This window comes from Salinispira sp., assembly GCF_059431795.1.
Genome location: NZ_JBXWXS010000041.1, coordinates 1 through 57,671 on the forward strand (window position 1 = coordinate 1; position 57,671 = coordinate 57,671).

A 57,671-nucleotide genomic window follows, 5' to 3' on the forward strand; every position below is an offset into this window, starting at 1 on the left:
TGTCCAGCAGGCCGTTTTTGAGCAAACTGAACATCGACAGTGAGATGGAGAAAACCTGGCGGATGAAGTGGAAGATTCCCGGAGGGGCGCTTGGCAGGTATGTACCGAAGTTTATTGCGGCGTGACATGTAGGTCAGAATTGGATTGTGTGTGCAGTATGGTTGTTGTGGGGGTTAGGTGCAGGCCGGGGGCGGCTGAGGCTGTTTCCACATTCTTTGGGGCATTATTTATGGTCTAGCTGCTGCAGTTTCCACCTCAGCCCCTTTATGAACGGGTAGGCGCATAATAAACTCACAAAATTCACCCTTTCTGCTTTTCACTCTGAGACGGCCCCGTAATTCTTTCAGAATATCCTGTACCCTGCTGAGCCCCACTCCCCTGCCGCCCGAATGGTGGGCATGTTCCAAGGTACTTACTCCAGGTTCAAAGAGGTAGTTCAGCAGTTCCCTCTGATTCATGGAGGCCGCCTTCCCGGGGCTGATAATTCCATCCCTGAGAAGGGTATCGCTTAAGGTAGAAAAGTTGATTCCCCCACCGTCATCTCTAAAACTGATCAGCAGTTCGCCGTCCTCTATGGCGGAAAAGATTTTAATGCTGGCGGTTATAGGTTTTCCCTGAGCTCTACGTAGCAATGCGTCCTCAAAACCATGGGTGAAACTGTTCCTTATCAGCTGAATAAAAATATCTTTCAGAGATTTTTCAAAAACCCGGGGAATCCGATCGTCGTGAAAGTCGGTAACATCGAGATGCACATCAAACCCTGCATCCTTTGAGAGCCGCTGCACGAGTGCGTCCAGTGAACTGACTAACCTGGACCCACTCTGGTCAGGATTATCCGGCTGGGCTTTTCCATTAAGGCGCAGATACCCTGTTTGAAAGTTTTGCAGGCGTTGTACAAGCTCTTTGCAACGGGTTATCATTTTCTGAAGATGTGAGACGCCGACTGCCAACTCCAAAAAGTCAGAGTTTTTTAACCGGGGAGTTTTTTTCAGTTCCTGCATGGAATCCTCAATACGGTGGGCCTCATCGGCTACCAGATCAAGTCCGATCGTCTGAGCATCGCCCTTGATGCTGTGTATGAGGTTGAATATGCGCTGAAAACGGGAATCCAGGGTCCCCTCCTCCCGTAACACATCATTTATACTGCCAAGATGTTCTTCACTTGAGCTGATAAAATCCAGCAATACTCCCGGATCCACATGAATCAGCCGATAAAACAGCTCCATATTGCTCTCATGCACATTCTTGGATTCCTGGACTGCTCTACTGAGTTCCTCTTCTTCGGTAATATCCGATATAACGAGCATAATTCTGGCTTCATCCTTTTCCCGCTCTAATTGAATGAATGAAACATCTAAAAATTTGGAGACAATGTTCCCTTCACCATTGTCGAAGAACGTTTCCACCTTCCGCATGGGATTCATTTTCATCAGGGTCGAAGCATCAATCTGGTCTTGAAAAAGCAGCTCAAAAAAATCGGTAAATTGGCTATATATATCTTTGGGTAATATGGATCCGAAGATATCCTGTATATGCCGACCTTCAAGCCTGTATGTCTTTAAGATCTTTTCAGCAGCGAGGGAATAGTAGGGGGCAATGCAACCTTCAATATCCACTACCAAGATACCGTCATTGATGTTGCTGAGAAACTGAATGAACTCATCTCTGGCCATGGTACTGTTTTCCAGTTTATCCAGCACCGAATTATACCGTTCTGCAATCTGCCCCACTTCTGTAAAGGGTTCAACAGGAGCACGTAGTCCCATATTTCCGGTGATGGCCTGTTCTTCCAGAACCCGAAAGAAATCATGAGTTTCAGTGGATGCTCCATGTTCTGAGATATTCAAACCTGCATGCTCATGGTCCGCGGGAACTCTCAGAGGCCATACTTTGTTGATGCTCCACAAAAGGAGAATCGCGGCCACGAAACTCCATGCAGCGGATATACCGATCCCCAGTGCCTGAACAAGCAGCTGCTCCCAGAATGGCAGTCCCGTCCCGAGAATCGCCGGATCACCAAAAAGGGCCACGGCAAGGGTCCCCCATATCCCGGCGAAAAGATGAACGGGAATCGCACCTACGGCATCATCTATCCGATAAATTTCCAGGAGGCGGCTGCTTGAAAACATAATTGCTCCTCCTATAAACCCAATGATTACCGACTGGAACTCAGTTACAGCATGAGCGTTGGCGGTAATTGCCACCAAACCGGCAAGTGCGCCATTTAATACCAAATTTACATCCGGTCGGCGGAAATAAGGCCATCCCAATGCCAGTGCGCCCACCATCCCGGCGGAAGCTGATAATGCGGTATTCACCAGAATTGATGGTACGTTTTCCGTCAGGGCCAAGGTGGACCCCCCGTTGAACCCGAACCATCCGAACCAGAGAAGAATAACTCCTAAAACCACCATAGGAATATTGCTCGCTGGAATACTTCTGCTCCGCACCCCTTCCGTCTCCCGGGTCCCGGGCTCAGGAAACCGGCCATTGCGGGGGCCTAAAATGATCAATGCGGCCAGCGCAATCCACCCGCCCACACCGTGTACGACGGTGCTTCCGGCAAAATCCACGAATCCCATGGCCTCCAACCATCCCTGACCGCCGCCCTGCCAAAAACTTCCCCAGCTCCAGTGGCCGAAAATGGGATAAATCAAAGCTGCCAAGAGAATTGTAGATATAATATACGAAGCATATTTCATCCGCTCTGCCACTGCACCGGAGACTATTGTCGCTGCTGTAGAGCAAAACATGGATTGAAAAAGAAAGAAAACTCCGGTCCACATAGGATTATCTTCAAGGGACAGGTTCAGAAAAAAGCCGGTGGTACCGGCAAAGCCGTTTTCACTTGTTCCAAACATAAGTGCAAAACCAAAGAGCCAGAAGGCCAGGAAGGAAACACCCAAATCCGTAAGATTTTTGATGGCCACATTGATGGAATTTTTTGACCTGGTCATCCCCGATTCCACCATGGCGAATCCGGCCTGCATAATAAACACAAGAAGGGATGCGAATAAAACCCAAAGAATATCAATCAAATCTGCTGTCACAACTCTCTCCTACTCAAAACCTATTGCCAGAAGTGCTCTATTTTTTCGCCATTCAATTGGGATCATAATGACCGGATGAGTCAGATGATGGCGGATGCTCTCCATGGAATCCCTGATGATAACCGGCACTGAAATCATGTAATCGCTTCCGAATGTCTTGCGCAGGTTGCCGGAAATTGTATTTGTAACTTCACCTGCAAGGTCACCCAGTTCTTGCTCAGGGACAGGTTCTCCCAGGAGTTCAACAGCAAGCTCGCTGAGCATACTCAATCCCGATGTGAAATAAATACCTCCCCGCCTGCAACCGGAAACTGCGATAATCCCCGTAAAAGAAAGGTCCTGATCATTTGAAATCCTCACATAGGGCACACCCATTCGCGCAGGTTCACCGCTTACCTGTTCAAAGTACGCTGTAATTACATTTATAAATGCCTGCATTTCTCGTGCTTCCATAGAATCACACTCCCTTCACAGCTGCTGACTGCTCAACAGATCCCGTGTCACCCGGGATTCCCCATACGGCTGATTTCCCGAAGCAGCTCTCCATTCCGGAACGGTTTATTGATGTATCCTTTTGCCCCCAGTTTCAGAGCCTTTAATCCGGTTTCCACATCATTCAGTGCGGAAATTATGAGAACCATGCACTCGGGGTTTTGATCCATCATTATTCGTAGGCAGCTGAGACCATCCATCTCAGGCATGGTGATATCCAGAGTGACAATATCTGGACAGAGGGTAGCAAAACACTCCAAAGCCTGTGTACCGTTCCCCGCAGTAGCGATCTCTTGAATTTCCGGATTCTGTCTGAGAACCTGAGTAATCTTTTTGCGAATAATGGTTGAATCATCCACCACAAGCACCTTCACGCTTCCTCCCTGAAATACCGCCGTATAGGTGCAGATACTACACGCACCCAGGCTTCGGCGGATGCTTATTCCAATAAGACTTTGCAATATATGTGCCAGAATACCTTTCACTTCAAAGAATCTTTAGCCGCTGTCCAGTGAGAAGATTCAAATTTCGAAGTATGTACTTGCAGAATAAAAGTTTATATGATTCTTACATATGCTGAGATTTTCGTAGCAACTGACTCAACCGAGATCTTCATTTATGACTTTTCGGTGGCATTATGTATCTTTTAATACGTATCTGTATATTTTAGTATTTACTAATACATTTTTGTAGCTTCAGTTGGCGATGAGAAATGAAATTGGCAACTCTCCTGGTATACGAACACGCAAATTTGATACTTCCCACAGAGATTAGTAAATTTATGGTATCAGTAATCCAAAGGAGGATCATATGAATACCCCATTGAATTCAGGATACGAAACGGCACCACCGGGAATTTTCGCCGCATTCTCAGCAACCCGATGGGATGAAATGAAGAAGAACGATCTGGAAAATTATTTGCAACAGGCTATCACCGACGATCCCCAGATATCCCGGGAGAGCTCAACGAATATCTCAATTGATTACAAAAGTGATGAAGGCAGCGGGGGCGGTATTCACATCATTGGAAGGGTTAAAAGCGAAGCCGAATCGAAACGGGCTGTGGAGATCGTTAGGGTGAACACCCAGGAAGAGGTTGACGTTAAGAATGATCTGAAGGTTTCCAGCGAATGATCATCGGGGGTCCGGTTCTCACCGGATCCGAACATCCCGCCTACACCCGAACATCCAGCCTACACCCGGACATCCAAAGAGCGATCGAATACCTAATTGAAGTCATATGGATCGTACATCAGCTAAAAACAGTTTCTGTAATTGTTAAAGTTGAATCGGCGGGGTTCAATCGCACACATGCCCCCTGGGGCAAAATGACCTGGGGGTCAGTATGACCGAAACTCATATTGCTCACCACATTTAGATCTTTGCAGCCGAATTCGCCGTTCACAACCGAAAGTACAGCAGAGTCAAGCTGCTCTTTCTCCTTCTGACTGTAATCCCTGGGACGGGAAATAAGAAGACCGGAGATCCGCTCCAGAGCTCCCATGGCACCGTAGTTTCGTAAGGAGTATCGCACATAATCCACGGGGGGTTTTTCTTCACTGGTTTCCAGAAAAAGCACCCGGTTATTCCAAAACTCTTTATGGGGCCAGTAGTCGGTTCCTTTATTCATCTCCAAAACCTCAATACAACCTCCAAAGAGTCGGCCCTCCGAAATGGTTGATCCCTGGAGCCAGCGTCTACCCCCATCTGTGCCGGATGCCAAAATTTTTCCCCGATTTTCGATTTTCCGCCAGTCGGGGTATCCGTTGCTATAAGATGGAAAATCTGGCAGCTCAAATTCATTCCATTGCTCAAAAAGAAATTGACGAAGATAGTTCTGATAGTCTTGTGAAAATGATTTCAGTTGAGAGAAGCCGGCCATTATTGAAGGTCCGTTAAAGGTGATTATCCCCTGTTGATGTATCCAGCTATGGAGGCTGGTAAAATCTGAATACCCCATCATGAATTTGGGGTTTTCCCGAATCATGTCCAGGTGCAGATACGGAAGAATACGGATGGCATCACTTCCACCGATGCTGGAGATAATCCCCCGTATAGACGAGTCTGCGAAGGCTGAGTTTACATCCTCTGCTCGTAGTAAAGGGTTCTCATACAATGTTTGAGCATCCATGCGTGCTGTAGGAAACTCTACCGGATCTAAACCGAGCTCTTGAAGATTTTTAATCCCTTCATCAAAGATATGAGGAAACAGCGAGGGAAGACCGGCGGAAGGGGAGATCACTGCGATCCGGTCTCCTTTCTTTAATGCCTGAGGCTTACAATACACCATTTTTCCTCCTATCCTCTTTCTGCTCTGGAGCATGCTCTCAACCGCCGGTTTTGGTTGGATTTTCAGATTCTTCGCTGCTTTCCTCGCTGCTTTCTTCTTCGGATTCTTCCTCATCAGGGTCGAAAGCCCCAGAGCGAATAAGAATATCCCGGATGTGCCCCAACTTGGTATTATCTCCCAAGAGCATTATCGGAGTAAGCCCTTCTTCATTCCGAGCATTGGGGTCGGCGCCGGCAATCAGCAAAAGTTCGAGCATTTCCGCATCTGCATTGCGTACCGCAGTAAAAATGAGAGGTTCGCCGTCTTCCCCAGCGGAGGCCCCGGAAAGCCCCCGGTTGAACAGCAGTCGGGCCACATCAATGTTTTCATTATCCACTGCATTTTCCAGCAGCGGTAACAGGAGGGAGGAATTATTGGGAAGTACGGCCCCGCGCTGAATCAGGGTTTCACTCATTGAATTCAACCCTTCGCTTTCAAGACTGCTTCTATTCAATGCCACCAGGAGTGGAGATTTGCCATCCAAATCGAAGATGTTCGGATTGGCGTTGTACTGAATCAGTAATCGGAAAAATGGATCTTTCTCCTCCCTTACTGCGATCATCAAAGCGGTATCGCCATCGTCATCTATCAGATCCGGGTCAGTCCCCCGTTCGAGAAGTAAGCGCCCAATATCATCCTTGCCCCTTCTGGCTGCAATATGAAGTAAACCTGTACGCTGAACGCCCTTTCCCGGACGTCCGTCACGAACATACCGGGGAATTGGGGCACCGTAGCCGATTAACAGCTGGAGATGACGGGCCTCCATCTCCTCAACTGCGATGCGTACTGGGAGTCTGCCGTCACCGTCTTCAATTGCGGGGTCTGCACCCAGAGAGAGTATGGAATCCATGGTACGCAGGGAAGCCTGTGAGCTGACTGATGAATTCATAGAGCGGTGGAGGGGACGATCTCCGTTACTGTCCTCCGCGGTAAGAATTTCAGGAGTGGTAAATTGAACATACAACTCAAGCAATTCATGGGCACCAGCGGTTGCGGCTACGTGCACCGGCAGTTCTGCGCCCTGTGTGCTCACTGCAAGCGGGTCTGCACCGGCAGTCATAAGCGTACCTGCAATTCCGCTGAGACTGTTGCTTTCCAGCATATGCAGGGGATTTCTGCCCCGGGAATCCCGGTGATCGGGGTTAAGTCCAAAATCAAGAAGAAAGTCTACTGCGGCGGTGTGTCCCCCCGCAGCCGCAGGGAAGAGGGGGGTGCGGAGCTCGGAAGTTTCGGTTCTTAAATCGGCGCCGGCTTCCAGGAGGGTTCGCCCCATATCTACTCTTCCGATAGCCATGGTTATATAAAAGGGTGTGACACCCGCCGGATCCCTGGGATCAGGATCGGCACCGTTGGCAAGAAGATATTCCAGGCTTTCACTCTGTCCGTATTCTGCGGCCACATGCAACAGGGTGCGTCCGTCCCGTTGGGGTTCGTTCACATCTCCGCCTTTGGCCAGATATTTTTCAAGATCTTCAATATCTCCCCGCCGAACTGCCCGAACCTCCGGGGTGGCGCAGGCCGTGAAAAGCAGCGTGAGTGCCGCCAGCAGAATTAGCATTATCGAATAGGCAGAAGACGCTGTGATATTTCTGCGGTCTGAAAACGAAAGAACAGGTGTAGGGGTGGTATTTTTCATGTGTATACTCCTCCCGGGAAACTGATCCCCCCGGAACATCGGAATTCGCTGTGCTCTCCTGCTGAATCTCCGATACAGGAACTCACCGCTTAGAATCATAGTTAACATTCTCATGTATCTTCGCAGGAATCAAGTAAAGTGGGTTCGCAGGCTGTGTAAAGCCGATGTTGTAACGGTAGCCGAAGAAACTTTTTATTGGTACAGTATTCACTTTACCGGTTCTCCGTTCCATGGTACATGGAAGGGGATACGACCCGGACAATTCACACGTATTAGGACAGGATTTTATGAAATCAGTATTTCGTTTTACCGCCCCGGCACTGCTGGCGGCAGTCATGATATTCAGCGGGTGCTCAGCTGCTGATAAAAGCATCAGCATTAGCCAGGATGAGATTGATACACAGGTTGACCGCACCATTTCACAGTATGAGGCTCAGGGACAGACCGTAAATGATGAGCAACGGGCTCAGCTCGCCGAAAATGTCCGCACTCAGTTAATCGAACGGAAGATCCTTTATAAAGCAGCCCAAAATGCCGGAACCAGCCTTGAAGATGGGATCATGGACTCTGAAATGGAACGGGTACGCTCACAGTTTCCCGATGAGGATGGCTTCAGTGAAGTTCTCTCCCAGCAGGGCTATACCATTGAATCGTTTCAGGCGGAAATGGAGGAGTTCCTCCTCATTCAGCAGTTTTTGGAGGAAGAGGTCATCAGCAAAATCAACATCAAGGAAAATGAGATGGAGACCTTCTATGAAGAGAACCCTCAGTTCTTTGAAAGCCCCGAATCAATTACCGCCAGTCACATTCTTGTTCAACTGTCAGAAGATGCCGGTGAAGAAGAAGGCCGGGAAGCTCTGGAAAAAATTGAAGAGGTTGCAGCAAAAATTGAGGCCGGTGAAGACTTCGCCGCATTGGCAGAAGAGTATTCCGAAGGTCCCAGCGCAGCCCAAGGCGGCAGTCTGGGCAGCTTCTCCCGGGGAGACATGGTTCCCCCCTTTGAAGAAGCAGCTTTTGCTCTTGAAGAAGGTGAAGTTAGTGAGATTGTTCAGACACAGTTCGGATATCATATCATCAAGGTAAGCGAGAAGAATGAGGCCGGAACCGCCCCATACGAAGAGGTGAAGGAATCAATCAGCAATTATCTTGCCCAGGAACAGGAGCAGGAAGCCATCACATCTTATATTGAAACCCTGAAAGAAGAGTACACGGTGAATGGACCGGAAACATCCTCCACCGATACCGAGGAAGAAGGCGAAGCATCCTGAGCCCTTCCTTCTTAATGCTTCATCCCCCGCAGAGTCCTGTCGCTGGACAGTGTACGATGCCCGGGGATGAAGCTTTTTTCACCCTCCCATGAAACAGCAACTACCAAATCTGCCACATTATCCGGTAGAGAAAATCCGGAAGCGGATTATTGAAACATTACACGATTCAACCGCGGCTATTATTCAGGCAGCGCCGGGCTCAGGCAAATCCACTCTGGTACCCCTCTATATTCTGAACAGTCATTGGCGTCAGAACAGAACCATTTTTCTGCTTCAGCCCAGGAGAGCTGCCGCACGGGCGGTTGCCCGCCGCTTGGCTGAACTGGCAGGACCTGGGACGGCCATCGGCTGGATAACCAAAACTGATCAGAGAGTCCCTGAAAACCCCGACATTCTGGTAATGACCGAAGGGATTTTTGTCCAAAAGATCATTCAGAACCCGGAATTACCTGAATGCGCAGCCGTGATCCTGGATGAGTTTCATGAACGGTCCGTTCAGGCAGACTTGAGCTATGTATTTATTCGAGAAAGCATGGAAGCCCTTCGACCTGATTTACGCTTACTGATCATGTCCGCAACAATGAATCACGCCGGTCTGGACGGCAGCAAAATTCCTCTCCTTTCCGCCGAAGGCAGGCTGTTTCCAGTTGATATTTCGTACAACCCCTGCCCTCCCGGCAGAGAGATCCCACGTCACGCAGCACAGACGGCAGTTTCCATGCTTTCCAGGACACACGGCGGTATTCTTATTTTTCTCCCCGGAGAGCGGGAAATTCGCAACGCCGAATCAATACTCAAATCAATTCTTCCCGCTGAAGATTCACATATCGTTTTACACCCCCTCTATTCCCGCCTGAGTTCCCGGCAGCAGCGGATAGCCCTTGCTGCGCCTTCTGAGGGGACGCGCAAGATTGTCATTGCCACCAATATTGCCGAAACCAGCCTCACCATAGAGGGAATCACCTGCGTCATCGATTCAGGTGAACAACGAAGCTCGGTATACGATGACTCCATGGGCATCAATCGGCTGCATACCCGGCGCATTAGTAAAGCATCCGCAATACAGCGCGCCGGTCGGGCAGGCCGTCTGGAGGCAGGGTACGCCGTGCGTCTCTGGAGTGAATCTGAGCAGCTTGATGACTTTCATTCACCGGAAATCGGTAATATTGAACTCAGCAGTCTTCTGTTACACCTTGCGGCATGGGGACAAAGCGATCCCTCCGCATATACCTGGCCCGACCCCCCACCCGCTCAGCGCATACCTGAAGCCATGGAACGTCTGAGATCACTCGGCGCATTGAACAGTTCAGGCAGCATCACCAAACACGGTAAAATAATCCATGCCCTGCCCCTTGAACCCCGGCTTGCCGCCATGTGCATTACTGCGTACAGAAAAGGAGGGGCTCCACTGCTCCAACGTGCGGCAATTATTTCCGCCATAATAGAGATGGGAGATCCCTTCACTTCCGAAGCCCGCAGAGAGCACGGAGCCGATCTGTACCCGCGGCTGGAGATACTTGAGAATGCCCTACACAGTGAGGGTCGTTTTGCCCCCCCGGCCGATGAGATTCTTCCGGGCACCTTGAAGGAGATTCATCCGGGCACCTTGAAGGAGATTCGCCGGGAAGTTGGGCGTCTTGTTAAAGCAGCATCCAGATTCCTGGGCGAACGAGGAGAAGACGGGGAGAATCGTTCAGGCAATGAGGAAGTAAGCCCCGCCGGATTACTCATGGAAGCATATCCCAGTCGGCTCGCCCGAAAAACGGGGAACGGAAGCTACACTCTTATCTCAGGGGGCAGCTATGCAATGAAAAGCGGCGACCGTTCATTTTCTCCGGAATGGATTGCGGCTCCGGTTCTCCACCGCAGGGCTGCGGGAGGCAGCATATTTCTGGCAGCTGCGCTTGAAGAGCATGAAGTGGATACGCTGATCCGGCAGCAAGCCCAATATGCGGATGAACTGCTGTACCGGAACGGCTCCCTCTCTGCACGACAGAAGAGATATCTGGGAAAGATTGAGCTTGCACCAACTCCGCTGAACATCAATAGCATTGAAAATCTGGAACGGGCACTGACAAATCTTGTGCATAGGGAAGGGATGAGACTTTTCAATTGGACCCAACATGCGAGGGAGCTGCAAGCCAGAATACAGTTTATTTTTGATCTTTATGCAGGATCGTATCTCAGTTCCCAGCCGTGGCCCAACCCTTCCGATACCCACCTGGCGGATACTGCAGAGCAATGGCTGCCATCTTTTCTCCCGGCACATCCCGATCCACACTGTCTTCAACATATTTCAATGGTCTCGGTTCTCAAATCGATGATACCATGGGATGCGGCAGCAGAGTTTGAAATACAGGTTCCCCGGGCTCTCGAATTGCCCAGCGGTTCAAGGCGTACGCTGAGATATGAAAAGGGACGGGTAATTCTGGATGCCAGAATACAGCAGTTGTTCGGGATGCGGAAGACCCCCACAATTGCGGGAGTCCCCCTTGAGATTGAACTCCTTTCCCCGGCAGGACGTCCGGTTCAGATAACCTCCGATATGAGTAATTTCTGGAATACAACCTATCCGGAAGTGCGAAAGGAGCTCAGAGGAAGGTATCCTAAACATTATTGGCCGGAGGATCCCCTGCACGCAGCGGCCACCGACCGCGTCCGGCCCCAGAAAAAATAATAACCTGCAAGCTATCGCATTTTTTTATCTGAACCGATAAACTGACACCCATGCATGGGGAACATCAAAATGACCAAAATCGTGAATCATCCTTACGCAGCGCCGGCATAGTTGGTATTATCGGCAATGGAATTCTTGCAGGAGCGAAAATCACGGTGGGTATGTTTACCAACAGTCTGGCCGTAATCGGTGATGGCATAGATTCCGCCACCGATATTATTACCAGCGCCATCGGGCTGTTTACTGCATCCATCGCAAATAAACCACCGGATCGGGAACATCCTTACGGGCATCAGCGTGCTGAAACAATAGCAACCAAACTCCTTTCTTTCACCATTACGTTTGCAGGAATTCAGTTATTCATTAGTACCATTACACATCTAATTAACGGAGACCCACTAAGCATACCCGGTGAAGCGGCCCTCTATGTCACCCTGTTCAGTATTGCAGGGAAAATTGCCTTGGCACTATACAAAGGAAGGCTTGGCCGCCGCATTAATTCTCCCATGTTGAAAGCAGATGCCCAAAATATGAGGAATGATGTTCTGCTAAGTGCTACCGTTCTCCTCGGCGTGGTGTTGAGCCAGCTGCTTCACCTGCCGATTCTTGACCGTCTTCTGGCTCTGGGGATCAGCGCCATAATTATCAAAAGCGGTGTGGGCATATTTTTGGAAACATCTGAAGAATTAATGGATGGCTTGGATAATCCTGAGGTATACAAAACCCTTTTCAGGGCAGTACGGGAAGTAGCGGGTGTGCATCACCCTCACCGTGCAAGAATCCGAAAGATCAACACCCATCTGCTGGTGGATCTGGATATCGAGGTTAATGCGGAACTGAGCGTACAAGAAGGACACGCCCTTGCCAACAAGGTGGAAAACAGGATTAAGAAGCGGATTCCCGAGGTAAGGGATGTCCTGATTCATGTTGAACCGCTGGGAGTGCAACATGCCAGGGAGAGCTTTGGTCTGGACGAAAACGATGTAAGCTGATCTACAGCCATGTGAAAGGCTCATCAGGCTAAACCGACGAAGGTCTAAAACCCGGGTATCCCCCCATTTTCTCTATGACCAATTTTAGCTAATTCACGTACAGTCCTGTATTATGTGCTTGAGATAGAAGCCCAGGCGTTTAATAGTAAGATCATCCTATTATTATAGAGGAGTTCATATGAATGACTTCAAAGATGACTTGCTGGAAGAGGAAATGCACCTCTGGGAATCAATAGTCAGTCGGGCACAACGGGCGTTGAGGCTCACGGATGAAGAAACGGAAGCGATGAAGAAAAATAAGCTGATCCGCATGTTCGGACTTCTCCCCAAATTCGCAGAATGTCCCAATCCGGAGGGTACCGGTTTCATGAATGTTGTGGTATATATGGCTGAGCGTAATGGCGGTCGGGACCTTTTTCTCCACCACCCTGAGAATGACAAAAATATTCTTTCCCGTCTTCAGCCCTTTCACAATATCATGCGGAAAGGCAATCAGGAAGTTGTGGAAAAAGGTTTGGCTCTCGCATCGCTGGTTATGCTTCAGGACTACCAGGCGGACAAAGAGGAAGACCTGGCAAAGAATAAGTACAATCCCTTGAACAATGGTGCATGGGATTTTTCTTCTGCAAAGGAACAACTGATGAAGGTAATTAACAAGGCTCAGGCCATGCGCCTGGATGCGGTATTTGCCTTATCTGTGGTGACTACCATGTCCTTCTGGAATAATACAGGATATTGACGGCTCACTCGAATGCAGCTGATTTTTGGGTGAGTCCCAAGCTTAGAGAGTAAGAATGGAGAAGCGAATCAACCTGCTGTTCATCGGTTTTGGTCTTATTGTTACGGTTATGAATACCTGGTTCTTTGTGGATGAACATGGATTCACCGGGCAGATCGTGAAAGAACCAATATTCATTTTACCGGCAATAGGACTGTTGTACTTTTCGCTTCTCCAATTTTTCGGAGGCAAAACCTTACAGGTATCTCAGCTTATATTTCTCTTCGCAATCGCCGCCATTTCTATTATTGACGGACCGGAGAATATTTACGGCATGGGGTTCATGCTTCTCACAATCTATCTGTTGTATAAATACGGATATCTGCAGAAACATTTCATACTGAAGTCTGTAATAATCATTCTTCTCATCTATGTACTGATTCTTATTTCATTTTTCGGAAACGCCCATTTTAGCGCCGGTATAAACGTAATGGCTTTCGTGTTCTTTTTCTTCGTGGCATTTTCCCTGGGTGAATGGCAATGGATTCAAACTCTGCGAAAGAAGGATATTGAATACCGGGATAAGCTGAAAGAGTTCCGGGGTGAGGAGGTCGATCTTGAACAGGCTGGATTCTCCCGCAGGGAGCTGGAAGTGGGGAAGCTCCTTATGAAATATCCTGAGACCGATAAAGAGCTTGCCTGGAGAATGAATATATCTCCTGAAACATTCAGAAATCACCTCAAATCTATGCGGAAGAAGCTCAATGTAAATACCAAACAACAGCTCATTGAGAAAATCCGCTGGTTTTATCGTCATGAAGAGCTGGAAAAAGAAAATAGCCAAAATTAGTCATTTATTAATGTAATGTAAAAATCTATACTACATTGTATAGGGAGTATGTATGATTGGGGAAATTGTAATCGGCGTATCACTATTCGCCGGGTTCCAAATCGTTATTGAGCGAGTTATAAAACCCCAGATTGAATGGTTGCGCAGACGGGCGTCTTTGAGCGAGGCATTGTTGACTTACCGCAGTGATATTATTCGACAATCTCTTTCCGAATCCTCAGCCAGATATATTCAACGGCAATCTGCTCAGTTGTATGCTACAGCGGGTCTCCTGCCCTGGAAACACCAGATCAGCCTGAATATCAACCGGCAAATCAATCTCCTGCTTTCTCCGATTCTCTCGGGTTCAAAGCTGAGTACTGAGCGTATTTACGAAAGTCTGAAGATCCTTCGACAATGCAAGGTTCGAAGCAGCTACACCGGCAGAGGGCTTAGAGACAGTAAACGAAGAGATTTGACGGGAGAACTTCTCCACGGGATTATAGAATAAAAATAGTGTCCGTTTTATTGAAGTGTAAATCCGCCGTCCAGCATGAGCGTATGCCCAACCATAAATTCAGGTGCATCGGTCATCAACCATAGAACCGCTTCGGCAATTTCTTCCGGCTCCCCCACTCTTCCCAGAGGATGCCCCGCATTATACATGGCTTGTTTCTTGGGGTCCCCGCCGGTGCTTCTGAGAAAAATATCTGTCCGTACTGACCCCGGGGCTACCGCGTTTATCCGGATGCCGGAGGAAGCATACTCCAGAGCGGCGGTTTTGGTAATAGCCTCCACACCGTGCCGGCTGGCGTTGTATGCTACCCTCCCCTTCCGGGCAATGCTTCCGCATACACTGGACATGTTCACTATGCTTCCACTTCCCCGGGGGAGCATCATCTGTAGTTCACGTTGAACCAGCATAAATGTGCCGGTGAGATTCACCCCGATAATTTCATCCCAGTCGCTTTGCTGAGCATGCAGAATTTCGGCTTTTTCCCCGTCGATTCCTGCGTTATTGAAGGCGGCATGGAGATTGGAGTAGTCACTCTGAATGAGCTTGAACAATTCATCCAGTTGCTCAGCTGATGATATATCGCAGGGAACAAAGCGTACATTCAGCTTATCTTCCTTTAGCTCTGCTTCACATTCCTCTCCTGCGCTTTTCCTTCTGCCGGTAAATATCACAGTGGCTCCATTAGAGGCAAGAAGCCTGCAGGATGCCTTGCCAATACCGGTGGACCCACCGGTTACCAGTATTACCTTCTCGTGCAATTTCATTGATCTATCCCCTATACGGTAATTCAGGCCGTTTACAGTACGGCTTTTTCCGGCACCTTGAAGTACCGTTTAATAATCAGTTCAAGACGTTCCCGTTCAGTATCAGGCATATGGGTGATGATAAAATCGTACCCTTCCTCAATCGCTGAGCAGCTGCATACGCCTTTGGCAGATACTCCGCCTACTATCAGCACAAAATCCCTTTCTTCAGAATCAGATTTACTTACTGCCGAGCCGTCCTGGAGGGTAAAACCGCTGAGATTAATCCGCTCAAGCCGGCCTTCCAGCCACCCCCCGTTCCCCGGCTGTTTTAAAAGAAGAGTATGATCCAAATCTCCCGGCGGGTAAAACGGCAGCTTCTCCAGTTCTCCCCGTTTTACTTCCCGTATCCATTTGAACACATTTTCTCCCACATTACTCCCGCTGACCTGTACACGTCCCATCTGTTCTCCATTTTGATGAATGGTGATATCCATGCGTACGGTTGACCAGCTTCCCCGCTGTATGCGTTTGGATGTAACCTGAGCCCTGAGAATCACCGGAGCATACAACTCCAAAAAGCCGTCGAATTTTGCTTCCATTACATCCAGAATCATGTGTGCACCTTTGGACGCAACATTCCCGTATTCATGTGCGCAAGCAACAACCAGCTGCCTGCAGGCCTCCAGAATCATAATGCCCGGAACGTGTTCGTTGGGGTGCTCAAAAAAGAAGGGATGCTTAGTATCAACCACGAGGTTCGACAGGAATATCTCCCGCTCATCATGGTGACCATAGCGTTCAAGAATTTTGGAAGCTTCGGCCTGAAGCGCATTGTTGATGTAATATTCTTTTTTCCCCCCATGTTTGATAATCCTGTTGAGAAGATCATCCGCAAGAAATTTCCTGAGAATGTAGATCTCATCATGACCCAGCTTGGAATCGGGAGTTGCCTCACTGGAAGATCGGTATTCATCCGGATCTCCGCATCCGTTGGCGTTTTGGCTGGAAGCGACCCGTTCATAGCTTTCCATGAATGTTTCCCTGCTTTCCTCGGGTATAGCCCTCATAACGGCTTCATACTGCTCTGTGTCTAACCTGAGAGCCCCAAGTGACTCCTTCATTATGTAGTGAGGATCTCGCCCGAAGAGACTGCGGGATTTGACGAGTTTGTATACTATCCGGATGAGAGATATCTCCTCTTCAGAGGCCTGGGAAAGAAGCTTCTTAAACCCTGCGTCATTGATAACCCGGGGGAGAATTCTCCTTAGATTTGCCAGAAGTACATTTTCATCCCGGCTCTTATGTACCAGGGCTTTAGATATGGTCGTTTCCATGTTTATCTCCGTTCAGATTGAATTTCCTGAGAATGGTCTCCAGATTTCCCACAACTGCCATATTCGCCTCAGATCCTTCTTTCAGCCGTCCGATCATGTTTGATACTTCCGAATTGCTTCTACTCTGTTCGCTGGTGGCCTCCCGGATATGAGTGGAGATATCCACAAGCTCAACCATGCTTCCATCGATGTGAGCGCTTTGGTCCTGCAAACTTCCTGTGAGCTCTTTAACGCTGTTGGTGGCGTTTACCACAGATCCAACCGATGAGAGTATTTCATCGGTTCCGTTTTTCTGCTCCAGCATTGCGGAGCTGACCTGCTGGATTAAGTTGCTGGTTTCCTGAATGCCCTGAAAAATACTCCTGAATGCATCCCCGGCCTTTCTGGTGTCCTCAGCTCCGCTTTTCACCCGTTCGCTCATCAGCTTGATTTGGTCTTCAATTTCCCGGGTACGCTGACTGCTGTTTTCTGCGAGCTTCCGGATTTCTTCTGCGACCACCGCAAAGCCCCTGCCCGACTCGCCGGCGTGGGCTGCCTCAATCGCCGCATTCATGGCAAGCAGGTTCGTCTGTGCAGCCACATCGGCTATGAGCTTTACAATCTCATTCACCTGTGAAGTGGCATCTTCTATTGCTGACATGGTCTGAATGCTCTGATCAATCTGCTGTTCGCCGCTGCGGGCCCGCTCCATGAGGGTTGTTGCCAGACTGTTTGCGTCCTGGGTGTTTTTAGATACTGAGGTGATGTTTCCTGCCATTTCTGTCATGGCGCCAGCCGTCTGCTCCACAAAAGCTGACTGGTTTTCAATGTCGCTGCCGATGTGCTGGATGCTTTTTTGAATTTCACCGATCTTATCCCGGGCAGCCTTCACCGAGCCGGACTGCTCGTCTGCGTTACCGCTGATTTGTTCCACAGATGTGACTATCTGATGCATTGCCGCACCTGCTTGGCTGATAGACTCATTTACGGATCTGGAGGAGCCGGATATTGACCTGGAGCTTTCAGCTATGCTTTGGAGCATGGATTCCAGGGTATCCATAAAGCGGTTGATCAGTTCAGACAACTCCCCCACCTCATCGTTGGTGGTGATAGAAATTCGTTCACTCAGGCTGTTTTCGCCGGATAAAATTCCCTGGATTTTTTGCTTCTGTATTTTCAGTTGAAGTACAAGCTCTTTGGAATAGATCAACGCCACGGCAATTACAATGGCCATAATCGCCGCGAAAGAAACGGCAAACACCAGCCTCACACTGTGCAATTGAGTATTGACATCCCGTTCATCCATTTGGAATGCAGGAGGATTGGAAAAGTCATCATAGGTTTCGTCAAACGCCGACTGGGCTTCCTGGATGCTGATCTCTTCGTTGACAATGCGGTACAGCTGCTGAGAATAGTTAAGCTCCGCTTCATAGGCAAAAAAGAGTTTGGGCAGGAAATAGGTAAGAGCATACAGGGCAAGAAGGGTTGCAATGAGCACGGTCTTCCTGTCCAGATTCATTTCCCGCCCCCGGGACTCAGCTTCAATGCGGTAAATCCGCATCAGCTTCCGGGCTGGAGTGAGAACCTGCCGGTTCAGGGAATTCTGAACAAATGCATATACCCCCGAACTGGAGAGGGTGAAAACTAGATGGAACCACAAACGGGGACTGCCTGGATCGCTGAAGTACCCCTGGGTTGAAAAGAAAATAAGGGTACCGCCGAAAAAACTCACAAAGTTTAAAACCAGCACCAGTGAAGACAGGCGGAACATTCTCTTTTTGGCCTTTGCTATTATTTCCGGATCCGCCGCTCCCTGTTGTTGAAGCTTTATGTAGGCAGTCTGGATGGGTCTGCTGTAAAGATACAGAATCGTCGAGAAGATAAGCAAAATCGGGAGCACATTCAGAAGCATAAACTCACCGATATAGCTGAACAGTCCGCCCGTCGCCTGGTTTCCAGCTATTGCCTGCTCAAGCAGATAATCGGTAACGCTGAGCACTGTTAAAGCGATAAGGAATACTAGGGCGGTATTCCGTACAATCCGAAGGGGAATGGATTTAACCGGTGTTTTTTGGTTGGCATTCATGGCGGGTTCCTTTTTAGATAATTTAGTTCGGTTTCCTCAGCCCAATGACGAAAAGTCCCATTCAGTCGTTATCTATCTGAGCATTCGTTTCCGCTGTACATGCCAATAACGCTATGCCGTGCCTCTCCCTGTGTCAATTTGCATATTTTATTTTTTGGATATTTTTATGTAGCCAATTTTGGTCAATTAAAAACATGCTGCAGTTGCCGGAATTTTCGGGAGAAAAAGGTCGGTCTGAAACCTGTTACTTTGGGCATAGCATCACTTTAGCCAAAATTGGCTATATATTTATCCGGCGGATAGACATATGGTGTAGTCAGGGTATTGTACCGATGTGAAATTACAGAAAAGATCCAGCGGAGTGTTCCATATGATGACGAAAATTTACCATGTACAGTATGACGCCAGATTAGGAAACTGGATTCTCAGAATGGACGGAAGATCGTTTCAGGTAAATGAGTTTGACAGTAAAGATGCGGCACTGAACTTCTCAAAAAAATATGCACGAGCCGTTGCACCGAGTCTTCTCAAAATCCGAAGCCGTGAAGGCCGGCTTGAATCCGAATGGTTTTACGGCATTAATGGCGAACACAGCGAACCGGAGCTTCAGTCAGCGTCCATGCACCCATGAGCTGACAAGTTCCAGGAGTCTCGGATTCATAGTCTCAGAAATACTGCCGTACTCGGCAGGCAATCCGCTTTCGGCTTCCTGGAAGAGATGATTCAATCCATCGAGTGTGACTACATCAATATTCTTTGCAGAGATGGGCGCTCGGTTTGCAGCCGCATCTACCTGGGTGTCCAGCCCACCAAACACCGCCAGGACCGGCATTTCCAGCTCATTGATCTCATCCGAGGGATTGTACGCGAGAAAACTGCGGAACCATGGCGATGTGACCCGATTTACGGCCTCTTTCAACCGGGCTCCTGTGAAACCCAGATCCCGATACGCTTCGCTCAGCCGTTCTCTGGTTTCCGGGGAAAGTGGCTCATCCGGGTCCTGCTCTTCTAAAAGATCATAGACCTTTTTCGCAAACGAAATATCTCGTTCGATGGCCTGCTCACTCACTCCGCTGCGACGCATAATGATTTCTGTTTGAAGGAGCAATTGCTCCCTTCCCGAAATAACCGAGGGTGCCAGAAGAACCAAAAACGGAATCCTGGGATTCCGGTACCCCAAGTAAATACCAATTAAACCGCCCTCGGAATGTCCGGCAATGCCGGTTCTCCGGGGATCCGTTTCCTCCCGGGATTGAAGGTACTTCCAGCCGGCCAGGGCGTCGGAGGCAAAATCCCTGCTTGTGGCGCTTGAAAAATCTCCCTGACTTTCAGCCACGCCCCTGTCATCGTAGCGCAGTACTGCAATTCCCCGTCGGGTAAGATAATCAGACAGAACCAGAAATGGCTTGTGCCCCATTAATTCTTCGTCTCTGTTCTGGGGACCCGAACCGCTTACCAGCACAACAGCGGGAAACGGTCCGTTTCCTTCGGGAACCGTAAGGGTTCCGGCAAGTTGAATTCCGGCAGTCTCATTGGTAAATCGTACATTCATTGATCTGTATGGAAACGGCGGTTCGGGCTCCTGTGGGCGGGAAAGTCCCGGTTGAGCATCCCGGGGTTCGAGAATCAGGGGGAATTGTGCACCGCCTTGATACCAGCTTCCTTCAAGAGATTCCTCTCCCCTAAACCTGCCCGCAAAATAGCCTCCCACTGAGTTCACATTGAAGCGTACAATACCGTCGGACTTTTGAATTAACTCAGCGGGTAAGCCGGTGACCCCCTGATCGGGACTGTCCATCACCCAGGATTCTTTGCCCGTACTTCTGAAAATCAGACGGATCTCCCCGTTTCCCGTATCCAGGCTCCCCATCCAAACTCCATCCGGGGATTGCATCAGCAAGTACTTTCCATTTTCAGAAGTAGTATGTTCAGGTGTCATTGCACCTTCCTGTGTGCTACATGCCGGCAATATCACCCAGATAAGCAGCAACACCGCCGTTCCAAGTATTAATCTAATCCTATTCGTTACGTTCATAACTCCGCTTCTGGTATCTTTGAAACTTTTCATCGTAAATCTGCAAGAGAGCCCAGGGTGAGTCTGAACTCACTTCCCTCATTTACTCGGCTCTCTACAGTAATTCTACCGCCCAGTGATTCCACCTGATTCTTACACATGAAAAGTCCAAGACCGCTTCCTTCGGGAGTCTCTTCCTTGGGTTTTTCGTTCATAGATAAACGCTCATTGAACCCAAACAGTTTCTCACCATATTTTTCCAGATCTATTCCCTTGCCGTTATCCCGGAAAACCAAAATAACGTTTCCATTCTCCACCTTCGTGAATACTTCAATTTTCGGTGCCCGGCCATCATACCGGTATTTAATGGCGTTGCTGAGAAAGTTATAGAAGTAACTCTCAAGATATATTTCGGGGTATTTCAGGCTGGAGACGGAAGAAAACTCTTCCCTTATTGTTACCTCATATTTATGAATCATTGTCTCAAGCCCCATAAGGGCCTGCATGTAGGCATGAAACAGGGAGACAGGGGTCTCAGGTTTACTGATTATCACCGTGGATTTTACCAGCTCCACCATTTTATCCACAGTTTTCAGCAGGAGATCAGTGTTTCCCATAAGCATATCCACCGTGGCCTGATCCGGGAGGCCGTTTTCCCCCACATACTCCAGAATCATCTTGATATTTCCCGCCGGTCCCCGAAGGTTATGACCCAGCATTCGGTTAATTTCTTCCATTTGGCGGTTACGAGCGGTAAGCAAATCTACGGTTTTCTGCAATTCTCTCTGGTATCGATACTCTTCATCTATATCCTGGCATACACCGTACACCCGTTTGGCGATATCACCTTCCTGATACACCTCGGCGATGACCCGGGTCCAGACCAGCCGCCCCTTTGAAGTACGCACAAGCAGCCGTTCATCAAACCCCTCTCCATCCTGAAGGATTCGTTCCAATCGTTCTTCGGCTATACTCTTGCTCTCTCCGGTATAAAATCTCAGTACACTGTCCACATCCAGGGGGGTGTCATCGTCCAGATCATGTATGCGGCGAACCTGCCTGGACCAGTTTACAGACCATGTTTCCAGATCCACAGACCAGGAACCGATTCCCGAAAGATCCTGGGAGAGGGATAATTGGAAATTCTGCTCCTGGATTTCCCGTTGCTGAAGAACTGATGAGGTAATATCCCGGGAAGAAGTATGAAGTCTGTATATCTCACCTGCGGAGTTGTACATGGGGCGGGTAAGGGTTTCCAGCCAGACGATGCTTCCATCTTTTCTGATAAAGCGATATACCATGCGGACGGTTGAATCTCCCTCCTGAGCGGGACGGTGGGAACCGGAACGAATAGCTTCCCGGTCATCCGGGTGGAAATAGTTGTATGGATTGGTACCCCGCATTTCCCCGGCGCTATACCCGGTGATTTCCAGGCCGGCGGGATTAATATACAGATAGACACCGTTCACATCATGAATGCAGATCATCTCCCGGCTATTTTCGATAATCTGCCGGAAATCTTCGTGAAATTCAGAATGGAGGTTTTCTATGCTGCTATCAGTCACCTTTTTACTATAAACCGTACAGTTTTCCATTTCAAATAAATCAACCGGCGGCTGGCGTTTTTTCCCTTTTTCGAAACCGTTCGATTGCGTAAAGGACAAACATCAATAAAGATGCGGTGAGTGAAAGAATCAGCGCAACATCCCAGATTCGGTTCACAGAAAAGACATCGATAAACCAACCGGCAAGGGGCGGTCCTGCAGCTTCCCCGCTGTACATGATAATAGGCGCTACAGCACTGATTCTGCCCCGATGGGTGATGGGGGCGTGATTGGCAATATACGCTGAGGCATTGGTGGCACTGAGTATTTCCCCTACAGTCCAGAGCACTGTGAGAAGGAGGAACAGAAAGAACGATTCGCTGCGCCCCAGGAATCCGAAGCCCAGAGCATAGAAAAGTCCCGCAACGGCAACCGTAAGCACCGGAAGCATCCCTGCCGTAGCTTTTAGCAGATAGGTGGTAAGCAGCACCACCACCACGGCGTTTACCCCCATAAGAATGCCGTAGAAATTCGACCCCCGTTCACCGAAGGTGGCAGCCAGTTGGAGAGGGATGCCGAATCCCACCTGAGAGTAGACAAAAGAGTAGAGCATAAACACCAGCATGAACCCAAGCAATAGAGGACGGCGGAAGAGAATACTGAAAACACTTCCCTTCTCCGCCCGTTCGGGATTGTCTTCAGGCAGATCCAGACTTCTGGCTACATCCTGCTCATCCGGCCGTGTCTCCCGGGTGAACTTTGCAACCAGCACGAGGGCGGCCAGGGTGGTGACGGCATCACCAATAAAGAGCCACGGCATATAGTTTGTGAACAGAAATCCGGCCACCATGGGTCCGATGGCAAAGCCCATATTATGACCCAAGTATAGCAGGCTGAAAGCAGTCTTGCGCTGGTCACGGGATGTGATATCGGTGATCATTGCATCATTCACCGGTTCAGCCACACCCTGGAAAAAGCTGGAAACTATCAGAAGAACAGGAATTGCAAGGGAACTCCCCAGAAATGCACAGGGGATCAACGTGACGGCCGCAAGTCCCTGGAAGATCAGAAGGATAGTTTTCCGAGCATACGCATCTGCAAGCTTACCCCCGATGAGGGATGAAGGAACCCAGGCCAATGCGGCAATCCATACCACTAGGCCTGTTTCCCCGGCACTGAGCCCCAGTTTACGGGTTAAAAACAGGGCCAGAAAGGGACGCACAAAGTGGCCCATGCTGTTAATTATTTGAGCAAGGAACAGAAAATACACACTCCGATCCAAGCCGCCGTAGGTTTGACGCAGGCTGCTCAGCACGGCCGCCCCCTCCAGTCGCTTTATCCGAATATCCGCCCTCATTCCACCCAGGCAGCTGGATATATGAGGGCTCCTCCGATTAGAATAGGGTTGAAGAGAATCTATCCGGCTACTTTTTCTTTTGATCCTTCATTAACGCTGCGAACGGATTATAGGTTTCTTCAGTGTCATTTTCTTCCATGTACTTGCTTCTTGCCGCATCATCCATCCGTTTACCCGCAGGCTTCAGCGCGATTCTTTGCTGCCGGGTATCTATGCTGATCACCTGTACACTCAATTCCATCCCCTTTTTCAACACCTTGCCGGATACGGGGTCTTGTTTATCGGATTCAAGCTGGGAAATATGAATAAGGCCATCCAGCCCCGGCTCCAAGGTAACGAAGGCGCCATAGGGGGTAAGCTTGGCCACACGGCCCATGTGTCTGGAATCCTCCGGATACGTTTGCTCAGCATTTTCCCAGGGATTAGCCAGAAGAGCTTTCATGCTCAGGGTAATCCGATCTCGATCCCAGTCCAGGGCGATAATTCGTGCGGTTACCTCCTGTCCCGGTTCAAGTTCAGAGTGAATATCATCCAGACGCCCACGAGTCACCTCGGAGATTGGAAGGAGGGCTGAAAATCCATCAATATCCACAAATGCACCAAATTCCTGAACCTTGGTGATGATCCCGGAAAGATCCATTCCTTCTTTCAACCGGTTTCGAAGGGCTTCTTTCTTTTGTTGATGCTCTTGTTCACGAATCACCCTGTTGGAAACCAGGATATTCCGCCCGTCTTCATTGAACTCAATGATTCTGAATGAAAGACGGGAGCCCGGTTCCACCGGTTCGGAACTCTCTCCGGGCAATCCCATCTGGGAATGGGGGCAGAATGCCCGGATATCTCCCAGGCCCACTTCAAAGCCGCCTTTGATTTCCTGACGCACGATACCTTCAACGGGAATGCCTGCTTCAAAGGCTCGCTCCAAGACCCTGTGCCCCGCTGTATCGCCCTTCAACTTGGTGGTGAAAATATGATTTCCGTGTTCCTTCTTCAAAAAGTACACGGAAATGCTGTCTCCGGCAGAAACGCTGATGTTGCCCGAATCGTCAGTGAGTTCGAGGGCATCCAGCTGCCCTTCGCTCTTCCCTCCGATTTCCAAAAAGATGCAATCATCTGCTATTGAAACCACCTTGGTGTCTAATTGATCTCCTGGTTGAAATTTCCGGCTATTTTCCAGACTTTCTTCAAACATTTTTTCAAAGTTATCTTGCATTATCTTCCTTTTCCCATCTTTCCAGATGGCTTTGAATGAAATCTATTATCTCCTGATGCTCAGTTTTACCCCGGCCACTGGGGGTAATGGGAGCACCAATCTCTATATGAATCTTTTTCTTCCGGGAGATCCGCCCAAAGCCCCGGATAACGCTTCCCTCACCCCAAAAATCTGTTTTCAAAGCAATGGGAATCACCTTCACCCCGGCCCGTATTGCGAGCTTAACACCCAGTGAGTTGAACCGTTCGGGACTGAACTCAGCAGTCCTGGTGGATTGGGGGAAAATGATAATAGATATTCCGTTTGCCAGTTTTTCCGTACCTTCTTTCAGTACGGTTGCAAGATCCTCCCGGGGATTCACCCTTCCCACGGCAATGGGATCCCGGCTCCGCATGATATGGCCGAATACATTTCCTTCGGTGAGCTTCTTTTTCACCACAAAGGTCACCGGCATATGGGGACGCACAATCCCCGGCAATACCGCTGTCTCCAGAGTACTCATATGATTTGCAATGATTACAAATGGGCCGTCTTCTTTTTGAAGATTATCCATTCCCCGGATATCAAAACGGCCTCCGAAACGCTCAACGATCCTTAAAGAATCCTGAGAGCTCTTTACCCATCGTTGATCGTCATACTTGCCGTCAATCACTTCCTGACGGTAGCGGAAAACAACGTCTTTAATAAATGTGAAATACATACCCCAGCGGCTGCCGAGAAAAAGATAGTGGACAAAAGGCAGCTTCTTAGATTCACCGCTCTGGTAGCTGTCCCCGTTAAAAATACTTTCCATGGAATCCCCGTTTTTATGTGATAGCTTTTTCTGCACGCTCAATAGTATGCTGTTCATGAAGCACCTGCAGATCACATGGAATTATAGCAATCTGATGCCCGAGAGGCTACCTCGCACAATATCAAAGAAACATTCGGATAATAAATTCAAATTCCGCTTGACCTTTCCCTTAGGGGAATCCGTAGAATACCTATATCTCTTGCGCAGGAGAACATATGTATTCAATCGGAGATTTTTCCAAGATAAACCGGGTCACTCCAAAGGCCCTGCGGCATTACGACCGCATCGGACTGTTGAAACCCGCCAAAACCGATGATTGGACGGGGTACAGATACTACAGCAGCGATCAGCTTCCGGTTATCCGGAAAATTTTGAGCATGAAAGCCCTGGGTTTTTCACTGACCGACATTCAGGCCTACCTGGAAGACAGAATCGAACTGAATGTTTTACTGAATCAGCGGGCGGAACAACTAAAGAAAACGATTGCAGCTGAGCAGGCACGTCTGGAGCAGGTACGGCGATATCAGGAAAAACTCGAAGGAGCAGAGGAAATGAATTCTGAAATACGTATTAAAGCATTGCCTGAAGTCATTGTGGCGTCCATGCGCACCATGGTTCCGGGCTACGATACATTTTTCGATATCGTCCCGAAAATGGGCGAATACATGGAACAGGTGGGAGCGGAGTGCAGGGAGCCCGCCTATTGCTTCACCATCTATCATGACGGCGAGTACCGGGAACAGGACATAGATGTTGAAATCTGCGAGGCGGTTACTGCTCCCAGGGCAGATTCTAAAAATGTCCGGTTCAAAACCATCCAAGCGGTGCGGGAGGCAGCGTGCATTCTACACCGGGGTCGCTACGATGATCTAAGATCAAGCTATAACGCCCTCTTCTCCTGGGTGGAGGCGAACGGATGGGTTCCGACAGACCATCCCCGGGAAAGCTATATTGACGGAATCTGGAATCGAGATAATCCTGACAATTGGCTGACCGAGATCCAGCTTCCGATACAAAAGCGGAGCCCGGCCTGAAAGAGGCTTCTAAACAGAAAAAGGAAATAAAATGAACGTCACAAAGAATGCAGTATTGAAAGTGAAGGGACTGGATAAACATTATGGTGACCTGCATGCGGTAAAAGAGCTTGATTTCACGGTACATCGTGGTGAGATTTTCGGAATTCTCGGGCCGAACGGCTCGGGGAAAACCACCACCCTGGAGTGCATTCTCGGCACCCGCACGACTGACTCAGGAGATGTCTCAATTCTGGGTATGAATCCACGCGAAAACCGCCGGGAACTCTACACAAAGGTGGGAGTTCAGTTTCAGGACTCCGCATGGCAGCCTTCCATCAAGGTGGAAGAGCTTTGTGAAATGACAGCCAGCCTCTATGCTTATGAGAATGATTGGATTGGCATGCTCGAGGATTTTGACTTGTACACACTCAGGAAAAGCTCCGCAGAATCTTTATCCGGTGGAGAAAAACAAAAGCTGAGTATTCTACTGGCATGCATTCATAATCCGGAGCTGGTGTTTTTAGATGAACTCACAAGCGGTCTGGACCCGCTGGCACGCCGTGCCAGCTGGGCGTTTATTCAGGATCTTCAACGGAAGGGATGCACGGTAGTTCTTACCTCCCATTTCATGGATGAAGTGGAGCATCTGTGCAACCGTGGGATGATTCTAAAAGCCGGCCGTAAAATTGCGGAAGGATCCATACAAGAGCTCAAGCAAACAGGGCGGAGATCAAATCACGGCGATGAACATCTGCCAATACCTGGGCTGGAAGAAGCATACATTAATCTGGTGGGAGGTGAAGCATGAAAGCATTCTTTACATTGCTCAAAATCGAAACGAAGCTCAGCTTTAGAAGTGCCGACATGCTCCTGTTTGCAATCCTCATGCCGATGATCATTCTCTTGGTGGTGGGCCTCATCTATCCTCCCCGGGAAAGCAGCATGTTGGAGCATACCTTCGGAGCGTTTATGTCGGTGGGAATCTGTGCTGTAGGGCTGATGGGATTGCCCTTGGTGCTGGCTGAGTACCGCAGCAGGAAAGTATTGAAACACCTTCAGGTAACTCCGGTTCATCCGGGGATCCTTCTTGCAGTGCAGTTTGCGGTGCAAACCGCTGTGGCGGTATTATCTGCGTTGTTGGTCACCCTCACCGGGGTACTCGTGTTCGGCCTCAAATTCGATGCTTCACTACTTTCCATGATCCCAGGATTCTTCCTTGTGCTCATTTCGATTTTTTCAATCGGCCTGGTTATCGCAAGTAGTGCGCGGGATGCAAAACGTGCGGGGATCCTCTGCAGCGCCGTGTATTTTCCCATGCTGTTGTTTTCCGGAACCACCATCCCATTTCAGGTTTTTCCGGACGCCGTACAGAAGATTGCCGTGGTACTGCCCCTTCGTCACGGGATTATTCTTCTGAACGGACTGTCTCAGGGAGAGGGGATGATAAATTTTCTACCTCAGATATCAGTACTCAGCATAGTTGCAATCCTGGGAATTCTGGCTTCCCTATTCAGCTTTCGCTGGGATATGGAGTAAGTAAACAAAATGCCTGGCCGGATATCAAACCGGCCAGGTGGAGATCAGGATTCCATGAAATAAATTTACGATTATAAACACAATGACACATTGCGGCGGAGCTTCGACGATCTTTGTGGCCGGGCCTTCGGCATCAGCTTCGAAAGATAGGCAGGGAAATTGATGAAACGGGTCATTGAAGAATACGGGAGCGTGTGCCAAGCCTTTTATCTTTTCGCCAATCATACGGTTCTCGATTTTTATCCCCGCTTCGCCTTCAAAGATAATCGGGATATTCTGTACTGGTACTGCCTGGAGGTATTTCGGGAACAGATATTTTATGGTTCAAAACAGGACTTGATTGCTCTCTACTCCCTGGACGGTGATACTCTGAATATGTATGGTCTCATTTCAACCCAGCTGGTGAACCTTGCCTCAGTCCTGGGATCCCTCCAAACCCCAAAGACTCTGCACACGATTTTTCACTTTCAGCTGGAGGCCCGGGGCATCGGGATTGAGTCTCGAGAATTTAACGCAGAAGAAGAGGATGACCCCATGTTTGTCCGGGGGGATCTGGATATGAGCTCGATAGCCTACCCTGTTACCGCTCATACCTAATTTATAATGCCCGAAAGAGTGTGGAGAGCCGGAGTGGAAACGCTTCCAAAAAGCTAAATTCCATCAATACTGCAATAGAGATCCACGTTAAATCATTGTATAATAAAGGCTTAAGAAATTTTCCTTGCCAAAACCAAAAAGCGGGCGTAGCATGCATGTAATTGGGGAAAGCGCTTTTGCTAAACATCTACTATTGAATGGAGTCTCGTATGAAAGTATTGATTAAATCGATGCTGGCGATAGCTCTTGCGCTATTTCTTGTGTCCTGTTCAAACGGGCTGATGCCCGATTCCTCTGCTCAAGCCGATCTTGCTTCCCGTGGGGTGGGAAACAGCTCCGGTGTGATGATGCAGGGATTCTACTGGGACGTACCGGGCGGTGGTAACTGGTACAACACCCTGAAAAACAAAGCCGACGACCTTGCGAACATGTCCGGTGGTTATGGGATTGATGTAATCTGGTTTCCTCCTGCATCCAAGGCGGAAGGCGGCGGCTATTCCATGGGCTATGATCCCTACGATTATTACGACCTGGGACAACACTACCAGAAAGGTACTGTGGAAACCCGTTTTGGTTCCCAGCAGGAACTGAAGTCAGCAATAAGCCGTTATCATTCCTACGGAATTGAGGTCATGGCGGACATTGTTCTCAACCACCGCTCCGGCGGTCAGTCTGAATGGAATCCGGTGACAAACTCCAATACCTGGACAGATTTTTCACAGGTTGCTTCGGGCAAGGCTCAATGGCATTGGTACGATTTTCATCCTAACAATTACAGTTCAAATGATTCAGGTGCCTTTGGGGGGTATCCTGATGTGACCTATACTTCCGGAAGTCCGTATAACGATATGAAGGACTGGATGAACTGGTTGATGAACGATAATAACGCAGGATTCGATCAGTGGCGATTCGACTATGTAAAAGGGATTTACCCATGGGTTGTCAAAGATATGAAGTCTGCAACCGGAAATACCTTCTCCGTGGGTGAGTACTGGGATTCAAACACTTCAACTCTGGACTGGTGGACCAGGGAGGCGAACATGTCCGCCTTCGATTTCGCCACCTACTACACCCTTGCAGATATCTGCAACAATACATCCGGCGGAGGTTACCTACCCAACCTGGTGGATCACTCCAAGAGTTTTGCATCAAAGAATCCCTACCGAGCGGTTACCTTCGTGGGAAACCACGATACCAATGAGATTTATAACGATAAAATGCTGGCATACGCATTCATCCTGACCTACCAGGGATATCCCATGATTTGGTACAAGGATTACTTTGACTACGGATTGGATGATCTGGGCGGCCAGTGGGGAAATGGAATTGATCAGCTGGTTTGGGTCCGTGGTCAGCTGGCGGGGGGAGCTCCTTCCATCGAGCAGCTGAAAACCAATGACGGCGATCTTCTCATCTACGGAGCATACGGAAGCTCCTCCAGCAGCCCAGGATACATCGTGGTAATTAACGATAGTCCCAATTCCTGGAAGGGCAGCTGGGTTCAGACCAACAACGGGTACCTGAGGGGAAAAACTCTCAAATCATACGCATGGTATTCGTCCAATAGTTCCCAGAATTATCAGCCCTCCAGTAAATATGCAAACTCCAGCGGATGGGTTGAGCTGTGGGCTCCTCCTCGGGGGTATGCGGTGTATTCGGTGAACGGCTTGTAATATTCCATTTGTTTAGGTTCACCCGGGGCTGCCGTATACCAAGGCAGCCCCGTTGGTTTAAAATGATATATCTACACCGGCAATCAGGAGATCATGGATGACAATCACATCGAAACAGGAACGAGCCGTTCATTTTGAAGTGTACGGCAATAGGCAGGACACCCCCCTGCTTCTCATCCACGGCCTGGGGGCTGAAATATCATCCTGGAAGTATCAGATTGAAGAGTTCCCAAAACATGGTTTCTTCGTCATCGCCATTGATATGTACGGACACGGAGAAAGCGGTGACATTCAAAAAGACGCGCTAAATGAGTGGAACGATCAGATCCTTGAGGTTCTTGAACAGCTGCAGCTCAGTTCTGTCATTGTATGTGGGGTAAGCATGGGAGGGGTAATCTCAATGAACTTCAGCTGCCATTATCCCCAGCATGTATCGGCGATGATTATCTCAGACAGTTTCGGCGAATTACGGTCACTCAAAGAACGAATCCTTGGAGCATCCCAGATTATCGGCTTCGGATTGTTCCGAATTTTGGGCCGCAAGATGTTTGCCAGGGGGATGGCCTCTGCCTACAAGGGTGAGTTTGCCAGTAGGGCTCGGGATTACATGTACGCTCAAAGTCTTAAAGCCGATTTCACCCAACTGATCAGAGCCCGGAAGGGGATTAACCGCATTCGTACGCTGAATTGTCTGGGAGCCCTGGAAGTTCCGGCGCTGATAATTGTGGGCAATGGGTTCGGTTCGTTCTTTGTGGATATCAACAGAAAAATTGCCGAAGCGCTTCCCAACTCTACATTCAGAACAGTGGACAATTCCATGGATCCCTCACCTCTGGTCAATCCCCGGGCGTTTAACCGGGAGGCATTGGCGTTCCTGAAAACCCTGCAGCAATGAAAACATATTTGAATTACCTTCCATAAAGCCCTATACTTTAGTTAGTTAATAATAATACTGGCTGTCTGTACTTCCGGCTGCACACGGGGAGGATAATCTAATGCTCTCAAGTTTACGTCTTTTACGGAATAAGCTTAAAATAGTTCTCTTTTATGCATTACTCACACTCAGTATCCCCATTGCTCTGGCATTTTCAGATATTGCGACCGGCCTGGCCACAGCCGGAGAGTTTTTCACCGCCATTCCAGGGGTAGCGCTGTTCTATTTATTTGGTTCAGCCCTTATTGCCGGACTGGGAATTTTCCTGATTATCCGAATGCTGGCCTCCAGTGGAAAATTTATCTGGCTATTAACCTACAGGTACGGGCTGTTACTGTGGGGGGGTATCAATAATCTCGTTTTTTCTCTGATTTTCCATGGCCAAAGCAGCTTCGCTGCCAACGCTGAAGCGCAGATGATTACCGGGATGTATTCGGCTGCCGTGGGGCTCTTTTTCGGGATACTCATGGTGGTGGGCACATCCTCCGAAATGGAGCAACTGATCCCCGAAGAAAAGCTGCTCGAAGATAAGGTTCGCGGAGGTCTCACCTCCAAACTCTTCTTAAGTGTCACGGTGGTGGTGGGTGCATTTCTCATTGGTGCAATCGGGGTCACCCTGATGCCCATTTCAGCGGGCTATTCAATTATGGAATCGATTCCCAGGATCAGCCTGGTTGCAGTGCCTTTTTTGTTATTGACCCTTATTCTCGTGTTTTTTCTCTCCCGGATTATGAGTAAGCCTCTGGAAAACTCTATGGAGAGCATTACCGCGCTCTCAAAAAAAGATCTGACCCAGATGCTGGATGTACCCAGCCGGGATGAGCTGGGTCAACTCTTTGTGAGATTAAACCATTTTATTAATGAGCTCCGCAGAATCCTGCAGGATGGAGTTGAAAGCACCGACAGAAACACCATCCAAAGCGAAGATCTGGACAGCCTGGTGGAACAGGAAAAGGGTCTTCTGTCTCAAATTAGCAATGAGATGGAGCAAATAAACAGCGTAATAATAAACCTGAATGCGAACAGTAATCTCACAGCCGCAGAAACCCAAACCATGAGAGAGATCGCAGAAGGATTGCACAAAAGCGTAGACACCCAGACAGAGTCGGTGGAAGAAACATCCAGTGCCGCTGAACAGATGCTGGCCAGCGCGAAAAACATTTCTGAGATTGCCCAGGCACGAAAGGATTCAGCAGCTTCACTAAAATCCGTAACCGGGGAGAGTCAGAACAATCTGGGCAGCAGCCTGCGGGCCATGGAAGAAGTAATGAATCAACTAAACAGCCTATCAGACATCAACAAGGTAATAGACGCCGTGGCTGCCCAGACAAATCTTCTTGCAATGAATGCTGCCATTGAAGCAGCCCACGCAGGAGATGCCGGCAGAGGATTCAGCGTCGTGGCCCAGGAAATTCGGAAACTTGCCGAATCCACATCTGAAAATTCCAAAAATTCTGCAAACTTTGTAAAGGGTGTGATCCACAGCATTGAAGAAAGCAATAAGAGTCTCGAATCGGTTGATAGCTCATTTGCTCAAGTCAAAAGGGTCGGTGACGATGTCACCGCCGGTCTGGAGGAAATTGCATCTGCCTCCCTTGAAATGGAAGAGAGTTCCCGTCTCATCGTTGAACGTATGCAGCAGCTGAAAGATCACAACCGAACGGTGGCCGAGGGAAGCATGGAATTAGATAAAAGCATTCAGGCTGTGGACGAAGCTTCTCATCAGACCAGCACCACAGCAGATTCCGTACGGGGTGAAACACAGCAAATCCTGAAGCATGTGAAGGAATTATTGGAAATGGCCAGCTCCATCGGTCAAAACAGCAATAAGCTCCATCAGGATGCGTTGCAGCTGAAAAACCACTTCAGCCAGTTCACCTTAGCTAAGCAATGAGTAATAAAAAAACGGTTGATCATATTCGGCTTGTTCTGGGGGATCAGCTGAATATTTTACACTCCTGGTTTTCCCGGGTGGATGACAGCGTACTGTATATAATGGCGGAGCAGAGATCGGAGACCGATTACACTCTTCATCATGCACAGAAGCTGATCGGTGTAATTTCGGCTATGCGGGCATTTGCCTCCCGCCTGGAACAACTGGGGCACAGAGTGCACTATGTCCGTCTGGGTGATTCGAATAACCGGCACAACTTCTCCCACAACATCAGCGATCTAATCCAACTGTATAGGCCGCTGAGTTTTTCCTGGCAACAACCGGATGAGTACCGCTTGGAACATGAACTGGAAAAGTTCGCGGCTTCCTTGGCCCAAGAATCCGGTATGCTGACCCGGAAGGTTTCTACAGAACATTTCATCAGCTCTCCGGAAGAATTTGATCCGTTAATGAAGGACAGCAAGATACCAACCATGGAACGATTTTACCGTCATATGCGGAAACAGACCGGATACCTTATGACCGACAATGCACCCATGGGAGGCAAGTGGAACTATGACAGCGAAAACCGTTCACCAATAAAAGACCGGCCATCTATACCGCCATGGCCCTACCCCATTCGCAGCGAAAAGAATTTATGGAATGACATCCGGGATGCGGGTGTGGAGAGTTTCGGCACCCCCCATGCGAAAGATTTTCCCTGGCCGGAAAACCGTGAACAGGCACTGGCAGGCTTGAATAAGTTTCTCAGCAAACGACTGGTGAATTTCGGCACATACCAGGATGCCATGGTTGACGGCGAACCGTATCTGTATCACTCGCTCATCAGCTTTGCCCTTAACATCAAATTAATATCACCCAAAGAAGTAATTGAATCTGCTTTGGCTAAATGGCAGGATGCGGCCGGCCGGGACAAGCGGATTCTCGCCAGTCTGGAAGGGTTTATCAGGCAAATTCTGGGATGGAGAGAATATATGCGCCACGTCTACCGGGTAAGCATGCCTGAATATGCCCGGCTTAACTATTTCGACGCCCATCGTTCTCTTCCCTCATGGTATTGGACGGGGAAAACCCGGATGAATTGTCTGGTGGGAGCCGTGAGTCAGAGTCTGGAGAATGCATATGCTCATCATATCCAGAGACTCATGATCACCGGAAATTTTGCCATGCTTGCGGGAATTGATCCGGATGAGGTGGACCGATGGTACCTGGGAATTTATATAGATGCCTTTGAGTGGGTGGAAATCACCAACACCCGCGGGATGAGTCAATATGCCGACGGCGGCATGGTTGCCACCAAACCATATGCTGCCAGTGCCAGTTATATCAATAAAATGTCTGATTATTGCAAGGGATGTGCCTACAATAAGAAACTCCGCCATGGCGAGAATGCATGCCCGTTCAATGCACTGTACTGGCATTTTCTCCACCGGAACCGCAATATATTAAAGACTAATCACCGGCTTGCCATGCCCTACCGGGTCTGGGACCGCTTTGAACGGGATGAACAAGATGCAATTCTCCAATATGCCGACATCTGTATTAATGGCATAGAGGAATTATGAGTCTACGTTGATCGCCCCAGTTTTTCAGCCAGACAAGGTTAAGAAGATTCTGGTTTCTATCCCAATGGAGATGGCAGGTATTGATGGCCTTCTTCCCATTTTATATCATGGAAATATTGATACCCATAATGCAACCTGCCTGACATCTATTGAAAATGACAAATGTACGTCTTATTCACCCGGTTCGTTTCAAGGGAGGTATTTCAATGTCCGAATTATCCGGCCGTACACGGTATTTTCTGGATGCATTGCTGAAGATCATCATTACCCTGGTGGCTGCTGCGGTTCCCCTTTTCATTGCACATCAGTTGAACACTACTCAGAAAATGAAAGAGTTTGTCGAACTGTACGATCTGATCAATAGCGAGCGAAGCATGGAAACCAAAAAGGAGCTGCTCAGACTGTGGGCGGAAATGAATCCTGGACAGCATGCGGAACAGACCATCGTTTCACTTCTGAAAGAGCTGGATAATTCCACCAGGGTCCTTGCTTCCAATACAGAGCAAACCCTTGAAGCGATGCGCGAGCTGAATGACCAGCTCTCCCAACGGGGGGAATTATCTGCAGAACAGATCAATACCCTGAACTCCAACCTGGAAAAATACTACGTATTCCAGGGAAATATCATGGACCGCTATGACCTGGGGTCACGGTTTTCCGATATTCCACGGGCACCAAATTATGTGGGGAGTGAAGAGCTGAAAACCCTGACCGAGATTTTGGAAGAATGGGAAAAATCCCCGACGCTCAACCCGGAACTGCTCAAGCAAGCGCTGCCGGGAGTAAACGTTACACCATGGTCTCCCCAAACCTTTCAAGCTCCGGACAGTTCACCTCTATTACAGCTACATGACAGTCAAGCTCTCCAGCAAGCCCTCCCCGGCTGGGATCTCTCCGATGACTGAGCGGGGGAAAGGCCGCTGAAGCCGGATGGCTGCAGACATATGGAATCGGTGCTAAAAACGGTCTTTGCGAATAACTTTCACATCTTCAAGGTATATTATCCCCGGATAATCCCGGAACAGTTTGTCCATAATTGTCTCGGCAATCGATTCCGCACGTTCCTTCTGGGATACAATCACTTCAATTTTCAGTTCGCTGAAATCGTCCACAATACTGGCACGGGCGTCTGTTGAATGGAAATGATGTAAACCCCGGCCGCCTGCGGGAACCATGGTGTAGCCTTTGGCCCCGGCCTGTTCGATGATCTCACACACCTTTCGGGATATCAGTTTTTCTGTAATTATTATCAGCTTGATTGCATCGTAAAACATCTTCTACCTCCTATTATCTATCTTTATACCCCAAACACCATCTCCGCCAGCGAAACGAACAGAGGGATGCAAATTCCGATTGCGACCGGTGTTCCAATGCTGGTGGATGCCCCGATATAGGTTGATGGATTTGCAGCGGGTATTCCTGCCCGGAGCGTGGGAGGCCCGGAAATATCCGAATTGGAAGCAGCAATCACCGAGAGTAGCACCACTCCTCCGGGGCTGAATCCAACCAGAATATGAGCAACATACCCCAGCCCAAAACCGATCAATCCGTGAATCAGCGGTGCTGCAAAGGCGTATATGGCAAACCAATGGGCTATCTGTTTCAGTTCGGTCAAGCGTGAGAAGGCTTCCATGCCGAGTATAAACATGAGCACGGAAAGCAATCCCCGGAATATGGGATCATAAAAGCCCTCCAGCACCGATTCGGGACGGGCAAATATCCCCAGTACCAGCCCCAGAATAAGCGCAGATAATGCTGAGCCCTGAAGGCTTTCTTTAATAATCTCCAGAATGCTGTGTGAGGTTTCCGATTCCCGGCCAGATTTCCTGTTTCCCATCTTGGATAGCACAATTGCGAGAATTAGTGCGGGAATATCCATGAAGGGGTAAAGTGCAGGAACCCATGCCTCAAAAAACACAGACTGCTCTTCCAGCGAAACCATTGCGGCGGCCAATGTGGATGAACTTACTGCACCGAATAGTCCAGCTGTAGCCGTAGCATCGCTCCAGCGGACCTGGGGAAGCAATGAAAATACAGCTGTTCCCATTAAGACAATCGTAATACCGGTGAAAACTGAAATTATTGCGGGAAAGATCATCTCTTGTATCTCTGCCGATCTAATTTCAATTCCCCCCTTCATCCCTATCCGTATGAGCAGCAGAAAAATTATAAACTGATATATAGAATTGGGGATGCTCAGCCTGCTGCCCATTGCGACGATTAGCGCGCCTCCTATGAGAAACGCCAGTGTAGGCGACTGAAGCTGGGTGACAAAGCGGGAACCGAATCCCAATAACCATTCCATTACTACCTCCTTTGGTGTCCCGCATCGGATATTTAGATGTATCCACATGGGGATCGTTGCCATATTCAAATGGAATGATAAAGAATTCTTTTCCTAATAAAAATTATAATATTTGCTTCTTGTAGTTCTATAAAATAGAATATAAGTATGTCGATAAACTACAACCACCTGAGATATTTTTGGTATGTTGCACATGAGGGCAAACTCAACCGTGCTGCAGAAAAGCTGAACATCAGTCAGTCGGCCCTATCCGTTCAAATCAAAACCCTTGAAGTACAGTTAGGGCATGATCTCTTTTACCGAAACGGGAGACGGCTCGACATCTCTGAAGCCGGACGCCTGGTTTTAGATTATGCGGACAGCATCTTCAAAACCGGGGAGGAATTACTGTATCAGCTTACTCATAACCATGCAGTGGAACGGAGTGTCTTTCGTGTGGGAGCTATCACAACCCTCTCACGAAATTTTCAGATCGGATTTCTCCGCCCACTGATGGGTAGGCCGGAAATTGAACTGCGGGTTTCATCCGGTTCTCTCAGTCATCTCTTGAAGAGTCTGGAAAATCACAGCATGGATATCGCCCTTGCGAACCATGCACCAATCAGTGATTCGTCCGCACCCTGGGTATCCCATTTAATCTCCCACCAACCTGTTAGCCTGGTGGGAGATCCGGAGAAAAACTATCAGTCACGAAGCTTGAAAGAACTTCTGGCAGAAGAGCCTCTGCTGCTTCCCAGCATGGAAAGCAACATCAGGCTGAGCATCAATGCACTCATGGATCGCTGGGACATACACCCAAGCATTGCAGCTGAGGTTAATGACATGACCATGCTCCGGCTTTTGTCTCGGGAGAAAACCGCATTGGCGGTTGTGCCGCCTATCGTGGTAAAGGACGAACTGGAATCCGGAAGCCTTAAAGAAATCCACCGCCTACCGGATATAAGGGAAACCTTCTATGCCATTGTACCCCGCAGAAGGTTTCCTAATCCAATTCTCAAAGAATTGATCAGCGGTGAATAATGTCGGCTGGATTCAGGATCCAGTCCATTGGTAATTACGAATGCATTGAAGGTATGGACACTCCTCGAAACTATCGATGAAAGGGTCTTCAGACAACTTGCTTACCTACTCGCTTTCGCAATCTGCAATCGTTAGGTGAATGGTTCATTCTTTTTGCGGGACGTACTGGACAGCAGCACCCCAAGCGCTGCCGTCCAGAGGTACCAAGGGAATTTTCCGGCTTTCACATTAATATTCGCCAAGTTCAGGATTCAACGAAAAACCGAGAGCTTGAAGCTCACCAACAAGAGTCGCGTCCCCGTCACTGAAACTGTATTTCACCATTCCGCCGGGAATCTCTTCATTGATCCAGAAATTATTCTCTCCATCCTCTTCTATGTGGCGGTAATGATCAGCTTCAAATCGGCCTGCTTCCACCTGCACCGTTTCATTACCCACAAACTCGTAGCCGGAATCTTCAAATCGTAGTTCCTCATCCTGAAAGCTCAGGTAGGTTTCATTCCTCCCGGGGAAGTAGATCATCTGCTCGCTCTCCGGATAACGGTAGCGCAGTTCTGTCACCTGACCCCGGCGGTCCACATAAAACTCATACAAGACCCGATCTCCTTGAGATTCCCAGATCAGTTGCTGCCAGCTGCCGTCGGGAGTACTGGCGAGAAGACCGCGTGAAACTGTCATGACATCACCGTCAGTTGTTTCAAGCTTCCAGCGGGTTGATTCATTTTCTTGGAGATCGTTCCAGGCATAGGGATAATACCCGATTGCCATCATGTAGAACGCTTGAAACTGCATAAATGCGGCGTTACCCTCAAGGATGCGAATGCCTTCTTTAATTTCACCGAGTTCAGCTCCAAGATCCAGAGTGTCGCCCTGCTCCCCTTTCCCGGTTTTGAACGCTATGCCGATGGTTGCATCACTGTTTGTACCGAAATGCCGATACATAAGACGCAGAGCAATATGTGGAGTTATGAAATACTGCAGACCGGACTGGGCTGCAAATGCCAAACGGGCGTTGCTGATATCAAAACCCAACCCGAAGGCAGCGACAATATCCAGTGGAGAAAAGGACTCCATTCCGGGTACTGATAGCCCGTTCAATCCGAAGTGAAACCCGGCCATTCCTCCGGCGCCAAGCTCCATTCCAGGATTCAGTCCTCCCATATTCAACCCAACACGGGCGAAGCCCAAGCCACTAATATCAATAGAAAACACCCCGCCGGGGCGAAGCTTGGTCAGTAAGAGTTCCGCTTCCGGATACAGGGCCACGCCAAGGCCGTCATAGGAGTTCAATCGGGCGCCCACATCCGCTGTAAGTTGAAAATTGCCGGGCATGTAATGTCCCCGGACAAGAGCATTGTCCTGGGCCGTCAATCCGGATGCACACAGCAGCATACCAGCCAACAAAACCAGAATCTTCCTTTTCATAATCCATTCCTCCGTATAAAAATAGTGTATCCCTCGAGGGAGAAAATAACAGCGGGGACGGAGGTGTAGTATGAGTGGAGCTTGGCTGAAAACGGCGGCATATTAATTCATCCGCCCAACCATATTCAGCCGCCCAACGTTTCCACCAGCAGCCGGTTGTACTCAGGGATATCTTCCACCACCCTGCCCCACACGATATTTTTGTCGATAAGGGCGGGAACGTCTTCCCAGATTGCCCCGGCGTTCACCAGATCGTCTTTAATGCCTTCTGAACCGGCGGCTTTGCGGCCCTTTATGATGCCCGCACTGGCGGCGCACCAGCCCGCATGACAAATAAAGCCCAGGACTTTCCCTTTTGCGTCCAGATCCCGAATGAGCGATGTATACTCTTTCACACGCCGCAATTTATCCGGCGCCCAGCCTCCGGGAACCAACAGGGCATCAAGATCGTCTACCCCCAGTTCACCGGGACCATACTGGGAGGTTGCCGTCATGCCCCCGTGTTTGCCCACATAGCTTTCGTTTTTGTTCAGCCCCATAACACGAATATCCGCACCCTCTTCTTTCATGCGCATGTAAACCGCCCAGAATTCCAGTTCTTCAAATCCCGGTCCCACAAGCATTCCAATGGTTTTTCCCTGAAGTTTCATATTGCCTCCGCATTGCTTTAGATCTTTTTTGCCGGATATTTTTCATGGTCGCTTCTCCAACCTGCTTCTCCAACCTGCTTCTCCAACCTGGTTCTCCAACCTGCTTCTCCAAAGGTACTCAGTCAGAAGAGGAAGTCAAATTGGAAGATGCACTCAGAGCAGATTTTTCCTCACCCGGGCGGTTATCAGTTCGCTGATCACCACTGTGCCCAGGATCAGCAGCAGAATCACCGCCACTCTGCGCCAGGCGAGAACGTTAATGGAAGCTTGAAGCTGGAGCCCGATTCCACCGGCGCCGACCAGTCCCAGAACGGTGGATTCCCTGATGTTAATATCCCATCTGTACATGGAGATGCTGGTAAAGGCGGGCATAATCTGGGGCAGTACGCCAATTCGCAGAACCTGTAGAGGATACGCTCCGGTTGATCGCACAGCCTCAACCTGGCGGTAATCAATTTCTTCTATTGCCTCGTACAACAATTTGCTTACGAAGCCGATGGAGCGTAGAGTGATGGCAAGGATACCCGCAAGAATCCCGGGACCGAGAATGGTAACAAGCATAATTGCCCAGGCCAAACTGTTAATCGAACGGGAAGTAACAATCAGAAGAAGAGCAACGGGGCGAAATATTCCCCCGGCAGGGCTGGTGTTTTTCGCAGCAAAGAAGGCAACAGGAAAGGCGATGATGATCGCCCCCAGAGTCCCGAAACTGGCAATCACAATGGTATCCCAAAGAGGCTGCCAAAGCTTTCCAGCATAGGAAAGCTCGGGGGGAATCATCCGGGTGAGTATATCCCAACCTTGTTTGGGTGCATCCAGAACGAATACCCAGAGCGTATTGGCAGAAATCACCCGAAAGCTGATAAAAAACAATAGCAGAACCCCGGTGGTAATGAACCAGTGAATCAGGGACTCCTGTCTGCTGTGACGTTTCCAAATCCGATATGTGTCTTTATTCACCAGAGGCATAACAGATAATCCTTTAATTGATTCGTCTGCGAATATGTCCGGAAACATATTCGGTGAGAAGCACGATTGCAATGATCAGCAACAGGATGGCGGCACTGGTGCCGTATTCATAGCGGGAAAACGAAGTGCTCAGGGCCGCGCCGATTCCCCCGGCACCCACAATTCCAATGACCGAGGACTCCCGGAAGTTGATATCCAGACGGTAGAGGGACAACCCCAGTAATCTGGGTTTAATCTGCGGAATCACCGCGTAGGAGATTACCTGTGGCCAGCCGGCGCCGGTTGAACGAAGAGCCTCAAGCTGTATCTCCTGAATCTCTTCAATATCTTCTGCCAGCAACTTCGCCAGAAAACCAACGCTGGCAAATGCAAGGGTCAGCACGCCGGCGAAGGGGCCGAAGCCCACCATGGCAACAAATAGAATTGCAATAATCACTTCCTGGAAGGTCCGCGAAAGGGTGATAATTGCCCGGCAAACTACATAGATGGGCGTTGATGCAATGTTAGAGGCCCCGCCCAGGGCAATGGGAATTGACAGAACAACACCTAATGCGGTTGCCACAACGGTCATGGTGAGACTCTCGATAATCCCATCCAGAATCACCTCACCCCGGGATGTAAAGTCAGGATGCAGAAATCCTGAAACAAAACGCTGAAATCGCTCCGCACCCACAACCAGTCGGTCCCAGCGCAGTTCAATGGATTGTAAGCCGGAAACAACAAACAGAATCAGCAGAAGCCACATAAGAATTTTCTGCCAGGGTTTCGCTACGTAACCTGGAGGGCTCCATGTATTCCTGTTAGACATCGATCCGCTCCTCCAGTCGAGGTTCATGCTTCTGTGTTTTTGGCTCATTGGGTCGCAGATGGGAATTTTCAGGATCAGCATTCCGGGCCATTTCAGTCGGGGCAATATTTCCTTCAGAATTCCCATCGGCACCGGTGAGAGTTGACTTCCAGTCCTCTTCACCGTAAATCCTGGTGAGAATTGCATCGTTCAGTTCCCCGGGTTTTCCATCAAAAACTATCCGTCCCTTCTCCAGTCCGAGAATTCTGTCAGAAAAATGTCTGGCAAGTTGGACATCGTGGAGGTTGATAATGGCAGGAAGATTTCTTTCCCGGCATGCATTAATTATCAGACGCATGATAATCCGGGCGGTTTTGGGATCCAGACTTGCAGTTGGCTCGTCTACCAGCAGAAGGCTGGGTTCCTGCATGAGTGCCCGGGCAATTCCAACCCGCTGCCTCTGCCCTCCCGAGAGGGCATCTGCGCGTTTTTCAAACTGGTCCTCAAGCCCAACTTCCCGGAGCAGACTCAATGCCTTTTCAACCAACTCGCCCGGGTAACGGCGCAATAGACTGGGAACCATCCGCATGTTGCCTAATCTGCCGGAGAGTACATTTTCAAGCACGGTAATATGCTCTACCAGGGCGTATTCCTGAAAAATCATCCCCATTTTCGTACGGGCATGTCTGAGCTGCCGCTTATGAAGAGTAGTCAGCTCCAAAGAATCAAGGGTAATGGAACCGGAGCTTGGGGTTACAAGTCGGTTAATGCAGCGCAGCAGAGTGCTTTTCCCCGCCCCGGAAGGTCCGATGAGGGCAACCACCTGTCCCCTGGGCACCGTCAGGCTCACTCCCTGAAGGGCCTTGTCACCGGTTTCGTATACTTTTACAAGATTGGCTATGCGTATCACGCTGAAATCCTCATATGTATTTTGATATTTCCATCTGACTTATCGGAATCGCAGATTGGTGAAATCAACAACAGGGGCTGTCTGATGCATACGCACAGACAGCCCCCGGAATTGCACGAAGTGAAGCAATGAGTTTAGTTCACATCGTATGAAACACCGTTAGCCTCATCGATGGTCCGGATTACAGCCCAGTGTTCTTTGTAGGTAATGGGAATGAACTGGGACTCACCGTTCTGGCCGAACTCTTCCAGCAGCTGGGTGCCTTCCCAGTCAAATGAGAAAAACGCATCCCGAATGTTCTGGGCAAGTTCGGGCTTAAGATTATACACATAACCGTAGCCGGTTGTGGGAAAAGTCTGGGATGTATATACCGTACGGATTTCAGATTCATCCACCAGTCCCCGCTCAATCATCCGGGCAAGAACAGAGTTGGCGATGGAAGCTACTTCATAGTCCTTGTTCGCAACTCCGAGAATGGATGCATCATGGGCACCGGAGAAGGTTGTATTAAAGTCTTCATCGGCGATCATATCGAACTCACCTTTCAGAAGGGCACTGGGAGCCTTGAAACCTGAATTGGAAGTGGGTGACGTAAAAGCCAGGGTTCTGCCGGCCAGATCTTCAACCTGGGTAATATCCGAATCCACATGGGTGATAATCTCCATCTCATATCCGAATTCGCCCTCTTCACCCGCCATCATGGCAAAGGGGACAAAACCTGCTGCATTTACCGCCAGGGGATTGCTTCCGGTGTTAAAACCCGCTACATGCAAACGTCCGGCACGCATGGCTTCCAGCTGAGCGGCATTGGACTGTACCGGGAAAAACTGTACTTCCTTGCCGGTAACATCTGAAAGGTGGGCAAGAAATTCCGCCCAGACATCACGGTAGACTTCAGGATCCTCCACCGGGGTATATGCGAAAACAAGCACCTCGGGATCAACCCAGTCCGCTTCGTTTTCAGGAGCATCGGCCACAAGATCTCCGTCCTTATCCACCAGACCGGGACGAAGATCACCATATTTTTCCGCCTCCGCCTCTTCCCCGCTGCCACTTTCATTGGCACCGGCGGCAAAAAGTGAACCTGTCATTACCATCACAAACAGGAATCCTATTGCCAGCTTCCTGACATTTCCAAGTACATCCATACCACTCTCCTTGTTGAATTGTATTGCAGAGAGCGTAAGATGTTTCGTTAAAAAAACGATTCAGATTATATGAGATTATGATGAAATAAATATCTATTGCGAGTCACTCTGTCTCCAAGTATTGTTTTGCTTCCATTTGCCATTCCTCACTTTTGCCCAACGGAGACTCAGCCGTGCAGGCAAAGTTCTCTGCCATATCTTCTTCATGTACTCCGGCCCTAGCTTTAGATGCAGGATGTTCCGGGATGCTTTTATCCTTGTTGCAGACCTGTTAAAGCACTGTTATGATACAGATATCAACAGAATAAGAGGTTTTCATGACTACAAACTTTTCAGAATTATTCACTGAAGCACGGAAAATTTTTCGGGACAAATGGCCTGCGGTTGCATTGCTGGCTGTGCTTTCTGTGGGATACGGACTTTTGTTTACTCAGATCATGATGCCGGCAACGGCCGATCTGGTGACAGCCAACGATATGAGCAGGTTTTGGCTTGAGTTTTTCCTGCCTCATTTGCTGGTATCGATGTTTTTTGGGCTGATATCCCTGTATGTGTTCATGTATCTTGCTTCCGATTCCAATGAACTGATCTCAGGAGAGCGGGCTTTGCGCACAGTGAAGGAAATTCCGAACCTGATTATTACATCCCTTTCGGTACTGGTGCGCATTCTGCCCTGGTTTTTACTGGGAATTGCACTGATGCTGCCGGTAATATTTATTAGCATGCGAGGCAATGAGTATAACCCGAATGCTCTGATTGCCCCAATGCTCCTCATGTACATTCCCGTTTTATGGGGAATTGCCAGGCTCATGCCGTCCATCTATATTACCATTACCACGGAATACCGTTACTGGTCCTCAACCAGAAAGAGCGTTGAATTGTTCAAGAACAACCGTCTCATTCTTCTGAGTTTCCTTCTTCCCATGTTCTTGATGGTGCTGACCAGTTTTCTCTACTTGATCCCCCAAACCGGGAGTTCTTTGGCATTCTACGATGCGGCTGCAGCAGCGCAAGCCGGAGCATACAGCGGAGCCATGGTTAGCTCCGGTTGGTATGCTGTCACTGCGGTTGTGGGGTTGATCGTCTATGCCGTCTACATGTTCGGCTACTCGGCCCTTATCCGGCTTTGCTTCACGGCCCGGGACCGGGGCGAGCTAAAGGGAACATCTGGAGGCGAGGCCGAAGGCGAACACCCCGCCGAGTAGGCCGTCCGGACGAGCAGCTTGTGAATTGGGCCGGCCTGACGCTCCTCATACCGATTATCCGACCCGCAAGAACTACCGATCCGAATCCGGTCAGCGGTCCTCGCTTTCCTCCGGAGCAGGAAGCATGGCCTGCTGCACCCGGTGTTTGGCCAGTTTAAATCGGGCAACCAGTCCCCGAAGTTCCTGAGATTGTCCTGCAAGTTCTTCGGATGCGGCGGCGCTCTGTTCTGCCGATGCGGTATTGGACTGGGTGGCTTCATCGATTTGGGACAGACCTTCATTGATCTGTTCGATAGCCAGAGATTGCTCCTGGCTGGCCGCGGTAATTTCATTCAGCAGGCCGGCTACCTTGCCGGTACTCTCAACAATGGAGTTCAATTGGGCTGCGGTGGATTCGGCGGCACCGGTTCCCGCCTTAATATTCGATACGGTATCACCCACCATTTGGGTTGTTTCCTGTACCGCATCGGCACTGCGGCTCGCCAGATTGCGAACCTCATCGGCTACCACGGCAAAGCCCCGGCCGTATTTTCCCGCCCGGGCTGCTTCCACGTTAGCGTTCAACGCGAGAAGATTAATCTGGAATGCAATATCATCTATGACTTTCACAACCTTGTTGATCTCGTCTGAAGATGCGTTGATCCGCTCCATGACCGTGTTGAGCTGTTCCATCTGTTCCCGGCCTTTATCGGCGTTCTCGCTGGCTTCACGTGCCAGGGAAAGGGCTTCCCCGGAGCTTTCGGCATTCTGTTTGGATTGTCCGCTGATTTCGGTCACCGAGCTGGATATTTCCTCCAGACTGCTTGCCTGTTCCGTAGCTCCCTGGCTCAGCTCCTGGCTGGCCTGGCTTACCTGATCGGCTCCGACGTTCACCTGCTCCACCGTCTCGTTCACCTGAGACAATACTTCATTCAAGGAATTAACCATGGTTGAAAATGCCTGACCCAGGGTGTCCTTTGAAGATGATATTTTCGCCTCCACCTGAAGATTATTAGCCGCGATCTCCCCGGCAATTGTGGTTTTTTCTTGCTGATACTCTGCAAGATCGGAAAATGAACGTCCGATGATTCCAAGCTCATCACTGCGCCGCTGAATCTTTTCAAAATCCTTGTGGTCCAGATCGCTGAGGCTGATATCTCCGATGGCCAAATTCCCTGCACCGGCAACCAGTTGCAGAATGGGCCGGGAAATGCTTCGGGCAAACAGAACCGCTGCAACGATTGCAAGAGCTATCATGATTGCCGCAGAAATCAGGATAAGCCTGGTAAGAACCGTTATGGGACGGCGAACCTCCGCCTCGTCGATCTCCGACATCAGCGCCCAGGTCGTGCCATACACGTCCACCGCCGTGTAGGCGGACAACACGGGATTCCCGTTATAGTCGATAATCACCTCTGCGCCGCTTTCTCCGGCCAGGGCGCTGCGGGAAGCGACAGTATCCACCGAACCCTGTGAGGGCCGGTCGAAGGAAGCGCTCACGCTACGGTTTACCTGATCCAGGTAGGAATCGGAGCGCATGAGCTTTTCAGGACCTACCAGATAACTTTCTCCGGTTTCGCCCATACCGTTGCGCTCCTGCATAATGGCGTTGATCCGATCCAGAGACAACTGCAGTGCAAGAACCAAATGTATCTCGGAACCGGAAAACACCGGCTCCGCTATAAATCCAGCCGGCTCACCGCCGGAAGGCCCGTAGGGTTTAAAGTCGCCGAAGGCAAACGCCCGGGTTTCCAGCGCCTTCGCTACCGCTTCACCCAGACTGGAGTCCGAATACACTCCGGAAATAATATTGGTATCCAGATCTTGTTCTTCCTCCACACTGTAAAATATCTTCCCGTCGGGATGAATGAGAAATAGATCGTAGTAGCCGTACTCATCAATGTATTCGTCAAAAAAATCTTTTCCGCTGCCTGACAGATTAACATCCACAACCGCTTCCAGGGACCTGTATGTGGAGAGAACCAGATTCTCACCATCAACATTCAGCGGAGAGTAGACTCTCATCTCCAGCTCTCCGTTATCATCGGTTAAAACATCCCGGCCGGATTCTCCATTGTGAGCCCGGGAAAGATAGGCGGCAGGAGGAGTACTCAATGGATTTCCGTAGGAAATGACCCGTCCTTCGCTGCGACCGGTAAGCAGATGGATAGAAGTATCCAGGGTTTCCGCCACCAATGACGGATCGGTATTTTGGAGAGCTGACTCAACCTGCCGTTTCCGAAAATCATGCAGGGTTTGAAGCTCCCTGAACCCCCGCTGCTCAAATGCTTCAAGCACTTTGGCCAGCACATTCATGTCTCCGAAACGTTCATCAAAATAACTCTCAATTTGTCCTTTTTTGATCTCTCTGATGGCGGTTAGCTGATTGAAACTGTCGTTCATTAGAGCATTGCCCGATTGAATGACGGAAATCAGCGTCACCGCTGCGATACCGGCAATCATCAGAAGGGCAAACATGAGGGATATCTTGCCCCCAATGCTTCGAAAGAATGGAATCGATTCTCTATTACTCATTATTCTGCCTCCAGCACCGTGTCGGCTGCAAGTAGCGATGGGGGCCTACCCGCCGCCTCGTTTTCTTTTCTATAATTTATCATTGTAGAGCAATCACAAAAACAGACCGTTCCACGGTATTACATTATAAAGACTTACGGATACGGAAGCTGATGTCAAATTGTCAGTCCCAGTTTCCTTTCCCGGTAATATGCTCGATTCGGATGCAAAACACGGAAGTGGCTGCCGATGCCCGCTCAATATATTCTATTCCCGCTTCAAGATGTTCCGGTGAATACTTTCGAATTAGGGTCTTGAGTGCCTCACGCTTCTCATCTCCGCTGACCTCTTCGGCGCTGCCAAACACAATTGAGCTTTCAAACATGGAAGTGAATTGTTCCGGTACCGGTCTACTGCGCCCCACTACGCAAAACGACACCCGGTCATTCTCTTTCAGAAAGTCCAGTTTTCGACCCTCACGGGCGCAGTGAAAATAGACATGACCTTCGTACAGTGAATAATTCAACGGGACGGCATATGGGCTAATACCCTCCTCATGTTTCAAATCAGCGGCCAAAGCCAGAACGCCGTACTCGCCGTCCTCAACTATTTTCAAGGCCTTTTCCCGGGGTAATTGTCTATTGAGCTTCCTCATCGGGGGATATTTCATGATTGATCCTCGTATGGTTTTGATATGCGACAGAATTTTCAGTGTACCGTATACAATGAGCGTACATACACGTAAGGAGAGTGTAGATACATGTCAGAAGGTTTGCCACTAAAGCATCTTTCAAAATTGAATTTTGGAGGATGTTCTCAATTTAATTATACTGCAAGACGACAGCGTCCGCAAAATTTATCACGGTGGGATGTGCCCTCGCTTCGCGGGTCATACAAGAAGCCGCCCGTTCTGGGCGGCTAGTTTAAAAGGGCTTACGCGGGGCGGAAATTAGAGAATAAGAGAATAATCAAAAAAGAAATACAATTCGAAGGTATTTTCAGTTGCGGTGAGTTGAGCCGCATTTCCAATATCATCCTGAATGTTGGTGCGAACCGTTCCAATTTTAGGCGTTACATAAATATTTGCACCGGTACCCAGGGAAAAACCATGTTTTCCCGATTCGGCATACCAGCGTACGCCCAGCTCCGGAACGGCAACCACGGAAATGCCATTCAACCCGGAAACCCCAATTGTTACCGCATCATCATAGCCGGAGGAAGGGGTGCTCTCGGTGTAGGAGGGCCAATCTCCATTGGCTTCCCGATACACAATCTTGCTGCTATCCAACTGAATACTTACCCCGGCTCCCAATCCACCGAAAGCAGCAAAACGCTGTCCTGCAACCTCCCCACCAAGCTCATATGAAGCATGAATGGTGGTCATGAGCTGCCTGAGCAACAAGTCGATATGATCCCGGGAAGTATAGGTACCCGTATTGTAGGTTTGACTTGATGCTCCGCCGGTTGTTTGAGAACTGTTTCTCCCCATATATCCCACCCGGGCATACACGGAGAGAGGATTAAAATGATACCCCATGGTCAGAACACCGCCGAATACCAGTGGTATAACATCATTGTTGCTGCTGCCGGAATACATCTCCGCATTTGGAACCTGGGTGTAGTCGGCAACTGCAGTCTGGGTTCCGGCGAAACCAAGACCGTTGGCGCCTGTGGCAATTCCCAGAGAGCCAAAAACCTGTGCATGAGAGCTGGATGTGAGGGCAACAAGAAACAGCACGAAAGAAAGGACAGGCCTCAAATACCTGCTGCTATTACTGAACCCGGCCTGATCTGTACAAACCATACAAAGACTCCTTGTGGGTACATGTGTTAATACCCCGTATTTTTCTAGAGAAAATCTCTCGAGTCCAATTTTATGAATTATCCTGTTATTTTGTAAAGAGTGAATCCGAATAAAGAACACGAGACATGGCAGCTGGTTCCCGGGGTAGCAGAGATTTCCCATTATTAAGCACGCTCTATTCTATAGATCATACCAATCGGGTAGAATATGAGCGGATTCGGGGAGGATGCATGGATTTCAGTATAGTCTTGGTGGTGGCCATGGTTTTTGTGGGTGCCCCCCTGGCGGTGTTCAGCGGGATCAGTATGCTGCAGCGGGCAGGGTTGGATAAAAAGAAGCTTGAGCTTGAACGGGAAAGGCTGGCTGTGGATAAACAGAAACTACGTCTCATGCAGCTGGAGGCAGAATACAAACTGCTGGATTCAAAGCTGGAAAACGAGTTCCGTGATTCTGGACTCACTGAGGACAGATAAACGGGGCTGTGAATGCGGGCCACGCATCCACTATCAGTTCATATGCGCCGGGGTGATATCCCCGTCATGGAAATAGTCCTCTTCTTCGGGTTGCTGCATCAGCCATGCAATAGTCAATAATCCACGGTAGGGGGGATTGAACAAATGATCTGTTCGTGCGCTTTCCCTTTCCGTTTTTTCCCGGATAGCCGGATGTATCTGTTTTGAACAGTTCAATATGAATTTCCATATCTGGCTGGTCTGAATCGTGAGAAAGCTCTTGCTTTTCCACGCACCCCGGGCAGGCGTGATCGATACTGTTTTGAATCAGCTCGCTAAGAACCGTGTTCAACGCCTGTAAGGAAATGTTCCAGCGCTCACTTTCCGGCCCCTTCAGGGTCAGATGAATGTTCCGCTTTTTCAAATGCCCCTGCCAGACAGAACAAATCTGCCGTATACCATTCATGGGATAATGACTGAATCAGCCTTGAAATCCCGAAGCACCCGGTCAAGGTCGTTGATAAGGCTGCGATCCCCGCCCTTTGGAAACGCAAAGTGATGCATGTGGGGATCGAAAATAATCTTCCACCTCGAGCCCCATGGGGCCGTCATGATGGATACTCCCACGCATGGATGCAACCCGCACTCCCTTGAGGTCATCGATATGCGGGATTGTACTATTTTCACGGGTGTACACAACCGCCCAGTCTGCAAAGAAACCAGCCGGACGTTCCTGTTCATCCAAATAGATCTTCGGATGATTGTCGTACACACCCACAATAACTTCCGGATTTTGGATGCTGCCATCAAGGTTTTGTTCATTCCCCTGAACTTATTTCTCCTGGGGAAAGATAATATCTGGGAGAAGGAGGAGAGAGAACAGAATGCACATGAACGTATATATGAAGCGGGATAATGGGTGGCGAGTCTTCCATCTGATCATGCATAACGTATAGGATATCCTTGTAAAGATTTCCTATTCGCCCCGGGATACGCACAGGAGTTGCAGCATGTATTTGATACAAAATATCGACGTTTTCGCCCCCCGGCATGTGGGTACCAAAGACATTTTTCTCGGCGGTTCAAAAATTCTTGCCATGGAAGATGATCTCTCAGGGGTAATCGAGGCCTTTTCCGATGATAAGCTTAATGTTATTGATGGAAGCGGTAACGTGGCGGTTCCCGGACTTATCGATAACCATTTACATCTTATCGGCGGCGGCGGAGAGGGGGGCTTCAGCACACGCACCCCGGAAATGCAATTCGAGGATATCATCTCTGCAGGTGTGACCAGCGTAGTGGGAACCCTGGGAACCGACGGCACCACCCGCAGCATGGCCGCCCTGCTTGCCAAAGTGAAAGGGCTCAAGGAACAGGGGCTCTCCTCCTGGTGTTATACGGGAAGCTATCATCTGCCGTTGAAGACCGTTACCGGCAAACTCAGTGACGACATAATACTTATTGAGGAAATCGTCGGTGCGGGAGAGATCGCAATTGCCGATCACCGCTCAAGCCAGCCCGGTGCAGAGGAACTGGCCAGGCTGGCATCCCAGGCACGGGTTGGAGGAATGATCTCTGGCAAAGCCGGAACGCTGAACATTCATACCGGAAGCGGCAGAGGAAGAATCACTCTTCTGGAGGACGTGATAGAGAACAGCGATATCCCCCGATCCCAGTTCGTCCCCACCCACATGGGCAGGAATGAAGAATTGTTTCATGCCGGTCTTAATTGGGCGCTGGCAGGTGGATATGTGGATTTCACCAGCTGCACCACCCCGGAATTTATAGATGAAGGGGAGATTCGCTGCAGCAGGGCTCTCAAACGCTTGCTTGACCGGGGAGTCAAGCTGGATAGAATCAGCTTTTCCTCCGATGCCGGGGGCAGTTTACCCTCCTTCGATGAAACGGGTAATTTAACAGGGATGGTGATCGGGAGCTGCCGAAGCCTCATGGATGAAGTACGCTTGGCGGTAAACCATGAAGGAATTGATCTGGCCACAGCAATAGCTCCGGTGACCATAAACCCCGCCCGCCGGCTCAAACTTCATGGGAAAGGGGAGCTGGCTCCTGGCATGGATGGGGATCTGCTCATATTGGACAGGAGCGACCTTCGCATCGAAACTGTATTCGCAAACGCACAATTATTGTATGAGGAGACACGTTTCACGTAATCATTACTGGCATGCGGACAGCGTGACTGAAGCAGCCAGTCAGCAAGGGGCGCAGTTTTAATGCAATAAATCCATGGTTCTTCTCTCATAATTGATGCTTTTCCTGCGTATTTGCCATTTATTCCCCGGATTTCTACGACTTCTTTTGACCCCGGGGCGGAGTTTCTATATTAATAGTAGTGAGAATGTAGAGCATTCCGTTTTATCAGCTAAACTCAATGGAGGAACCATGAGTATTTCCAGTAAGACCACCGTAACAGCGATCTTTTTTCTATTATTAGCCGGCATTTTTATTATCACCTCATGTGGGAGTGAAGAAGTCTCTTCAGGTGAAGAGGAAAAAGTTTTGCGCATCGGCCTGCGCAAACTGACCACCATCGACCCGGCTTTGGGGGCAAATGACCCTGAGATAATGTTTAACCAACTGCAATATGATTATCTGGTGGATATTACACCCGATGGTAATCTGGAGCCAAGTCTGGCAAGAGATTGGGAAATATCCGATGACGGCTTGGAATACACCTTTTTTCTCGAACCCGGTGTAACCTTCGAGGATGGCAGCAGCTTTACAGCCTCTGACGTGGTGTTCACGTTCAATCGATTGGTGAGCACTGGCTCATCCATCGTCGCATTGTTGGGACAAAAGATAGTGGGTGAGGACAGCGAGGAAAATCCCATTTTCGAACCCACCTGGGAGGTATCTGCAGTGGATGAACTCACGGTTCGCTTTCGCCTGGAACGTGTGAACGCAGACTTCCTTTTCGGCGTGGCCTCTCGCTTTGCCATGATTCTCAAAGACGGAATGGAAAATGTGAATATTATCGCCGAGGGCGATGACCCTTATGCCAACTTCAACGGAACAGGTCCCTTTGTGCTGGTGGACTACCGGGCAGATGAACGGGCGGTGTTTGCAGCCAATGAGAATTACTGGCAAGAGAGTTCTCCTGTGCTGGATGGAATTGAGCTGATCTTTTTCGATGACAACCGAAGCCAGCTGGATGCCCTGCAAACCGGCACCTTGGATTTCATTATTAAGATGCCTGAAGACCTTGTTGACAGTCTTAACCGTATTTCCGATGTAACCGTGGTGAATCGACCCACTAACACCCATCCTGTTATTCGTCTTCTCACAGACGAAGGTTCTATCGGAGAGGATGTGAGAATACGACAGGCGTTTAAGTATGCCACCGACCGGGAGCTATTGAATATCGACGCACTGGACGGCAACGGCGTGGTGGGCAATAACGATCCCATAGGTCCGGTGTACGGCAATCTCTACAATCCTGTTGAAAGCCGCGAATACGATCCGGAAATGGCCAAAAGACTCATTGCCGATGTATATGCAGACGGAGCAGGTAACGGCTTTATCAGCGAAGTGGACGGCGAACCGAGAGTGCAGCTGTCCTTTTACGTGGGAGATACCTTCGAATACGGGTTGGTTGCAGAGTTTATCCAGCAGCAATGGGCCGACGCCGGCATCGATGTGGAACTCAATATTATTCCCGAATCGGTGTACTACGCTGACAATGAAAACAACTGGCTGAACGCCCAGTTAGGAATGACCGCATGGGGCGCCCGTGCAACACCCCAGGAGTATCTGTCTGTTGCATACACTACCGGTGCTGCCTTTAACGAAGCCCGATGGTCCAATGCCGAACTGGACGCCTTAGCCGCCCAGGCCGCCATGGCCAGCGATCCCGCCCGGCGGGCAGAAATCTATGCCGATATCAGCCGGATATTCTACGAAGAAGGCCCCATTATCATCCCCTACTTCCGTCCGGTTATCGGCGCATATTCAAATGCGGTGGAAAACCTGGAAATGCACAGCTTTCCCGGAAGAACAAATTTCCGCAACGTGGATCTGGCCCGTTAGGGTTAGCAACCCCACACCGGGGTCATGTACGACCCCGGTATATTTTATGGGCTACCAACAATGAGCACCCAAGAACCATCCACGGGATTCAGCGGATTTTGGCGGGGCCTCAGCCGCCGTCCGGCGAATCTCATTGGATTTCTTCTCACAATCTTTTTCCTCGCAGTAGCCCTGTTCGGTCCTTTACTGGCCCCGTGGTCTTACGAGACGATCATCAGGGGTACCGATATGGGTCTGGAAAGCCGGGCAGCAATGCGGGGCGAGCCCCCTTCCAACGACTTCCTGTTCGGTACCGACCAGAGGGGGCGGGATATTTTCTCTCGAATGCTCTGGGGAGCACGGGAAACCATTGGACTTCCGCTGATCGCCACAGGGATATCCGTTATTCTGGGAAGCATGCTGGGCATGCTCATCGGGTATGCGGGGGGGCGTCTGGATGAGACGATCTCCCGTATTTTAGACAGCCTGTTATCCATTCCAGCCCTAATACTGGCCCTGGTTTCTATCTCCACCATTGTACCCATGCTCAGCGACGCCCCCGGTCCATTGGTAAATTTTTTGGGACCACGGAACATCAGCCTTACATTGGTTATTGTCATAGTATACATACCAATTATCGCCCGGGTAGTGCGAAGCGCAACTCTCTCGATCCGTCATCGAGGATATATCGATCAAGCCCGTCTCAGGGGAGAATCCACCGGGTATATTATCTTCCGGGAAATCCTTCCCGGCGTGCTTCCGACCCTGGTTGTGGAGGCATCGCTGCGCCTGAGCTATGCAATTATCCTGGTTACCTCTCTTGGCTTTCTTGGTCTTGGTGTTCAACCTCCGGTGGCTGAGTGGGGCCGGATGGTTTTAGATGCCCGGGCCCGGGTTCTGGATGAACCCTGGGAACTATGGTTCCCGGTGGCGGGGATTGCCCTTCTGATTATATCGGTAAACCTATTCTCCGACGGTTTGCGGCGGATTCTCCGTCGGGAGGACGAACGATGAACAGCTACAATGGACCTGTCCTCCGGGCAAAAAATATCAGCGTGGAATACCGTATCCAGCGGCATTGGCGCAATGTTATTAACGATGTGGACCTTGAAATTACTCCGGAAAGCATCCACGGCCTGGTGGGAGAAAGCGGCAGCGGAAAGTCCACCCTGGGGCTGGCACTACTCCAGGCCCTCCCGGAGAACGGACGAATTATTCGGGGGGAGCTATTCTTCGAGAACCGGGATATGCGAAGCATTGAGGATACCGAACTGCGCCGGCTGCGAAGCCAGGGAATATCTTTCGTCCCCCAAAATCCAATGAATTCCCTCAATCCTTCTCTACAGGTTATCGACCAGATGACCGAATTCGCGGCCCTGCATCAGCTCAGCGGCGGTAGGGAGGCACGTGAACATGCAGAGCATTGGTTGGAAAAGGTGCAGATCGCCGACCCCCGCAAGGTCTCCGGAAGCTATCCCCATCAGCTTTCCGGAGGAATGCTGCAGCGGGTACTCATCGCCATGGCCCTGATGCACCAACCTTCTCTGGTAATCCTCGATGAACCGACCACTGCCTTGGATGTAACCACCCAGGCCACAATTCTCGATCTTCTGAGAGATTTAATCCGTACAGAAAAAGCCGCAGCATTGTACATTTCCCATGACCTGGGAACCGTCGCGGAGCTATGCGACCAGGTCTCCGTGATGTATGCAGGCGAATTGATGGAAAGCACTTCCGTGGGTGAACTTTTCAGCAATCCCCGGCATCCCTATACCCGGGGACTCCTGGAATGCCTTCCGGGTTTGAGCAAAAGCCGCCGGCTCAACACCATCAAAGGAGTTGCTCCGGCTTTGCAAAACCGATCTCAGGCATGCGTCTTTGCCGATCGCTGCCCTGCGGCCATAGATAGCTGCCGTAAAAATAAGCCAGGATTGGATGCTACCCCGGACCGTCTGAGGGACGGAGGGCATCTTGTGCGCTGCTTCCGCTGGAAGGAGCTTGAGCCCTTCGACCCGGACGCCCAAAGCTCATCCTTGCATTCCGGTAATAGCCCGCAAATAGCCGGAGACCATCAGAACGGCGTGGAAAACATTCCCATACCTTCCGGGGAGAAAGGGCGACATCGCCCACTGTTCCAGGCCCGGAATCTGGCTACCACCTTTGTTCGCAAGCCCGGTTTAGCCGCCCTCTGGGGGAAGAGACCCGAAGTACTCACCGCGGTGGATGAGGTAAGCCTGACCGTGGATCCTGGCCGGACCCTGGGCGTAGTGGGGGAAAGCGGGAGCGGAAAGACCACCCTGGCCCGAACCATTGTGGCTCTCCAGGAAGCGGATGGCGGTGAAATGACGCTTGCAGGATTCTCTCTCAGCGCTGATCTTCGCCGACGGCATCACCAGGTACTCAAAGGAATCCGCATGGTATTCCAGAACCCCGGTGATGCCTTAAATCCTTTTCACAGCGTGGGCGAAAGTCTCTCCAGAACCTATTTCAAGTTGGGCGGAGTGGAATCAAACAGACGGGCAGAACGAAAGCACGAATTGGATGAGAAGGTGAAAAAGATGCTTACCGCAGTCGGTCTCACCGCCGATTATGCACGGCGATACCCTCACCAGCTTTCCGGCGGAGAAAAACAGAGGGTAGCAATCGCCCTCGCCTTTGCCGCCGATTCAAGAATTATCATTGCCGATGAACCGACCTCTTCCCTGGATGTATCGGTGCAGGCAGTCATACTTAATCTGCTCAAAGAATTGAGGGAAACGCAGAGAGTATCGTATATTTTTATCAGCCATGACCTGGAGGTAATAGAGTATTTAGCAGATGATATTGCAGTGATGTACCTGGGAGAGATACTTGAACAGGGCAGCAACGCACAGGTCACCAATCCGCCGTATCATCCCTATACAGAGGCTCTTTTAGCCTCTGCCCCCCGTGTACGTCCCGAGCAGAGGAAAAAGCGCATCCATCTTCAGGGAGATATTCCCAGCCCAAGGAATAAACCCGGCGGATGCCCTTTCCATACCCGTTGCCCCCACTTCATCGGAAATATTTGCGTGGAGCAAGTCCCGCCGGCACAAAGCGACGGATATGGCCACAATATCCGCTGCCATCATCCATTGGACGAGCTTCGCCGGCTCCAGGGAGGCCAGGAATGATTCATTTTATTGTACGACGGCTGGGCCTCATGGCATTGACCCTGGTGGTCACCTCCATTTTGATTTTCGCCCTCACCCAGCTGCTCCCCGGTGATGTGGCTAAACTGGTCCTGGGCCGGGATGCGTCACCCACGGCTGTGGAAAACTTCAATGCCCGTTACGGGTTGGACCAGCCCCTTACAGTCCAGTATTTCCGTTGGATTTCCGGGTTTATTACATCCGACTGGGGGGTCTCCTATACCGCCGGTTCTCCGCCGGTACGGCCCCTGGTGCTCACCCGGATGGTCAATTCACTCATTCTGGCCATGGTCACCATGCTGATCGCTGTGCCCCTATCGCTCTTTTTGGGTGTTGTATCTGCCATGAAAGAAGGCAGCGCCGTGGATCAGGGGATCACGGTGCTCAGCTTGTCGGTGGTGGGCTTGCCGGAGTTCGTCACATCCATTGTTCTGATCAATATTTTCGCAGTTCGACTGGGGCTGTTTAGCGCAAGCTCCATGGTCAGCGAAGGTCAGGGACTAATGGAGTGGATACAGATT

52 protein-coding genes (1 of these 52 running past the window's edge) are annotated in these 57,671 nt (G+C 49.7%); 26 read left to right on the forward strand and 26 right to left on the reverse strand.

Features of this window, described 5'->3' with window-relative positions; all coding sequences use genetic code 11:
- Positions 1–227: 227 nt before the first annotated feature.
- From amt to AC52PS_RS13595, 3 genes are read right to left on the reverse strand one after another with little or no spacing between them, the layout of a single operon-like run.
- On the reverse strand, positions 228–3,050 hold the full coding sequence (amt, locus tag AC52PS_RS13585) for an ammonium transporter (protein WP_495563617.1): 2,823 nt from the start codon (positions 3,048–3,050) through the stop codon (positions 228–230).
- Between the two features lie 9 nt (positions 3,051–3,059).
- Positions 3,060–3,503: a chemotaxis protein CheX gene (locus AC52PS_RS13590; protein WP_495563618.1), complete on the reverse strand. Its 444-nt coding sequence runs from the start codon at positions 3,501–3,503 to the stop codon at positions 3,060–3,062.
- Positions 3,504–3,550: 47 nt separating this feature from the next.
- The gene (locus AC52PS_RS13595; RefSeq protein WP_495563619.1) at positions 3,551–4,003 is read right to left on the reverse strand and encodes a response regulator; all 453 of its coding nucleotides are present in this window, start codon (positions 4,001–4,003) and stop codon (positions 3,551–3,553) included.
- A 349-nt stretch (positions 4,004–4,352) separates the two neighbouring features.
- Here AC52PS_RS13595 and AC52PS_RS13600 point away from each other — a divergent pair, with 349 nt between their 5' ends.
- Positions 4,353–4,676, forward strand: coding sequence for a hypothetical protein (locus tag AC52PS_RS13600; RefSeq protein WP_495563620.1), 324 nt, complete (start codon positions 4,353–4,355; stop codon positions 4,674–4,676).
- Positions 4,677–4,794: 118 nt separating this feature from the next.
- Here AC52PS_RS13600 and AC52PS_RS13605 read toward each other — a convergent pair whose 3' ends face one another.
- Together AC52PS_RS13605 and AC52PS_RS13610 are read right to left on the reverse strand one after the other, a co-directional pair.
- The gene (locus AC52PS_RS13605) at positions 4,795–5,832 is read right to left on the reverse strand and encodes a S66 family peptidase (RefSeq protein ID WP_495563621.1); all 1,038 of its coding nucleotides are present in this window, start codon (positions 5,830–5,832) and stop codon (positions 4,795–4,797) included.
- A gap of 37 nt (positions 5,833–5,869) precedes the next feature.
- The gene (locus AC52PS_RS13610; protein WP_495563622.1) at positions 5,870–7,507 is read right to left on the reverse strand and encodes an ankyrin repeat domain-containing protein; all 1,638 of its coding nucleotides are present in this window, start codon (positions 7,505–7,507) and stop codon (positions 5,870–5,872) included.
- 287 nt (positions 7,508–7,794) lie between these two features.
- Between AC52PS_RS13610 and AC52PS_RS13615 the strand changes: the two genes are divergently transcribed.
- The 6 genes from AC52PS_RS13615 (at position 7,795) to AC52PS_RS13640 (ending at position 14,502) form a co-directional block, all read left to right on the forward strand.
- Entirely contained in the window at positions 7,795–8,775 is a 981-nt protein-coding gene (locus AC52PS_RS13615; RefSeq protein ID WP_495563623.1) for a peptidylprolyl isomerase, read from the forward strand.
- 88 nt (positions 8,776–8,863) lie between these two features.
- Positions 8,864–11,452 carry an ATP-dependent helicase HrpB gene (gene hrpB, locus AC52PS_RS13620; RefSeq protein ID WP_495563624.1) on the forward strand — a complete coding sequence of 863 codons (2,589 nt, stop codon included), beginning with the start codon at positions 8,864–8,866 and terminating at the stop codon, positions 11,450–11,452.
- 50 nt (positions 11,453–11,502) lie between these two features.
- Positions 11,503–12,444, forward strand: a complete 942-nt coding sequence (locus tag AC52PS_RS13625) for a cation diffusion facilitator family transporter (RefSeq protein ID WP_495563625.1) — start codon at positions 11,503–11,505, stop codon at positions 12,442–12,444.
- A gap of 178 nt (positions 12,445–12,622) precedes the next feature.
- On the forward strand, positions 12,623–13,183 hold the full coding sequence (locus tag AC52PS_RS13630) for a hypothetical protein (RefSeq protein ID WP_495563626.1): 561 nt from the start codon (positions 12,623–12,625) through the stop codon (positions 13,181–13,183).
- 55 nt (positions 13,184–13,238) lie between these two features.
- Entirely contained in the window at positions 13,239–14,012 is a 774-nt protein-coding gene (locus AC52PS_RS13635; protein ID WP_495563627.1) for a helix-turn-helix transcriptional regulator, read from the forward strand.
- 52 nt (positions 14,013–14,064) lie between these two features.
- Positions 14,065–14,502, forward strand: a complete 438-nt coding sequence (locus tag AC52PS_RS13640) for a hypothetical protein (protein ID WP_495563628.1) — start codon at positions 14,065–14,067, stop codon at positions 14,500–14,502.
- A gap of 14 nt (positions 14,503–14,516) precedes the next feature.
- Here AC52PS_RS13640 and AC52PS_RS13645 read toward each other — a convergent pair whose 3' ends face one another.
- Genes AC52PS_RS13645 through AC52PS_RS13655 form a run of 3 tightly spaced genes read right to left on the reverse strand, consistent with a single transcriptional unit; the run spans position 14,517 to position 18,653 of the window.
- Positions 14,517–15,272, reverse strand: coding sequence for an SDR family NAD(P)-dependent oxidoreductase (locus AC52PS_RS13645; protein ID WP_495563629.1), 756 nt, complete (start codon positions 15,270–15,272; stop codon positions 14,517–14,519).
- A 32-nt stretch (positions 15,273–15,304) separates the two neighbouring features.
- On the reverse strand, positions 15,305–16,588 hold the full coding sequence (locus AC52PS_RS13650; RefSeq protein WP_495563630.1) for an AfsA-related hotdog domain-containing protein: 1,284 nt from the start codon (positions 16,586–16,588) through the stop codon (positions 15,305–15,307).
- Positions 16,569–18,653, reverse strand: coding sequence for a methyl-accepting chemotaxis protein (locus tag AC52PS_RS13655; protein WP_495563631.1), 2,085 nt, complete (start codon positions 18,651–18,653; stop codon positions 16,569–16,571). The genes AC52PS_RS13650 and AC52PS_RS13655 overlap by 20 nt, the downstream gene beginning before the upstream one ends.
- Before the next feature lie 370 nt (positions 18,654–19,023).
- Here AC52PS_RS13655 and AC52PS_RS13660 point away from each other — a divergent pair, with 370 nt between their 5' ends.
- Positions 19,024–19,284 (forward strand): DUF2188 domain-containing protein, encoded by a 261-nt coding sequence (locus tag AC52PS_RS13660; protein WP_495563632.1) that lies wholly within the window; start codon positions 19,024–19,026, stop codon positions 19,282–19,284.
- Here AC52PS_RS13660 and AC52PS_RS13665 read toward each other — a convergent pair.
- From AC52PS_RS13665 to AC52PS_RS13685, 5 genes are all read right to left on the reverse strand, one after another.
- Positions 19,264–20,523, reverse strand: coding sequence for an alpha/beta hydrolase family protein (locus AC52PS_RS13665; RefSeq protein WP_495563633.1), 1,260 nt, complete (start codon positions 20,521–20,523; stop codon positions 19,264–19,266). The two genes, AC52PS_RS13660 and AC52PS_RS13665, sit on opposite strands and share 21 nt — an antisense overlap.
- Before the next feature lie 194 nt (positions 20,524–20,717).
- Complete coding sequence (locus AC52PS_RS13670) at positions 20,718–22,232, reverse strand: sensor histidine kinase (protein ID WP_495563634.1); 1,515 nt, start codon at positions 22,230–22,232, stop codon at positions 20,718–20,720.
- A gap of 40 nt (positions 22,233–22,272) precedes the next feature.
- Positions 22,273–23,526, reverse strand: a complete 1,254-nt coding sequence (locus AC52PS_RS13675; RefSeq protein WP_495563635.1) for an MFS transporter — start codon at positions 23,524–23,526, stop codon at positions 22,273–22,275.
- 109 nt (positions 23,527–23,635) lie between these two features.
- Positions 23,636–24,781, reverse strand: coding sequence for a 30S ribosomal protein S1 (locus AC52PS_RS13680; RefSeq protein ID WP_495563636.1), 1,146 nt, complete (start codon positions 24,779–24,781; stop codon positions 23,636–23,638).
- Positions 24,771–25,631, reverse strand: a complete 861-nt coding sequence (locus AC52PS_RS13685; protein ID WP_495563637.1) for a lysophospholipid acyltransferase family protein — start codon at positions 25,629–25,631, stop codon at positions 24,771–24,773. Before AC52PS_RS13685 ends, AC52PS_RS13680 begins: the two co-directional genes overlap by 11 nt.
- 158 nt (positions 25,632–25,789) lie before the next feature.
- On the opposite strand from AC52PS_RS13685, the gene AC52PS_RS13690 reads away from it, so the two are divergent.
- The 9 genes from AC52PS_RS13690 to AC52PS_RS13730 all read left to right on the forward strand — a co-directional run bounded on the left by AC52PS_RS13690 (position 25,790) and on the right by AC52PS_RS13730 (position 35,694).
- Positions 25,790–26,608 carry a MerR family transcriptional regulator gene (locus AC52PS_RS13690; protein WP_495563638.1) on the forward strand — a complete coding sequence of 273 codons (819 nt, stop codon included), beginning with the start codon at positions 25,790–25,792 and terminating at the stop codon, positions 26,606–26,608.
- 31 nt (positions 26,609–26,639) lie between these two features.
- The gene (locus tag AC52PS_RS13695; RefSeq protein ID WP_495563639.1) at positions 26,640–27,398 is read left to right on the forward strand and encodes an ABC transporter ATP-binding protein; all 759 of its coding nucleotides are present in this window, start codon (positions 26,640–26,642) and stop codon (positions 27,396–27,398) included.
- Complete coding sequence (locus AC52PS_RS13700; protein ID WP_495563640.1) at positions 27,395–28,126, forward strand: ABC transporter permease; 732 nt, start codon at positions 27,395–27,397, stop codon at positions 28,124–28,126. Before AC52PS_RS13695 ends, AC52PS_RS13700 begins: the two co-directional genes overlap by 4 nt.
- A gap of 162 nt (positions 28,127–28,288) precedes the next feature.
- Positions 28,289–28,723: a hypothetical protein gene (locus AC52PS_RS13705; protein ID WP_495563641.1), complete on the forward strand. Its 435-nt coding sequence runs from the start codon at positions 28,289–28,291 to the stop codon at positions 28,721–28,723.
- A 209-nt stretch (positions 28,724–28,932) separates the two neighbouring features.
- Positions 28,933–30,396, forward strand: coding sequence for an alpha-amylase domain-containing protein (locus tag AC52PS_RS13710; RefSeq protein ID WP_495563642.1), 1,464 nt, complete (start codon positions 28,933–28,935; stop codon positions 30,394–30,396).
- A gap of 97 nt (positions 30,397–30,493) precedes the next feature.
- Complete coding sequence (locus AC52PS_RS13715) at positions 30,494–31,291, forward strand: alpha/beta fold hydrolase (protein WP_495563643.1); 798 nt, start codon at positions 30,494–30,496, stop codon at positions 31,289–31,291.
- A 100-nt stretch (positions 31,292–31,391) separates the two neighbouring features.
- A complete protein-coding gene (locus AC52PS_RS13720; RefSeq protein ID WP_495563644.1) occupies positions 31,392–33,224 on the forward strand; it encodes a methyl-accepting chemotaxis protein in 1,833 nt (610 codons plus the stop codon).
- Positions 33,221–34,789 (forward strand): cryptochrome/photolyase family protein, encoded by a 1,569-nt coding sequence (locus tag AC52PS_RS13725; protein WP_495563645.1) that lies wholly within the window; start codon positions 33,221–33,223, stop codon positions 34,787–34,789. Before AC52PS_RS13720 ends, AC52PS_RS13725 begins: the two co-directional genes overlap by 4 nt.
- Before the next feature lie 206 nt (positions 34,790–34,995).
- Complete coding sequence (locus tag AC52PS_RS13730; RefSeq protein ID WP_495563646.1) at positions 34,996–35,694, forward strand: hypothetical protein; 699 nt, start codon at positions 34,996–34,998, stop codon at positions 35,692–35,694.
- A 51-nt stretch (positions 35,695–35,745) separates the two neighbouring features.
- On the opposite strand, the gene AC52PS_RS13735 is transcribed toward AC52PS_RS13730, so the two are convergent.
- Both AC52PS_RS13735 and AC52PS_RS13740 read right to left on the reverse strand, forming a co-directional pair.
- Positions 35,746–36,063, reverse strand: a complete 318-nt coding sequence (locus AC52PS_RS13735; RefSeq protein ID WP_495563647.1) for a P-II family nitrogen regulator — start codon at positions 36,061–36,063, stop codon at positions 35,746–35,748.
- A gap of 23 nt (positions 36,064–36,086) precedes the next feature.
- A complete protein-coding gene (locus AC52PS_RS13740) occupies positions 36,087–37,094 on the reverse strand; it encodes a sodium-dependent bicarbonate transport family permease (RefSeq protein ID WP_495563648.1) in 1,008 nt (335 codons plus the stop codon).
- Between the two features lie 147 nt (positions 37,095–37,241).
- Here AC52PS_RS13740 and AC52PS_RS13745 point away from each other — a divergent pair, with 147 nt between their 5' ends.
- Positions 37,242–38,114: a LysR family transcriptional regulator gene (locus tag AC52PS_RS13745; protein WP_495563649.1), complete on the forward strand. Its 873-nt coding sequence runs from the start codon at positions 37,242–37,244 to the stop codon at positions 38,112–38,114.
- 228 nt (positions 38,115–38,342) lie between these two features.
- On the opposite strand, the gene AC52PS_RS13750 is transcribed toward AC52PS_RS13745, so the two are convergent.
- From AC52PS_RS13750 to phnD, 6 genes are all read right to left on the reverse strand, one after another.
- On the reverse strand, positions 38,343–39,539 hold the full coding sequence (locus AC52PS_RS13750; RefSeq protein WP_495563650.1) for a hypothetical protein: 1,197 nt from the start codon (positions 39,537–39,539) through the stop codon (positions 38,343–38,345).
- 125 nt (positions 39,540–39,664) lie between these two features.
- A complete protein-coding gene (locus tag AC52PS_RS13755) occupies positions 39,665–40,189 on the reverse strand; it encodes a DJ-1/PfpI family protein (RefSeq protein WP_495563651.1) in 525 nt (174 codons plus the stop codon).
- 153 nt (positions 40,190–40,342) lie between these two features.
- Positions 40,343–41,149 (reverse strand): phosphonate ABC transporter, permease protein PhnE, encoded by an 807-nt coding sequence (phnE, locus tag AC52PS_RS13760; RefSeq protein WP_495563652.1) that lies wholly within the window; start codon positions 41,147–41,149, stop codon positions 40,343–40,345.
- Between the two features lie 22 nt (positions 41,150–41,171).
- The gene (gene phnE, locus AC52PS_RS13765; RefSeq protein ID WP_495563653.1) at positions 41,172–41,966 is read right to left on the reverse strand and encodes a phosphonate ABC transporter, permease protein PhnE; all 795 of its coding nucleotides are present in this window, start codon (positions 41,964–41,966) and stop codon (positions 41,172–41,174) included.
- Complete coding sequence (gene phnC / locus AC52PS_RS13770) at positions 41,959–42,855, reverse strand: phosphonate ABC transporter ATP-binding protein (RefSeq protein WP_495563654.1); 897 nt, start codon at positions 42,853–42,855, stop codon at positions 41,959–41,961. Before phnC ends, phnE (AC52PS_RS13765) begins: the two co-directional genes overlap by 8 nt.
- A gap of 134 nt (positions 42,856–42,989) precedes the next feature.
- Complete coding sequence (gene phnD / locus AC52PS_RS13775) at positions 42,990–44,003, reverse strand: phosphate/phosphite/phosphonate ABC transporter substrate-binding protein (RefSeq protein WP_495563655.1); 1,014 nt, start codon at positions 44,001–44,003, stop codon at positions 42,990–42,992.
- A gap of 317 nt (positions 44,004–44,320) precedes the next feature.
- Between phnD and AC52PS_RS13780 the strand changes: the two genes are divergently transcribed.
- A complete protein-coding gene (locus AC52PS_RS13780) occupies positions 44,321–45,208 on the forward strand; it encodes a hypothetical protein (RefSeq protein ID WP_495563656.1) in 888 nt (295 codons plus the stop codon).
- Positions 45,209–45,298: 90 nt separating this feature from the next.
- On the opposite strand, the gene AC52PS_RS13785 is transcribed toward AC52PS_RS13780, so the two are convergent.
- The 3 genes from AC52PS_RS13785 to AC52PS_RS13795 all read right to left on the reverse strand — a co-directional run bounded on the left by AC52PS_RS13785 (position 45,299) and on the right by AC52PS_RS13795 (position 49,505).
- Positions 45,299–47,722, reverse strand: a complete 2,424-nt coding sequence (locus AC52PS_RS13785; protein WP_495563657.1) for a methyl-accepting chemotaxis protein — start codon at positions 47,720–47,722, stop codon at positions 45,299–45,301.
- Between the two features lie 163 nt (positions 47,723–47,885).
- A complete protein-coding gene (locus AC52PS_RS13790) occupies positions 47,886–48,371 on the reverse strand; it encodes a pyridoxamine 5'-phosphate oxidase family protein (protein ID WP_495563658.1) in 486 nt (161 codons plus the stop codon).
- 279 nt (positions 48,372–48,650) lie between these two features.
- Positions 48,651–49,505 (reverse strand): hypothetical protein, encoded by an 855-nt coding sequence (locus AC52PS_RS13795; RefSeq protein ID WP_495563659.1) that lies wholly within the window; start codon positions 49,503–49,505, stop codon positions 48,651–48,653.
- Positions 49,506–49,735: 230 nt separating this feature from the next.
- On the opposite strand from AC52PS_RS13795, the gene AC52PS_RS13800 reads away from it, so the two are divergent.
- On the forward strand, positions 49,736–49,978 hold the full coding sequence (locus AC52PS_RS13800; RefSeq protein ID WP_495563660.1) for a hypothetical protein: 243 nt from the start codon (positions 49,736–49,738) through the stop codon (positions 49,976–49,978).
- Between the two features lie 64 nt (positions 49,979–50,042).
- On the opposite strand, the gene AC52PS_RS13805 is transcribed toward AC52PS_RS13800, so the two are convergent.
- Together AC52PS_RS13805 and AC52PS_RS13810 are read right to left on the reverse strand one after the other, a co-directional pair.
- Positions 50,043–50,423: a hypothetical protein gene (locus AC52PS_RS13805; RefSeq protein WP_495563661.1), complete on the reverse strand. Its 381-nt coding sequence runs from the start codon at positions 50,421–50,423 to the stop codon at positions 50,043–50,045.
- Complete coding sequence (locus AC52PS_RS13810; RefSeq protein WP_495563662.1) at positions 50,420–50,569, reverse strand: hypothetical protein; 150 nt, start codon at positions 50,567–50,569, stop codon at positions 50,420–50,422. The genes AC52PS_RS13805 and AC52PS_RS13810 overlap by 4 nt, the downstream gene beginning before the upstream one ends.
- 145 nt (positions 50,570–50,714) lie before the next feature.
- On the opposite strand from AC52PS_RS13810, the gene AC52PS_RS13815 reads away from it, so the two are divergent.
- From AC52PS_RS13815 to AC52PS_RS13840, 6 genes are all read left to right on the forward strand, one after another.
- Positions 50,715–50,873: a hypothetical protein gene (locus AC52PS_RS13815; RefSeq protein WP_495563663.1), complete on the forward strand. Its 159-nt coding sequence runs from the start codon at positions 50,715–50,717 to the stop codon at positions 50,871–50,873.
- A 94-nt stretch (positions 50,874–50,967) separates the two neighbouring features.
- Positions 50,968–52,128 carry a beta-aspartyl-peptidase gene (gene iadA, locus AC52PS_RS13820; RefSeq protein WP_495563664.1) on the forward strand — a complete coding sequence of 387 codons (1,161 nt, stop codon included), beginning with the start codon at positions 50,968–50,970 and terminating at the stop codon, positions 52,126–52,128.
- 229 nt (positions 52,129–52,357) lie between these two features.
- Positions 52,358–54,001, forward strand: coding sequence for an ABC transporter substrate-binding protein (locus AC52PS_RS13825; RefSeq protein WP_495563665.1), 1,644 nt, complete (start codon positions 52,358–52,360; stop codon positions 53,999–54,001).
- A gap of 60 nt (positions 54,002–54,061) precedes the next feature.
- Positions 54,062–54,994, forward strand: coding sequence for an ABC transporter permease (locus tag AC52PS_RS13830; protein WP_495563666.1), 933 nt, complete (start codon positions 54,062–54,064; stop codon positions 54,992–54,994).
- Positions 54,991–57,132, forward strand: coding sequence for a dipeptide ABC transporter ATP-binding protein (locus tag AC52PS_RS13835; RefSeq protein WP_495563667.1), 2,142 nt, complete (start codon positions 54,991–54,993; stop codon positions 57,130–57,132). The genes AC52PS_RS13830 and AC52PS_RS13835 overlap by 4 nt, the downstream gene beginning before the upstream one ends.
- Positions 57,129–57,671, forward strand: partial view of an ABC transporter permease gene (locus tag AC52PS_RS13840; protein ID WP_495563668.1) — the 5' portion only. The gene runs 405 nt beyond the window's last position; only the first 543 of its 948 coding nucleotides appear in the window; the start codon lies at positions 57,129–57,131; its stop codon lies off the right edge, out of view. The genes AC52PS_RS13835 and AC52PS_RS13840 overlap by 4 nt, the downstream gene beginning before the upstream one ends.

Bases quoted from the DNA above. Each gene is read 5' to 3' on its own strand.
- AC52PS_RS13815 (WP_495563663.1), top strand. From the start codon at position 50,715: ATGATTGTCGTACACACCCACAATAACTTCCGGATTTTGGATGCTGCC.
- AC52PS_RS13610 (WP_495563622.1), bottom strand. From the start codon at position 7,507: ATGAAAAATACCACCCCTACACCTGTTCTTTCGTTTTCAGACCGCAGA.
- AC52PS_RS13720 (WP_495563644.1), top strand. From the start codon at position 31,392: ATGCTCTCAAGTTTACGTCTTTTACGGAATAAGCTTAAAATAGTTCTC.
- AC52PS_RS13790 (WP_495563658.1), bottom strand. From the start codon at position 48,371: ATGAAATATCCCCCGATGAGGAAGCTCAATAGACAATTACCCCGGGAA.
- phnD (WP_495563655.1), bottom strand. From the start codon at position 44,003: ATGGATGTACTTGGAAATGTCAGGAAGCTGGCAATAGGATTCCTGTTT.
- iadA (WP_495563664.1), top strand. From the start codon at position 50,968: ATGTATTTGATACAAAATATCGACGTTTTCGCCCCCCGGCATGTGGGT.
- AC52PS_RS13810 (WP_495563662.1), bottom strand. From the start codon at position 50,569: ATGACGGCCCCATGGGGCTCGAGGTGGAAGATTATTTTCGATCCCCAC.
- AC52PS_RS13795 (WP_495563659.1), bottom strand. From the start codon at position 49,505: ATGGTTTGTACAGATCAGGCCGGGTTCAGTAATAGCAGCAGGTATTTG.
- AC52PS_RS13680 (WP_495563636.1), bottom strand. From the start codon at position 24,781: ATGCAAGATAACTTTGAAAAAATGTTTGAAGAAAGTCTGGAAAATAGC.
- phnE (WP_495563653.1), bottom strand. From the start codon at position 41,966: ATGTCTAACAGGAATACATGGAGCCCTCCAGGTTACGTAGCGAAACCC.
- AC52PS_RS13660 (WP_495563632.1), top strand. From the start codon at position 19,024: ATGATGACGAAAATTTACCATGTACAGTATGACGCCAGATTAGGAAAC.
- AC52PS_RS13700 (WP_495563640.1), top strand. From the start codon at position 27,395: ATGAAAGCATTCTTTACATTGCTCAAAATCGAAACGAAGCTCAGCTTT.
- AC52PS_RS13705 (WP_495563641.1), top strand. From the start codon at position 28,289: ATGAAACGGGTCATTGAAGAATACGGGAGCGTGTGCCAAGCCTTTTAT.
- AC52PS_RS13590 (WP_495563618.1), bottom strand. From the start codon at position 3,503: ATGGAAGCACGAGAAATGCAGGCATTTATAAATGTAATTACAGCGTAC.
- AC52PS_RS13605 (WP_495563621.1), bottom strand. From the start codon at position 5,832: ATGGTGTATTGTAAGCCTCAGGCATTAAAGAAAGGAGACCGGATCGCA.
- AC52PS_RS13730 (WP_495563646.1), top strand. From the start codon at position 34,996: ATGTCCGAATTATCCGGCCGTACACGGTATTTTCTGGATGCATTGCTG.
- AC52PS_RS13615 (WP_495563623.1), top strand. From the start codon at position 7,795: ATGAAATCAGTATTTCGTTTTACCGCCCCGGCACTGCTGGCGGCAGTC.
- AC52PS_RS13745 (WP_495563649.1), top strand. From the start codon at position 37,242: ATGTCGATAAACTACAACCACCTGAGATATTTTTGGTATGTTGCACAT.
- AC52PS_RS13600 (WP_495563620.1), top strand. From the start codon at position 4,353: ATGAATACCCCATTGAATTCAGGATACGAAACGGCACCACCGGGAATT.
- AC52PS_RS13710 (WP_495563642.1), top strand. From the start codon at position 28,933: ATGAAAGTATTGATTAAATCGATGCTGGCGATAGCTCTTGCGCTATTT.
- AC52PS_RS13725 (WP_495563645.1), top strand. From the start codon at position 33,221: ATGAGTAATAAAAAAACGGTTGATCATATTCGGCTTGTTCTGGGGGAT.
- AC52PS_RS13685 (WP_495563637.1), bottom strand. From the start codon at position 25,631: ATGAACAGCATACTATTGAGCGTGCAGAAAAAGCTATCACATAAAAAC.
- AC52PS_RS13690 (WP_495563638.1), top strand. From the start codon at position 25,790: ATGTATTCAATCGGAGATTTTTCCAAGATAAACCGGGTCACTCCAAAG.
- AC52PS_RS13635 (WP_495563627.1), top strand. From the start codon at position 13,239: ATGGAGAAGCGAATCAACCTGCTGTTCATCGGTTTTGGTCTTATTGTT.
- AC52PS_RS13800 (WP_495563660.1), top strand. From the start codon at position 49,736: ATGGATTTCAGTATAGTCTTGGTGGTGGCCATGGTTTTTGTGGGTGCC.
- AC52PS_RS13825 (WP_495563665.1), top strand. From the start codon at position 52,358: ATGAGTATTTCCAGTAAGACCACCGTAACAGCGATCTTTTTTCTATTA.
- AC52PS_RS13645 (WP_495563629.1), bottom strand. From the start codon at position 15,272: ATGAAATTGCACGAGAAGGTAATACTGGTAACCGGTGGGTCCACCGGT.
- AC52PS_RS13755 (WP_495563651.1), bottom strand. From the start codon at position 40,189: ATGAAACTTCAGGGAAAAACCATTGGAATGCTTGTGGGACCGGGATTT.
- AC52PS_RS13695 (WP_495563639.1), top strand. From the start codon at position 26,640: ATGAACGTCACAAAGAATGCAGTATTGAAAGTGAAGGGACTGGATAAA.
- AC52PS_RS13655 (WP_495563631.1), bottom strand. From the start codon at position 18,653: ATGAATGCCAACCAAAAAACACCGGTTAAATCCATTCCCCTTCGGATT.
- AC52PS_RS13735 (WP_495563647.1), bottom strand. From the start codon at position 36,063: ATGTTTTACGATGCAATCAAGCTGATAATAATTACAGAAAAACTGATA.
- AC52PS_RS13625 (WP_495563625.1), top strand. From the start codon at position 11,503: ATGCATGGGGAACATCAAAATGACCAAAATCGTGAATCATCCTTACGC.
- AC52PS_RS13665 (WP_495563633.1), bottom strand. From the start codon at position 20,523: ATGGGGAGCCTGGATACGGGAAACGGGGAGATCCGTCTGATTTTCAGA.
- AC52PS_RS13630 (WP_495563626.1), top strand. From the start codon at position 12,623: ATGAATGACTTCAAAGATGACTTGCTGGAAGAGGAAATGCACCTCTGG.
- AC52PS_RS13805 (WP_495563661.1), bottom strand. From the start codon at position 50,423: ATGAATGGTATACGGCAGATTTGTTCTGTCTGGCAGGGGCATTTGAAA.
- AC52PS_RS13640 (WP_495563628.1), top strand. From the start codon at position 14,065: ATGATTGGGGAAATTGTAATCGGCGTATCACTATTCGCCGGGTTCCAA.
- AC52PS_RS13750 (WP_495563650.1), bottom strand. From the start codon at position 39,539: ATGAAAAGGAAGATTCTGGTTTTGTTGGCTGGTATGCTGCTGTGTGCA.
- AC52PS_RS13715 (WP_495563643.1), top strand. From the start codon at position 30,494: ATGACAATCACATCGAAACAGGAACGAGCCGTTCATTTTGAAGTGTAC.
- AC52PS_RS13740 (WP_495563648.1), bottom strand. From the start codon at position 37,094: ATGGAATGGTTATTGGGATTCGGTTCCCGCTTTGTCACCCAGCTTCAG.
- AC52PS_RS13785 (WP_495563657.1), bottom strand. From the start codon at position 47,722: ATGAGTAATAGAGAATCGATTCCATTCTTTCGAAGCATTGGGGGCAAG.
- AC52PS_RS13650 (WP_495563630.1), bottom strand. From the start codon at position 16,588: ATGGAAACGACCATATCTAAAGCCCTGGTACATAAGAGCCGGGATGAA.
- AC52PS_RS13835 (WP_495563667.1), top strand. From the start codon at position 54,991: ATGAACAGCTACAATGGACCTGTCCTCCGGGCAAAAAATATCAGCGTG.
- hrpB (WP_495563624.1), top strand. From the start codon at position 8,864: ATGAAACAGCAACTACCAAATCTGCCACATTATCCGGTAGAGAAAATC.
- AC52PS_RS13830 (WP_495563666.1), top strand. From the start codon at position 54,062: ATGAGCACCCAAGAACCATCCACGGGATTCAGCGGATTTTGGCGGGGC.
- AC52PS_RS13780 (WP_495563656.1), top strand. From the start codon at position 44,321: ATGACTACAAACTTTTCAGAATTATTCACTGAAGCACGGAAAATTTTT.